44 protein-coding genes and 1 pseudogene (1 of these 45 running past the window's edge) are annotated in these 57,671 nt (G+C 45.4%); 28 read left to right on the forward strand and 17 right to left on the reverse strand.

Translation table 11 applies throughout. The features are described from left to right. A partial coding sequence (locus BGI33_RS08195) for a helix-turn-helix domain-containing protein (RefSeq protein WP_144235408.1) occupies positions 1 to 552 on the reverse strand: 552 nt, incomplete at its 3' end. 208 nt (positions 553 to 760) lie between these two features. Here BGI33_RS08195 and BGI33_RS08200 point away from each other — a divergent pair. Then, complete coding sequence (locus BGI33_RS08200) at positions 761 to 1,078, forward strand: ComEA family DNA-binding protein (protein WP_100090727.1); 318 nt, start codon at positions 761 to 763, stop codon at positions 1,076 to 1,078. 21 nt (positions 1,079 to 1,099) lie between these two features. On the opposite strand, the gene BGI33_RS08205 is transcribed toward BGI33_RS08200, so the two are convergent. Beyond that, positions 1,100 to 1,987, reverse strand: coding sequence for a LysR family transcriptional regulator (locus BGI33_RS08205; protein WP_100090728.1), 888 nt, complete (start codon positions 1,985 to 1,987; stop codon positions 1,100 to 1,102). A 233-nt stretch (positions 1,988 to 2,220) separates the two neighbouring features. Between BGI33_RS08205 and BGI33_RS08210 the strand changes: the two genes are divergently transcribed. From BGI33_RS08210 to BGI33_RS08240, 7 genes are all read left to right on the forward strand, one after another. After that, complete coding sequence (locus tag BGI33_RS08210) at positions 2,221 to 3,585, forward strand: CitMHS family transporter (RefSeq protein ID WP_100090729.1); 1,365 nt, start codon at positions 2,221 to 2,223, stop codon at positions 3,583 to 3,585. A 45-nt stretch (positions 3,586 to 3,630) separates the two neighbouring features. Then, positions 3,631 to 4,968, forward strand: a complete 1,338-nt coding sequence (locus BGI33_RS08215; protein ID WP_100090730.1) for an acyclic terpene utilization AtuA family protein — start codon at positions 3,631 to 3,633, stop codon at positions 4,966 to 4,968. A gap of 2 nt (positions 4,969 to 4,970) precedes the next feature. Beyond that, entirely contained in the window at positions 4,971 to 5,273 is a 303-nt protein-coding gene (locus BGI33_RS08220) for an AtuA-related protein (protein WP_100090731.1), read from the forward strand. 129 nt (positions 5,274 to 5,402) lie between these two features. Next, complete coding sequence (gene atoD, locus BGI33_RS08225) at positions 5,403 to 6,056, forward strand: acetate CoA-transferase subunit alpha (RefSeq protein ID WP_100090732.1); 654 nt, start codon at positions 5,403 to 5,405, stop codon at positions 6,054 to 6,056. A gap of 13 nt (positions 6,057 to 6,069) precedes the next feature. Beyond that, on the forward strand, positions 6,070 to 6,735 hold the full coding sequence (locus tag BGI33_RS08230) for a 3-oxoacid CoA-transferase subunit B (protein ID WP_100090733.1): 666 nt from the start codon (positions 6,070 to 6,072) through the stop codon (positions 6,733 to 6,735). Between the two features lie 30 nt (positions 6,736 to 6,765). Then, positions 6,766 to 7,947 carry an acetyl-CoA C-acetyltransferase gene (locus tag BGI33_RS08235; protein WP_100090734.1) on the forward strand — a complete coding sequence of 394 codons (1,182 nt, stop codon included), beginning with the start codon at positions 6,766 to 6,768 and terminating at the stop codon, positions 7,945 to 7,947. Between the two features lie 309 nt (positions 7,948 to 8,256). Beyond that, positions 8,257 to 8,544 carry a hypothetical protein gene (locus tag BGI33_RS08240; RefSeq protein WP_100090735.1) on the forward strand — a complete coding sequence of 96 codons (288 nt, stop codon included), beginning with the start codon at positions 8,257 to 8,259 and terminating at the stop codon, positions 8,542 to 8,544. Positions 8,545 to 8,989: 445 nt separating this feature from the next. On the opposite strand, the gene BGI33_RS08245 is transcribed toward BGI33_RS08240, so the two are convergent. Beyond that, a complete protein-coding gene (locus tag BGI33_RS08245) occupies positions 8,990 to 9,373 on the reverse strand; it encodes an MAPEG family protein (RefSeq protein ID WP_100090736.1) in 384 nt (127 codons plus the stop codon). Positions 9,374 to 9,615: 242 nt separating this feature from the next. Here BGI33_RS08245 and BGI33_RS08250 point away from each other — a divergent pair, with 242 nt between their 5' ends. Together BGI33_RS08250 and BGI33_RS08255 are read left to right on the forward strand one after the other, a co-directional pair. Continuing rightward, complete coding sequence (locus BGI33_RS08250; RefSeq protein ID WP_100090737.1) at positions 9,616 to 10,791, forward strand: phosphoglycerate kinase; 1,176 nt, start codon at positions 9,616 to 9,618, stop codon at positions 10,789 to 10,791. A gap of 611 nt (positions 10,792 to 11,402) precedes the next feature. Further along, positions 11,403 to 11,906: a Spy/CpxP family protein refolding chaperone gene (locus BGI33_RS08255; RefSeq protein ID WP_100090738.1), complete on the forward strand. Its 504-nt coding sequence runs from the start codon at positions 11,403 to 11,405 to the stop codon at positions 11,904 to 11,906. Positions 11,907 to 12,210: 304 nt separating this feature from the next. Here BGI33_RS08255 and BGI33_RS13185 read toward each other — a convergent pair whose 3' ends face one another. From BGI33_RS13185 to recC, 5 genes are all read right to left on the reverse strand, one after another. Continuing rightward, positions 12,211 to 12,372 carry a hypothetical protein gene (locus tag BGI33_RS13185; protein WP_180297069.1) on the reverse strand — a complete coding sequence of 54 codons (162 nt, stop codon included), beginning with the start codon at positions 12,370 to 12,372 and terminating at the stop codon, positions 12,211 to 12,213. A gap of 323 nt (positions 12,373 to 12,695) precedes the next feature. Beyond that, positions 12,696 to 14,012, reverse strand: coding sequence for a DUF445 domain-containing protein (locus BGI33_RS08260; protein ID WP_100090739.1), 1,317 nt, complete (start codon positions 14,010 to 14,012; stop codon positions 12,696 to 12,698). A 285-nt stretch (positions 14,013 to 14,297) separates the two neighbouring features. Next, on the reverse strand, positions 14,298 to 14,699 hold the full coding sequence (locus tag BGI33_RS08265) for a hypothetical protein (protein ID WP_100090740.1): 402 nt from the start codon (positions 14,697 to 14,699) through the stop codon (positions 14,298 to 14,300). Between the two features lie 53 nt (positions 14,700 to 14,752). Continuing rightward, positions 14,753 to 18,379 carry an exodeoxyribonuclease V subunit beta gene (gene recB, locus BGI33_RS08270; RefSeq protein WP_100090741.1) on the reverse strand — a complete coding sequence of 1,209 codons (3,627 nt, stop codon included), beginning with the start codon at positions 18,377 to 18,379 and terminating at the stop codon, positions 14,753 to 14,755. Beyond that, complete coding sequence (recC, locus tag BGI33_RS08275) at positions 18,376 to 21,603, reverse strand: exodeoxyribonuclease V subunit gamma (RefSeq protein ID WP_100090742.1); 3,228 nt, start codon at positions 21,601 to 21,603, stop codon at positions 18,376 to 18,378. The genes recB and recC overlap by 4 nt, the downstream gene beginning before the upstream one ends. Before the next feature lie 249 nt (positions 21,604 to 21,852). Here recC and BGI33_RS08280 point away from each other — a divergent pair, with 249 nt between their 5' ends. After that, positions 21,853 to 22,224, forward strand: coding sequence for a hypothetical protein (locus tag BGI33_RS08280; RefSeq protein ID WP_257379371.1), 372 nt, complete (start codon positions 21,853 to 21,855; stop codon positions 22,222 to 22,224). A gap of 76 nt (positions 22,225 to 22,300) precedes the next feature. On the opposite strand, the gene dsbD is transcribed toward BGI33_RS08280, so the two are convergent. Next, the gene (dsbD, locus tag BGI33_RS08285; RefSeq protein WP_100090872.1) at positions 22,301 to 24,160 is read right to left on the reverse strand and encodes a protein-disulfide reductase DsbD; all 1,860 of its coding nucleotides are present in this window, start codon (positions 24,158 to 24,160) and stop codon (positions 22,301 to 22,303) included. A gap of 154 nt (positions 24,161 to 24,314) precedes the next feature. After that, positions 24,315 to 25,088, reverse strand: a complete 774-nt coding sequence (gene folE2 / locus BGI33_RS08290; protein WP_100090743.1) for a GTP cyclohydrolase FolE2 — start codon at positions 25,086 to 25,088, stop codon at positions 24,315 to 24,317. Positions 25,089 to 25,345: 257 nt separating this feature from the next. On the opposite strand from folE2, the gene BGI33_RS08295 reads away from it, so the two are divergent. From BGI33_RS08295 to BGI33_RS08305, 3 genes are read left to right on the forward strand one after another with little or no spacing between them, the layout of a single operon-like run. Further along, positions 25,346 to 26,503, forward strand: coding sequence for a trans-sulfuration enzyme family protein (locus tag BGI33_RS08295; protein ID WP_100090744.1), 1,158 nt, complete (start codon positions 25,346 to 25,348; stop codon positions 26,501 to 26,503). Positions 26,504 to 26,523: 20 nt separating this feature from the next. After that, positions 26,524 to 27,312 (forward strand): J domain-containing protein, encoded by a 789-nt coding sequence (locus BGI33_RS08300; RefSeq protein ID WP_100090745.1) that lies wholly within the window; start codon positions 26,524 to 26,526, stop codon positions 27,310 to 27,312. Between the two features lie 47 nt (positions 27,313 to 27,359). Then, on the forward strand, positions 27,360 to 28,136 hold the full coding sequence (locus tag BGI33_RS08305; RefSeq protein ID WP_100090746.1) for a ferredoxin--NADP reductase: 777 nt from the start codon (positions 27,360 to 27,362) through the stop codon (positions 28,134 to 28,136). Between the two features lie 137 nt (positions 28,137 to 28,273). Here the strand turns inward: BGI33_RS08305 and BGI33_RS12925 are convergent. After that, a pseudogene (locus BGI33_RS12925) lies at positions 28,274 to 28,360 on the reverse strand (GTP cyclohydrolase, FolE2/MptA family); the annotation flags it as partial. Between the two features lie 80 nt (positions 28,361 to 28,440). Here BGI33_RS12925 and BGI33_RS08310 point away from each other — a divergent pair. The 6 genes from BGI33_RS08310 to BGI33_RS08335 all read left to right on the forward strand — a co-directional run bounded on the left by BGI33_RS08310 (position 28,441) and on the right by BGI33_RS08335 (position 35,860). Beyond that, positions 28,441 to 28,857, forward strand: coding sequence for a DciA family protein (locus tag BGI33_RS08310; protein ID WP_100090747.1), 417 nt, complete (start codon positions 28,441 to 28,443; stop codon positions 28,855 to 28,857). Positions 28,858 to 29,636: 779 nt separating this feature from the next. Continuing rightward, positions 29,637 to 29,906 carry a hypothetical protein gene (locus BGI33_RS08315; protein ID WP_100090748.1) on the forward strand — a complete coding sequence of 90 codons (270 nt, stop codon included), beginning with the start codon at positions 29,637 to 29,639 and terminating at the stop codon, positions 29,904 to 29,906. Positions 29,907 to 30,217: 311 nt separating this feature from the next. Further along, complete coding sequence (locus tag BGI33_RS08320; RefSeq protein ID WP_100090749.1) at positions 30,218 to 30,751, forward strand: hypothetical protein; 534 nt, start codon at positions 30,218 to 30,220, stop codon at positions 30,749 to 30,751. Positions 30,752 to 31,118: 367 nt separating this feature from the next. Then, on the forward strand, positions 31,119 to 33,785 hold the full coding sequence (gene secA / locus BGI33_RS08325) for a preprotein translocase subunit SecA (RefSeq protein ID WP_100090750.1): 2,667 nt from the start codon (positions 31,119 to 31,121) through the stop codon (positions 33,783 to 33,785). Between the two features lie 268 nt (positions 33,786 to 34,053). Beyond that, on the forward strand, positions 34,054 to 34,830 hold the full coding sequence (locus tag BGI33_RS08330) for a ferredoxin--NADP reductase (RefSeq protein ID WP_100090751.1): 777 nt from the start codon (positions 34,054 to 34,056) through the stop codon (positions 34,828 to 34,830). Between the two features lie 112 nt (positions 34,831 to 34,942). Continuing rightward, a complete protein-coding gene (locus tag BGI33_RS08335) occupies positions 34,943 to 35,860 on the forward strand; it encodes a lysine exporter LysO family protein (protein ID WP_100090752.1) in 918 nt (305 codons plus the stop codon). Between the two features lie 275 nt (positions 35,861 to 36,135). On the opposite strand, the gene BGI33_RS14230 is transcribed toward BGI33_RS08335, so the two are convergent. Next, complete coding sequence (locus BGI33_RS14230) at positions 36,136 to 36,255, reverse strand: transposase (RefSeq protein ID WP_373885322.1); 120 nt, start codon at positions 36,253 to 36,255, stop codon at positions 36,136 to 36,138. A 351-nt stretch (positions 36,256 to 36,606) separates the two neighbouring features. Between BGI33_RS14230 and BGI33_RS08340 the strand changes: the two genes are divergently transcribed. From BGI33_RS08340 to BGI33_RS08350, 3 genes are all read left to right on the forward strand, one after another. Continuing rightward, positions 36,607 to 37,200, forward strand: a complete 594-nt coding sequence (locus BGI33_RS08340) for a DUF6710 family protein (protein WP_100090753.1) — start codon at positions 36,607 to 36,609, stop codon at positions 37,198 to 37,200. A 1,040-nt stretch (positions 37,201 to 38,240) separates the two neighbouring features. Beyond that, on the forward strand, positions 38,241 to 39,509 hold the full coding sequence (locus tag BGI33_RS08345) for an MFS transporter (RefSeq protein ID WP_100090754.1): 1,269 nt from the start codon (positions 38,241 to 38,243) through the stop codon (positions 39,507 to 39,509). A gap of 20 nt (positions 39,510 to 39,529) precedes the next feature. After that, complete coding sequence (locus BGI33_RS08350; RefSeq protein WP_100090755.1) at positions 39,530 to 40,354, forward strand: amidohydrolase family protein; 825 nt, start codon at positions 39,530 to 39,532, stop codon at positions 40,352 to 40,354. Between the two features lie 908 nt (positions 40,355 to 41,262). Here BGI33_RS08350 and BGI33_RS08355 read toward each other — a convergent pair. Then, a complete protein-coding gene (locus BGI33_RS08355; RefSeq protein ID WP_100090756.1) occupies positions 41,263 to 42,660 on the reverse strand; it encodes a KAP family P-loop NTPase fold protein in 1,398 nt (465 codons plus the stop codon). 510 nt (positions 42,661 to 43,170) lie between these two features. Here BGI33_RS08355 and uvrB point away from each other — a divergent pair. The 3 genes from uvrB to mqo all read left to right on the forward strand — a co-directional run bounded on the left by uvrB (position 43,171) and on the right by mqo (position 47,719). Continuing rightward, positions 43,171 to 45,198 carry an excinuclease ABC subunit UvrB gene (gene uvrB / locus BGI33_RS08360; protein ID WP_100090757.1) on the forward strand — a complete coding sequence of 676 codons (2,028 nt, stop codon included), beginning with the start codon at positions 43,171 to 43,173 and terminating at the stop codon, positions 45,196 to 45,198. A 35-nt stretch (positions 45,199 to 45,233) separates the two neighbouring features. Beyond that, positions 45,234 to 45,845 (forward strand): hypothetical protein, encoded by a 612-nt coding sequence (locus BGI33_RS08365; protein WP_100090758.1) that lies wholly within the window; start codon positions 45,234 to 45,236, stop codon positions 45,843 to 45,845. A gap of 380 nt (positions 45,846 to 46,225) precedes the next feature. Then, complete coding sequence (mqo, locus tag BGI33_RS08370) at positions 46,226 to 47,719, forward strand: malate dehydrogenase (quinone) (protein WP_100090759.1); 1,494 nt, start codon at positions 46,226 to 46,228, stop codon at positions 47,717 to 47,719. Between the two features lie 1,553 nt (positions 47,720 to 49,272). Here the strand turns inward: mqo and BGI33_RS08375 are convergent. The 4 genes from BGI33_RS08375 to BGI33_RS08390 all read right to left on the reverse strand — a co-directional run bounded on the left by BGI33_RS08375 (position 49,273) and on the right by BGI33_RS08390 (position 52,331). Then, positions 49,273 to 49,503 (reverse strand): hypothetical protein, encoded by a 231-nt coding sequence (locus tag BGI33_RS08375; RefSeq protein WP_144235409.1) that lies wholly within the window; start codon positions 49,501 to 49,503, stop codon positions 49,273 to 49,275. A gap of 722 nt (positions 49,504 to 50,225) precedes the next feature. Further along, on the reverse strand, positions 50,226 to 51,170 hold the full coding sequence (locus tag BGI33_RS08380; RefSeq protein ID WP_100090761.1) for an SHOCT domain-containing protein: 945 nt from the start codon (positions 51,168 to 51,170) through the stop codon (positions 50,226 to 50,228). Positions 51,171 to 51,251: 81 nt separating this feature from the next. Continuing rightward, positions 51,252 to 51,482, reverse strand: coding sequence for a hypothetical protein (locus tag BGI33_RS08385; protein ID WP_100090762.1), 231 nt, complete (start codon positions 51,480 to 51,482; stop codon positions 51,252 to 51,254). A 474-nt stretch (positions 51,483 to 51,956) separates the two neighbouring features. Then, positions 51,957 to 52,331, reverse strand: coding sequence for a hypothetical protein (locus BGI33_RS08390; protein WP_100090763.1), 375 nt, complete (start codon positions 52,329 to 52,331; stop codon positions 51,957 to 51,959). Between the two features lie 1,540 nt (positions 52,332 to 53,871). Between BGI33_RS08390 and BGI33_RS08395 the strand changes: the two genes are divergently transcribed. Together BGI33_RS08395 and yccS are read left to right on the forward strand one after the other, a co-directional pair. Then, positions 53,872 to 55,563, forward strand: coding sequence for a glutamine--tRNA ligase/YqeY domain fusion protein (locus BGI33_RS08395; protein ID WP_100090764.1), 1,692 nt, complete (start codon positions 53,872 to 53,874; stop codon positions 55,561 to 55,563). A gap of 131 nt (positions 55,564 to 55,694) precedes the next feature. Further along, positions 55,695 to 57,671: the 5' portion of a YccS family putative transporter gene (gene yccS, locus BGI33_RS08400; protein ID WP_100090765.1), read on the forward strand. The gene runs 156 nt beyond the window's last position; 1,977 of the gene's 2,133 nt are visible here — the first part of the coding sequence; the start codon lies at positions 55,695 to 55,697; its stop codon lies beyond the right edge, outside the window.

Genomic DNA, 57,671 nt, shown 5'->3' on the forward strand with positions numbered 1-57,671 from the left:
TTGGTATATTTTCCCAATCCCTTTAATATGACCAACATAATATGTATCTTGTGCGCATAAGTATCCAGGATGCTGGGTCTCAATTTCACCCTGTGCCTCTCGCGCTGCTTTCGCTTTCTCTAAAGCCTGTAGCTGGCTTTCTGTTAACACAAGCCCTTCCTGAGCTACTTTTGTTTCCAGAGCGATCAGTCTTTTTTTGAAGCTTTCTAAATCGTGGCGTAACCAGATTGAACGTACACCACTGCCAGAGACCATTATTCCTTGCAGACGTAGCTGATTAGCAACCCGATGTTGGCCATAAGCAGGAAATTCATAAGCCATATTAACGACAGCCTGCTCAATATGAGGTTCTACGCGATTTTTCTCTATAGGTTTTTTGCGACTTATTTCCTGAAGAGCTAATTCTCCGCCCTGTTCATAGAGTTTTTTGAAGCGATAATAGCTGTCGCGACTATACCCCAAGACTTTACAGGCTTGCTGAACGTTACCTAACTGTTTAGCGAGTTCTAAAAGTCCTAATTTAGGTTTAATTATTTTTGCAGATTGATTCATTACTGACACTCCATTGTTGGTTTAAAATACACTAAATGTCAGATTAAATAAAGACTACTACAGCTTATACTGGTTGTGGATAGTTGGATATTTTCGATAATGAAAATAATAATTGCATAAGTATTGTTTATGTTTTATGCTTTTGGCAAATTTTAAGTGTAGCTATTTGTTGCTGAAACGCTTCAATCAGGTTTGACAGGAGATAGAGATGCAGAAAATTTTTATGATTATGGTATTGCTGTTTGGCATGGCCCCAGTTTGGGCCGCTGTGAATATTAATACTGCATCAACGCAACAGTTGCAATCATTACCGCATATCGGTGTAGTCAAGGCTCAGGCAATTGTTGATTATCGCAATACACATGGTTCTTTCCATTCTACAGAAGAGATTATGCGCGTAAAGGGCATTGGTAAAGCAACTTATGAAAAGTTGCAAAATGATATCAGTGTTAGCGGTGTAACAGTAAAGCCTACTGCATCAACTTCTAAACATCGTCGTGCATTACCAGCCACTGTTGCCAGATAATGGCCTGTGCTATGCTGGTTGTTAATTGCTAAAAATGTTGGCTTTGATGTGATGATAAAAGTTCTCTGCCTGTGCTGACAATTTGCGCTTTTTATGTTTAATTAGGTAGATAGAGCGCTCCAGATTCATGTCTGTAACATCTTTAATCACTAGATTCTTGTGCTCAAATTGAAATAGTGTCAGTCTGGGCACAAGACCGATGCCGTAGTTGGCTGCTACCAATCCCATCATGGTAGTGAGCTGACTAACTTCTACTACATAGTTAATTCCAAATAAATCAACAATTTTATCTACATAATGACGGATGCTGGTACCTTTGGTAAAGCCTATCATGTCATATTCAAGTAAATCTTTTAATTCAATGTTTTTTTTGCTGGCCAATGGGTGATTGATATGACATATGAGATGAAATTTATCTGAAAAAAGAAATTCAGAAGAAATTTCGGTCAAGGAAGGGGATTTTGCGGTTAAGGCGAGCTCTGCATGTCCTTGCAATAAGGCTTGCAGACACCGGTCCCATTGAGTGTCGAGTAATTCAACTTTGATATTGTTATGCTGGTGATGAAAAGTCGCTAAAAGTTGTGAAACCCATTGTACGACGATGGACGGCATAACAGCCACAACTAACTTTTCCTGGTGATTGTTTGCATGCGAACGTATTTCTTTGGTGGTACGTTCGTAGGCGAACATAAGTTCGCGTGCCAGTTTAATGAAGTGAATACCGTTTTCATTTAATTGAACTTTACGCGTATCCCGGTCAAACAGGCGATAGCCGATTTCCTGTTCTAGATTGGCAATGAGGCTGCTGAATGCAGGCTGAGACAGATGAATCTTTTGAGCTGCCCGGGTGAAATTGTCTTCCTCTACCAGGGCCAGAAAAGCTTTTATCTGTTTAATCGATATATTCATATAGCATTTATTGCCAATATTTTAATCCATACTATTATTCACAATAGCATATTTATTGTAAAGACAATTTGAGTTTTATCAAGTTTTTATGGATTGTTAGATTAATTGGTTTTGCTTATTAATCCATCTTTATTATCGATTAGACAGGCAGGGGCGTTATGGTGAGAATGCTGGGGCTTTCTTAGATATTTATTTTTTTCTTTATTTATAACGACCCAAAAAGGGGGGCATTTATGCTTGCATTAATAGGCATATTGACTATTGCTACTCTGCTTTTTTGTATTATGAGTAAGCGACTTTCTCCGATAGTCTCTTTGATTATTATTCCTATTCTGGGTGCTATAGTTGCACTTTATATCGTACCTGTTTTTCAAGGTAGTGTTGAGGCTTTACCGGCTTATTCAACTATTCCTAAGATGGCAGTTAAGGGGATCTCTAAGCTTGCGCCGATGGCTGCGATGTTTGTGTTTGCCATCATTTTCTTTGGTGTGGTCAGCGATGCGGGGATGTTTGATCCGATTATTGCCAAGATACTGAAAGTGGTAGGAACCAGTCCGAAGAAGATTATTATTGGTACTGGTGTTCTGGCGTTGATTGCACATCTGGATGGCAATGGTGCGGTCACTTTTCTGATTACTGTACCGGCAATGATTCCATTGTATGACAAACTGGGCATTGATAAGAGAATTCTGGCTGGTATTACTGCACTTAGTGCTGGGGTGAATTTTTTACCGTGGACAGGCCCGATGATTCGTGCCGCTTCAGCGTTGGACGTATCTACACATGATTTATTTACTCCACTGATTCCAGCGCAGATTACTGGTCTGGCGTTTATGGTTTTCATGGGATGGTATTGGGGACGTAAGGAAGAAAAACGTCTGGGGCTAGTTGGTGGTGCTGGTGGTGTCGTTGGTACTGATGAGAAGTCTGAAGTTGTGACTCATTTTAAACCGAAAGCGCTGACTGAAGAAGAGTTGAAATTACGTCGTCCGCATTTATTCTGGCCGAATCTTATTCTGGTGATTATAGTCATTTCTCTGATGGTATCAACCAAAATAGCACCAACTATTATTTTTATGGTTGCCTGCTGTATCGCTCTCACTTTGAATTATCGTAAACCGGCTGAACAATCTGCACGTATCAATGCCCATGCTAAAGGTGCGTTGATGATGGCTACAATTTTGTTTGCTGCTGGGGTATTTACCGGCATTATGAGTGAATCAGGCATGCTGAAAGCAATGGCCGTTTCGACTGGTGAATTTGTACCGGATGGTTTGGCCTCACATATCCCTTTTATTGTCAGTCTGATTGCAATGCCATTAAGTCTGATCTTTGATCCTGATTCTTATTATTTTGGCATTATGCCAGTGGTGGCAAATATTGGTGGATTCCCACCAATTCAGGTTGCACAGGCTTCTCTATTAGGTCAAATGACGACAGGTTTCCCGGTGAGCCCGCTTACACCTGCAACTTTTCTGTTGTGCAGTCTGAGTGGGGTGGATTTGGCCGATCATCAGAAATTTAGTATTCCAGTTTTGTGGGCAGCATCTATTGTTATGGCGATTGGAGCCATACTGACAGGGGTGTTCCCGTTGTAAGAATGCAGTCGGTTTTTCTTTAATTGCAATAATAAGGTGTATTTTATGAAAAAAATCAGGATTGGTTGTGGTGCCGGATATGGTGGTGACCGGATTGAACCGGCAGTTGAGCTGGCTCAAAAGGGAAATATTCAGTATCTGGTATTTGAATGTCTGGCAGAGCGGACGATTGCGATTGGCCAGCGGCAGAAAAAACACAATCCGGAAGCAGGCTTTAATGAATTGTTGGCAGCGCGTATGCAGGCGGTATTGCCGGCCTGTCTGGAAAAGGGTATCAAAATTGTTACCAATATGGGCTCGGCCAATCCGCGTGCGGCTGCTAAGGTAACTGCTGATATCGCTCGTTCACTGGGTGCTAAAAATCTGAAAATTGCCATTATCGAGGGTGATGATGTTTATGAACAGGTAATACAGCAGGATTTGCCGCTGGATGAGTTACAAAAACCGGTGTCGCAATGTGGTAAGAAAATTGTTTCTGCCAATGCTTATATTGGTGCAGAACCTATGGTTGAGGCATTGAATAATGGTGCTGACATTGTGATTGCCGGCCGTGTTTCTGACCCATCTTTGTTCCTGTCAATCATGATGCATGAGTTCAAATGGGGTGCAGAGGATTGGGTTCATCTGGGTAAGGGTACTATCCTCGGGCATTTGCTTGAATGTGCCGGCCAGATTACTGGTGGTTATTTTGCTGATCCGGGCTATCGTGATGTGCCTGATTTGGCACGTTTGGGCTTTCCGATTGCTGAAATCAGTGCCGATGGTGATGCAGTGATTACTAAGGTTGAAGGTTCTGGCGGTATGGTGACTCCTGATACCTGCAAGCAACAGATGCTGTATGAAATTCATCGCCCGGATGAATATAAAACACCAGATGTGATTGCTGATTTCTCTAATATTACTTTCACTCAGGAAGGTAAAGATCGTGTTGCGGTTACTGGCGGTACTGGTCGCGCTCGTCCTGAAACACTGAAAGTATCAGTAGGCTATGAAGATGGCTTTATTGGTGAAGGGGAAATGAGTTATGCCGGTCCGGGCGCAGTAGAACGTGGCAAACTGGCTCTGGATATTGTTAAAGAACGCTTTGCCATTTCAGGTGTTACACCACAGGAAGTGCGCTATGACCTGATTGGGGTTAATTCTTTGCATGGTGCCACTTTATCCTGCAACAGCCAGCCTTATGAAGTGCGTGTCCGTGTTGCTGGCCGTTTTGCTACTAAAGCCGAAGCTGCTGTTGTTGGTAATGAGGTGGAAACTTTGTATACCAATGGGCCGGCTGGTGGCGGCGGTGCCATGAAATCTGTTAAGGAAATTGTAGCGATGGACTCAACTTACATTTCCCGCGATCTGGTTAAAACTAATATTGACTATCTGGAGGTTTGATAATGAAGTTACGTGAAATTGCACATTCCCGTACAGGTGATAAGGGTAATACCTCAAATATTTCGGTAATTGCTTATCAACCTGAAGACTATGAGCGTCTCAGAACGGCAGTAACGGCAGAAAAAGTAAAAGCATTTTTTGCGGATATTGTGACCGGTGATGTGGTGCGTTACGAATTGCCGAATATCGGTGCGCTGAATTTTGTGATGTATGGTGCTTTGGGTGGCGGGGTAACCCGTACGCTGGCTCATGATATGCATGGCAAAGGATTAAGTGCAGCGATTCTGGATATGGACATTGAGTAATTGCTGAACTGCCGGCAGTGCTTTTCTGGTACTGCCGGCAGGCAATGCAATATGCCCTGATGTGCTCGTTGACTGGATAGGTGGTTACTTATTCTGTTCGGTTTTTTGTTTATCTCAGGTTAGAAGAGTATGAAAACGAAACAGCTCAGTTTGGCAGATGTGAAAAATCATCTGTGGGATGGCATGACTATTATGTTTGGCGGTTTTATGGGAGTTGGTACGCCCGCCAAACTAGTACAGGCAATTCTGGATGCAGGGGTTAAAGATTTAACGATTATTGGCAATGATACTGCGTTTGTAGAAACCGGTGTGGGCCCATTGATTACGCATAATCGAGTTAAAAAAGTTATTACTTCACATATTGGTACTAATCCGGAAACCGGTAAGAAAATGATTGCTGGTGAGATTGAGGTGGAACTGGTGCCACAGGGAACATTGGCGGAACGGATTCGTGCGGCTGGTGCTGGTTTGGGTGGAGTGCTAACGCCAACTGGATTGGGTACGGTTGTTGAGGAAGGTAAACAGAAAATTGCCGTGAACGGACGGGAATTTTTGCTTGAGTTGCCGTTGCACGCTGATCTGGCCATTGTGGAGGCAAAAACGGCAGATAAGCTGGGTAATCTGGTGTATGAACTGTCGGCGCAGAATTTTAATCCGCTGGTGGCATTGGCTGCGAAAACAGTGATTGTAGAAGCTAATAATGTGGTTGAAGTAGGCGAAATTACGCCAGATGCAGCCGTTACACCAGCAGCACTGGTTGATTATATTATTTATCCGGAATAGGGGAAGAATCACCATGAATGCAAAAGAATTAATCGCACGCAGAATTGCGATGGAATTTAATGATGGGGATGTGGTGAATCTGGGCATTGGTTTGCCTACTCAGGTGGCCAATTATGTGCCGGAAGATATTCATATTACCCTACAGTCTGAAAATGGTTTTCTAGGGTTGGCGGCGCTCAATCCGGATGCGGCCAATCCTAATCTGGTGAATGCCGGCGGGCAGCCGTGCGGGATTGCTGCTGGCGGCTGTACTTTTGATAGTGCGTTTTCATTTGCTCTGATCCGTGGTGGTCATATTGATGCGTGTGTGCTGGGCGGCCTGGAAGTTGATCAGGAAGCCAACCTGGCGAACTGGATGGTGCCGGGCAAAATGGTGCCGGGTATGGGCGGCGCAATGGATTTGGTTACTGGTTCACGCCGGGTAATTATCGGTATGGAGCACTGTACCAAACATGGTGAATCCAAAATACTGAAGCAGTGCACGCTGCCGCTGACGGCAAAAAACAAGGTTAATCTGATTGTCACTGAACTGGCGGTGTTTGCCTTTGCTGACGGACAACTGGTTTTGCAGGAACATGCACCGGGTGTTGACCTGGATACGATTAGAGCTAAAACGCAGGCTGAGTTTGTAGTGGCTGAAGATTTCCGTGAAATGGTAATCAGTCAGCGTGGTTTGTAAACCAGGAAACAATTAGGTTGAGGAGTGAGTATGGAAAGTGCAGTTATTGTCAGTGCGGCGCGTACGCCGGTAGGCAGTTTTAATGGTTCATTGGCCAGTGTGGGTACCGTAGACTTGGGCAAGCTGGTGATTGCAGAAGCAATCAGCCGCGCCGGTGTTGAGGGTATTCTAGTTGATGAAGTGATGATGGGCAATGTGTTGCAGGCAGGTCTGGGGCAGAATCCAGCACGGCAGGCGGCGCTGGCGGCTGGGCTGGCTGATACAGTGCCAGCTTATACAGTCAATAAGGTATGTGGTTCTGGATTGAAAACGGTGGCACTGGCAGCGCAGGCCATTGCTGCCAGAGATGCTGAAGTTGTGGTGGCTGGTGGTATGGAAAATATGAGCCGGGCACCGTATCTGCTTGATAGCCGTGCACGCTGGGGCTATCGCATGGGCAATCAACAGGTTATTGATACTATGGTACATGATGGGTTGACTTGTGCTACCAATCATTATCATATGGGGATTACGGCAGAAAATATTGCGCAGAAATACCAGATTAGCCGTCAGGAGCAGGATGAGCTGGCTTTGCGTTCGCAGCAACTGGCCGCACAGGCAGTGGCTGCCGGTGTGTTTGATGCCGAAATTGTGCCGGTGACGATTAAGTCGCGCAAAGGTGATGTTGTGTTTGCGCGTGATGAATATCCACGTGCTGAAGCAACAGCTGAGGCGCTGGCCAAATTAAAGCCGGCTTTTAGTACCGATGGTACGGTTACTGCGGGTAATTCTTCCGGTATTAATGATGGTGCTGCCGCTGTGGTGGTCATGTCTGAAAGCAAAGCCAAAGAACAGGGATTGCAACCTTTGGCGCGTATTCGCAGCTATGCCAGTGCTGGTGTAAGCCCGGCACTGATGGGGCTGGGGCCGGTACCGGCTACGCAAAAAGCATTACAGAAAGCTGGCCTGACTTTGGCGGATATTGATCTGATTGAAGCAAATGAAGCTTTTGCTGCCCAGTTCCTCGGAGTAGGCCGTGAGCTGCACTTTGATATGGATAAAACCAATGTTCATGGCGGGGCGATTGCCATCGGCCATCCGATTGGTGCCAGTGGCACGCGCATTCTGGTGAGTCTGCTGTATAGTATGCAGGCCAGAGATGCGCAGCTTGGTTTGGCTACGCTGTGTATCGGCGGTGGTCAGGGCATTGCTATGATTGTTGAACGGATGTAATGCTGTAGATTCAATGTGATGCTGGATTAATAGCAGACCATATAACACAAGTGTTATATGGTCTGTTTTTGTATCTGGATGAGCGTCAGCTAACTATTTACCAGTTGGAAAATTTAGTTGGTAAGGGCTATTTTTTGTTGGCTATCATTTGTGGGATATTAGCTTCACTCATGTTATGAGTTTAGTTGGTTAAGGAATATTTAGATTTATTATCCATATAGTTACAGGTTAAAATCCAGTGGAAGGGGCTGTTCAAAAATCTATGCTGCTATGAAATATTGATTGTTGTTTTTTGAGGAGATAACACAAATGAAATTTCTAGTACTTACTACAGCGTTAGTTATTTTATCTTTTACAAGTCAGTTTTCGGAAGCCAGGTCAAACATACAAACAGATGATGCTATTAAGCAAAAAATAATTGATGCATCAATACAGCAGTATCCTAGTGTTTGTGCTTGTCCCTACAACACTGCCAGAAATGGTAGTTCTTGTGGAAAAAGAAGCGCATGGAGTAGACCGGGTGGATATTCGCCTATTTGCTATAAAAATGAAGTAACTCCTGAAATGGTTGATGCATGGAAAAAATCAAATCAATAATTATGTGTGATAAGAGCCAATCTGTATCAGATTTTGTGTAAATAGTTTTTCTATAAATAAATCTGACGCGATTATCGAAATTAATCATAAACCCATTCATAGCCGATCTCTAGCTATGAATGGGCATTGTCTGTTATTACGAATAATTTATATGTATGGCATTCAGAATAAAATACTTTTTTGCCCACTTAGATAAATGGTAGTGTTTAATCAGCTATTTATACTCAAAGTAAATGTTGCCAGTATGCATGCTGGTCATTAACAGGCCGGCACTTCATTTGTCGCAGGTAAGGCTGTGACAGATTATTCAGTTCTAGCCAAGTTTAACCTTATCTCGAAGACAGCAACCGGTTTGTGTGGACCGAACATAAATTATCTTCCTAATAGCTGAAAAGCCTGTAGCGTACCTCTGCCGACCATTTTTTATATCAGCCGGTATTTATATTCAGATGGCGGCGATATATAGGGCGATGATACACAAAACGCCAAATCCCCAGATGCAGGAGCGGGCAAAGGATTTGTCGTTGATATAGCAGTAAAAATAACCCAGACGACTAAGGATAAATAGGACGCTCCAGAAATTGATGGTGAACTGGGCAGCATTTTCGGTTACATGGGCTATAATGACAGCGGCAGCGAATGGGGCAAAAATTTCATAACCATTTTGCTGAGCAGCATTAGCGCGTGCAGCTTTGCCGTCAGCTTTAGCCAGAAATTCACGTGGCTGATGATTGTCGTCGGAGCCAAAACCACCACTTTTTTTAGCATAGGAAGCGGCAATCCACGGCAGGAGCATAGCAATTAAAACACACCAGTAAGCAAGAGTCATATATTTTTCCTATTTGTGTTGTGGTTGTGTTGAGATAAGTTATAAATATAGATGGGTGGAAATCATAACGATCTTGTTTCTGACTTTACCCTATGAGTAAATTATAAGATAATTTAAAGTTTTTCAAGTTTTTTGTGGTTTATAACTATTTTATCTGTTTGATGCGCTGATAATGTGGTCATCTAGCAAGTATGGGGCAGTATGGCGATTTTGTTGGCGTTTTTCGTTTCAGGAACTCTACCATGTTGTTTAAAAAGTTGGCTGATCAGGATGTGTCTGGTAAGACTGTCGTGATTCGGGTGGACATGAATGTGCCTATTAAAGATGGTGTCATTATTGATGATACGCGCATTCGTGCTTCGTTGGCCTCAATTCGTTATTGTTTACAGCAGGGCGCAGCGGTGGTGGTGCTGACGCATTTGGGGCGGCCGAAAGCGGGTGCGCCCAAACCGGAAGACAGTGTAGCGCCGTTAGCTCAACGTCTAGGAGAATTGCTGGGGCAGCGTGTTAGGGTAATGGAAGACTGGCGTGAGCATAAACCGCAATTGCAAGCAGCTGAGGTGGTGATGCTGCCTAATGTGCGCTTGAATATCGGCGAAAAAGAAAATGACCATGCTCTGGCTGCTGCTTATGCGGCCTTGGGTGATGTGTATGTTAATGATGCTTTTGGTACGGCGCATCGTGCTGAAGCTTCCACCGCAGCCGTGGCTGCTGCGGCACCATTAGCCTGTGCTGGCATGCTGCTAACAGCAGAATTGGAAGCGTTGACTCATGCGGTGCAGAATCCGCAGGCGCCGGTAGTGGCTATTGTGGGGGGCAGTAAAGTTTCTACTAAGCTGACTATTCTGGAAAGTCTGGCAGATAAGGTTGACCATTTAATTGTTGGTGGCGGAATTGCTAATACATTTTTGCTAGCACAAGGTCTGCCTATTGGGCAGTCCCTGGCTGAAACTGATCTGGTGGAAAATGCACGGCAGATTATGGCCAAAATAGCGGCCAAGGGCGGCAATATTCCTTTACCAACTGATGTGGTGGTAGCCAAACGTTTTGCTGCGGATGCGCCTGCTGAAATCAAAAATGTAGCGGATGTGGCCGCGGATGATATGATTCTGGATATTGGCCCGCAATCGGCGCAAAGGCTGGCACATATGATGAAAACAGCCAAAACCATTGTATGGAATGGGCCGGTAGGGGTATTTGAGTTTGCTTCATTTGCGCAGGGTACTAAGGTGCTGGCCGAGGCAATTGCGCAGAGTGATGCTTATTCGATTGCCGGTGGTGGGGATACGCTGGCGGCTATTGCTCAGTTTGGTGTTACTGACGACATCAGTTATATCAGTACTGGAGGCGGGGCGTTTCTGGAATTTCTTGAAGGTAAGACTTTGCCGGCCGTAGCAGCGTTAACTGCTCGTGCCTAATCCTTAACAAAATTTGCTGGCATTATTGTGGTGTCATTGATTCTGGCGAAATCGCTATATATAGCGATTTCGCTTTTTTCTTACCTGTTAGTCTGGGTTTGAATGAACTAGCAGACGAGATGAGTGCGCTTTGTGGTTAAAATTTTATTTTGATATAAATGATGTAATCAGGGATTAATTTTTCTGCATAAGTTTAATCATTATCAGCTATATCTGTATTTATTCTGCTGCTAAGTGGTTTGGCACTTGGCTATGGCGGGATTAGGTTGTTGACGCTGTTAATCTGGGCATGGATGCTTAGGGGCTGACTTACTGGATACGAATAATGGCATCTGCGTAAGGAGGATATCAAAACCGTTAAGGATTATGTGGTGATTTCTGCCGCAAGTATCAATCACATGTGATTGCTTATGTGTTACCGGATAAAAAGTAAATCTGGCTGGCAGGATAAAGACAAATATCTTTTAGGGGACTATTTTGTTTTCTGAAGAAATGAAATAGGGTTGTTTACTAATTTATTGCATTTATATTCCTGTTTTTACATTGGTTTATGGAATACTGATAGACAACGATGTAATGTATCGTTTACTGAAATAACAAGGAGTTGTGTTATGAAAACTATTACCAGTGTAGTAACGCTTGCTGCTTTGTCTTCTATGAATATGGGTGCTTTTGCCGCTGTCACAACAACAGCACAACCGACTGCGGTAATGACTGAAACGGTAGTGGTACAGGAACAGACGCCGGTTCATGGTCTAGTAAATCCTCATTCAATTTTACCGCAGTTAAATTTGAGTACTCAGCAGAAGGCGCTGGTGCAGAAAATTGACCATCAATATGCTAGTCGGCGTCCGCTTATGAGTAATGAAAATCGCCAGACTTTGGCTAATCTGCGTCAGGAACGCAAAAATCTAGTACTGAGCAAGTTGTTTGATGATGCTAGAGCTAAAAATATGATTGCGCAAGAACAGCATATCTGGGCACAACAGCAACAGGCACGTGCAGACTATGATTTTTTACAACTTAAACGTGAACATGATATCTATCAGATTCTGACGCCAAAACAGCAACAGCAGTACTGGCGTTTGCGCCAGCAGCAGAAACTGATGTACTAAGATTACAGTAATTTTCTGTTTCTGTAGGTTGAATTTGTCATTTCTAACCCCGGCAGCCGGGGTTTTTGTTTGCACTGGCAGCGAATACGAGACCTTATCAGAAACGTATCTGTGCCCTTGCCCACACAGGGTATGGCCTCATTCATTAACTCGGTATTCTTGTATTGAGTATGTGTCGAAATCGTAGGCAGATGTGTTTACTTTTTCAGCATAGGTTTTGTTAAAGACATTGTCGATGTCAATTTACACTAGTGTATTTTTGTTGGCTTTCCAGGCTACATTTAAGGCCAGTGTGCCAAAGGCGCTATTTTGGCCTAAATCTATGCGCCGGCGATATTATCCTGATTTCTAGCATAGCGGTGCTGGCGAGTACAAACTGGTCGTTTGCGGTAATCAGCAGGCGCGAACCACCAAGGCCACGCAGCAGGGGATCGCCAGAAATATCACCCTTGCGGATAACGCTCATTCTCGCAATGGATTTAAGTAAATCAACGCCGTCAGAGACTAAAAAGCGGCTTTTGGGTCAATTACGTCGAAACTCGGTGTATTCTGCTTCGAGGCAACAATGACAACCGGCCTTAATTCAGCTGTGTGGTCTTCAGAAATGGCTGCCTGTGCTTGAGCGGTGTTAGAAAGGCACAACTAGGCAAGGAAGACGAGACAGCAGTCACGATAATGTATGGGAAGTGCCTGAACGAATGGGATAATGTGATTTATTATATATTAATTAATAAAAACAAATATTTAAATAGTTTGTATGGGTGGGTCAAATAATACTGACAGGCCTGTTCAGGTCGTTAGCCACTGAGAGAGAATATAAATAATCAGACCGATGCAGCCGCCTACCAGTGTGCCGTTGATGCGGATAAACTGTAAATCGCGGCCAACACTCAGTTCGAGTTTATCGACCATCTGTTTGCTGTCCCAGCTTTTCACTTTATCAGCGATAAACTGGCTGACGCGATTTTTGTATTGGCGGATGGTAAACCGTGCACACAGGGTAATGCGGGTATCCAGCCGGCGCATAAATTGCGGATATTGGCTGGCCTGTTGCTGCATATGGGCACACAGGCGTGTGAGTTGTTGTTGCCACCACGAGTTGCTCTGGCTGGTGTCATATTCACTCCAGCCAACAAAACTATCCCATAAATCCATGATGCTTTGCTGCAATGCGGCTGAATGCAGCATTTGCTCCCGTCCGGCCGCAAGACGCTGGTGCCAGTGCGGGTTGCGGCGTAACTGGCGTTCGGTGACCAAAAGTTGTTTGCGACAGGCACGCCAGAAAGCATGTTGCGGATTGGCCAGTACAGCATCTATATAGGAGTCTGCCCAGTTGAGTGCTTTGCTGGCTACCCAGTCGTCAATCTGGGCAGTAAGGGTAGTTTTCAGTGATGCTTTGAGCTTATCCCATGTATTGGGGTCGGTTTTTTCGATTTTACCCACCCATGACAGCAGGCTTTTTTCAAGCTGGTCACGTGTTTGCTCATTTTGCAGCCACTGGCGCACTTGCAGTAACAGGGTGCGTAACAGTAATGTGTCGATACCCTGTTTATGAATTAACACTAAGATATTGGCCAGCGTCCTGCCCAGACGGGCGCCGCTGTACTGATGGTTGAGAAGCTGGCTACAGAATCTGGCGACATCCCTGGCGGTGGCGGTACGCAATAGCAGTGGAATCTGGCGGATGAGAACAGGTAACCATTGTTGCTGGTTGTGCGGGTCAACCAGCCATTGCAGTGCTTTGCTGGCTGGATGCAGGCGATAGACACGGCTGGCAATGGCTTTATCCTGCAAGAAATTATTTTCGATAAAGCGCCCGAGTTCATCGGCAATTTTGTCCTGCTTTTGCGGCAGAATGGCCGTATGTGGAATAGGCAGGCCTAGCGGGTGGCGAAACAGTGCGCTTACTGCAAACCAATCAGCCAGCGCACCCACCATTGCTGCTTCGGCAAAGGCTTTCAGATAGGCCAGTGCCGGATATTGTTTTTGCCACAGGCAGCTTATGACAAATAGTACACAGGCTGTTAGCAGCAGACTGGTCGCCAGTAAGCGCATCCGGCGCAAACGCTGGCGTTGCTGAAAGCTGATAACGGTGGCGGTGGACATGGTAATCGGTTTGGTTCAGCCAGGAGTAAATGTATCAGTACCTGAGCTTAGCGGCTAATTGCGATTCATGCTGGCCTGATTTCCTGAATTTTACGACACGATGAGAATATAAATATTAATATCAATACCTGATTTTCAATTGTATTTGTGCCATAAGAAAGTAGCCAGACATATACATTTATGTGAGAGAAAATAGACGGGGGCAGAGTCTACAGCTATTCCTTTAGCCAGATACTTATGGCACCGGCTGCGGTGATGCGGTTATTTCAGACAGTACGAAATAATTCAGACAGGTGTCTGCGAGGTATGGCGTTTATATTGCCACCATTTGAACGCATAGCCGCCAATCACCGGAATCAGGGCATAAATAATCAGTGCTGGCCAGCTACCATACCAGTGTACCAGTTTGGTGATGCTGCTATCACTATTGAAAATAATTTCGGCTGAGCAGTGATAAATGGCACGCCACCAGCACATAACCAGTAAACCCAGAAACAGCGGCCAGATGTTGCGGGTACGACCACGCTGCCACAATAGGAAAAACACCAGTGCCCACACCAGCGTTAGGGTAGTTACCAGTAAACCTGTATCAGTAGGCAGTTGCAGATAGCGGCAGATGATAAAGGTGATAGCGACCCAGATGCCGGCGAGTACGGCCATGATAAATTCTTCGGGTTTGTTTAGCATGCTGTTGCTTCCTTAGCGAAAATGCGGCAATGACTGTCAATATACCGCAGCTATTATGCTTTGTCATGTTCTACCAGCCACGGCATCAGGCTGCTGGTGTCTATGTCCCATTTCCAGATACCATGCTGGTTGTGCGGATTGAGGCCGCGCAGAAAAAGATAACGTACGCTGATGCTGGCCGGCAGTTGCTGGTGGCTGTGCAGGAAACGTGCACAGGCAATGCTGTAAATCAGTGCCTGAAGGTAATAGTGATGTTTGGCAATGGCCGCATCCATGTTTTCCTGTGCATAGTCGGCCAGACGATTGCCCAGATGGTTGGATTTGTAATCAATCACATATACCTGTCCGTGAATGTCTTCGCCCAAAAGGTCGATGGCGCCGTTGATAAAGCCGTTAACGGTGGCAAAATCCAGCTCCTGTACTGCCTGAATGCAACACGCCGGCAGCCCGGAGGCACGGGCAAACCACTGTTGTAAATCTGCGATATTGAAATCGGCAACATGCAGCATGAAGTTCATTTCTGCCACCCGTTGCTGCACTGGCAGGGTGGCGATGGTGGTGTGTGCTGACAGCGGACACTGGCGCACAGCATCGGTGAGTGCCTGCATGGTGCTGCCATGCTCGCTGTCAAAACCGTAACGCACCAGACAGTCCAGTATATGCGCCTGTTCAGCCGCACTGGCTGGCTGGCTGAATTCAGTCTGCTCCAGTATGGCATGCAGACACAGACCGGCGTTAATACCGCGTTCGAATGCCAGTAGGGCAGTTTCGGCTTCAGTGCTGGTATTTAATGGCTGTATTTGCACTTCGGCCAGATCCAGTGCCGGTGCCAGTTTTTCTTCTTCGAGGCTCTGTTCCTGATGACGGTAATCATGCCGGCTCAGGCTGGTAAAGCTGGTATAGCGTACGGCGTGAAACGGGCGTGCAGTCAGAGTTAAGGCACGATAAGGCTGTTCGGGAGCATTCTGGGTATGGATGCTGGTGGGCGCTACGCTGCCCTCACACCAGTGAAACAGTGACGGGCTGCTATTGGCCAGACAGGTTTGCCATGCTGCGCGCAGGGTACTGGGCAGATGTTTTTTATGGGTTTGCTGCCAGAATAGCTGTGATTCTTCCAGCGTACCTTCTGGCTGGCCATCCAGCAGCCACGCCATGGGATTGGTAGCGGTGCTGTTGCAGGCGGCCGTGTACAGAACCAGTTGTTCGCGCGCACGGGTAAAGGCTACATAATACAGGCGCAGGCTCTCGGCCATGCTTTCGCGTGCCAGCTCTTCACGGTCGCTATCGCTGAGCAGGTCATTGGCAATCAGTTCGACATTATCCTGCTGGTGCAGGCGTTGCCAGCGCTCCTGATTTTTAACGGCCTGTTTGCCGTCCCATGCAAATGGACAGAATACCACCGGATATTCCAGCCCCTTGGACGCGTGCATGGTTACAATTTTCACCAGTGCTTCGTCACTTTCCAGCCGCAGCAGGTAGTTTTCATTGGCCGGACGCTCATTGCTGATGGCGCTGGCTAGCCAGCCCAGCAGGGCATTGGCGGTAGGCAGCGTTTGTTCAGCATCGGCCAGTAGCTCGGCCAGTTGCCACAGATTGGTCAGGCTGCGTTCATTGCGCTGGCTGAGCAGTCTGGTTTCCATGCCGGTCTGGCTGGTAAACCACTGTATGGCGGTATAAATGCCATACTGCTGCCATTGCTCACGTGTTTGCAGTGCTAGCTGAATCCATTCGCTCAGCGTATTTTCATTCTGGTTCAGTTCTGCCAGTTGCGCCGCTGTCCAGCCAAACAGCACACCGCCAAGGATAAAACGCAGGGTTTCGGTACGCTGTGGTTGCAGCCAGAAGCGTAACAGTGCCATCACAGCCTGTGCTTCAGTACTGGCAAAAACCGACTGGTTGCCAAGAGAGACACTCATAATGCCACAGCGTTTCAGCGCACTGGCAATCATGCTGCCTTCATTGTGTGAGTGCACCAGTACAGCAATATCACCGGCCTGTAATGGCCGATTACCCAGTTGCAGTTCGCCGCGCATACCCTGATTAATCATGTCCGCGATTTCATAAGCACAACATTCGGCAGCACGTACCCGCAGGCTGTCCTTGTTGGGGATAATTTCTTCGTCTTTGTCGTTAACCTCAATCTGCTCAGGCAGCCAGCGCACCACCACCGCCGGCACGACAGTGCTGTTTTGGCTGGTATGCAGACGGTTATCTGCTGCTTGTGCCTGTACCGGTGGATAATCAATGCCTTCGAGAATGAATGGCCGCTGCTTGCCACTGAATAAATGGCCAATTGCCTGTACCAGCGCCTGATGACTGCGGTAATTGGTGGTGAGAGTATAGCGCTGCTGTGGTGGGGTATCGGCGGCGGCACGCAGATAGGCGTGAATGTCGGCGCCGCGAAAGCGATAAATGGCCTGTTTCGGGTCGCCCACCATGATGAGCGGTCGGTTCTGTGCGGCAAACGCGGTTTTGAAAATCCGATATTGTAGCGGGTCGGTGTCCTGACATTCATCTACTAACGCAATCTGCCAGGTTTGTGCCAGCGCAGCGGCCAGAGTTTCTGCCATCGGATTATCCGCAGACAGCGCCATGCCTACATCAGCGAGTAAATCATCATAACTGCGCTGGTGACTATTACGCCGGTGTTCTTGTAAACACTGGCGCACATGGTTAAAGCAGTCTAGCTGTAATTGCAGCACTACGCTGTTTTCTGCTGCCTGCATGGCGCTGGCTGTGTCTGCCAGCTCGGCCAGCAAAGCAACTTTAGCTACCAGCTCATTATTGAGAATTTGATTTTTTTTGGTTTTTTCGTGTAATTGAGCTGCGGCCAGTTTGGCACATCTTTCCAGTGTAGTTGCTGAAAAGGTCTGATAGCTGGCAGTGTTGTCCACAGCCTGTTGCAGTTCGCAGAAAAGTTGCTGATAGCTTTTTTGGACGTAAGATTTACCATTGAGTTGCGGATATAACTGCCAGAATGCATCCTGAATACTGCTGAAATGGGTACAGACTGTTTGCCATGCTTGCTGCCAGTTGTCATTAATGGCCGCCATGTCTACAGCAGGTGGCTGGCGTAGCTGTAAATCAGCCACGCCGCAATGCCTCCCCATTTCCTGCATAAGTCGGGCAGGGGTGAGTTTATTTGCTACAGCCAGCGTAGCCATGCGGCTGTTATTGCTTACCTGCCGGCGCCAGAAATCTTCAGCAAAGCGGCACAACAGTTCCGGGTCGGTATCTATGGTTTCAGTATCAAATGGTGTCTGGCACAAAAAGGCATAATCAGTGAGTACACGCTGGCAGAATCCATGAATAGTATAGACGGCGGCTCGGTCAAACTGGGTAATCGCTGCCTGTAGGCGCAGCATCAAGCTACTGTCGTCATCCTGAGCGCGCGCACTGTCAATCAACTGTTGCAGTACCGGGTCGTTTTGTTCCGGTGGCAGATTATTTTGCAGCAAGGCCAGTGCCTGATTCAGGCGGGTACGCAGACGGGTTTTCAGCTCTGCCGTAGCCGCCTTGGTAAAGGTTACGACTAGAATGGCATCAACCGGCAGACGTTCCAGCAATACCAGCCGCGCAAACAGGGCGGCAATGTTGAAAGTTTTGCCAGTACCGGCAGATGCTTCAATCAGGCTCGTGCCGTGTAAAGGCATGGTAATCGGGTTTAAGGCTTGGCTCATTGTTCTTTATCAGCGGTTTCCAGCGTCACCATCAGCGGCAGCAGTAATTCTTCAATCAGTTGCCAGAACAGGGGGCTGTCAATTGGCAGCTCTGCATCGCGGCCAAATACCTGAGCTACTTCAGGATAATCGGCCTGCGGTTTACCGTTGTGGCTGTCCATATAGACTTTAAAGGCTGCGCTGCGTTCTTCGGCGCCATGCCCGGGTTCGCAGTTTTTCTTTTGTCGGCGTTTATACCAGGAGCGGGCTGCGCTGAGGCTGGTTTTTGGAAAAAACGGCAGTGGCCGGCTTTGCCCCAGCTGGTAATATTCCAGCCATAAAGCCAGTTGTGCCTGAGCATCCAGCCGGCTCAGTGCTGCCAGCTTACGCGGCTTGGCTGGATAAAGCTCGTATGTATCCTGTGCACACTCAGCTTCGGCTGCACAGAAGAGTAAATGGCGCAGGTATAATTCAATATTATCCGGTGCAGTGGGCGCTTGACAGCGTTCAAGCAGTTGGCCGCACTGGTGTAGATGGCAGATGTTACCACTTAGCTGTAGCTGCTGATGATTAAAGACAAAAGTAATATCGGCCACGGCCGGGCTAAACAATATTTCGCTATCCAGAGCCAGCGTCTGCGTGCGTAGCGTCTGGCTGACAATCACACCCAGCTCACCTTCCGGTATTAGCCCGCTGACAGCCAGCGCTGCATCTACATCGGTAAAATCCAGATGCTGCTGGCGTGCGCGGGTGTAGGCAGTATAGATTAGCGCACTGTTTTCAATAGCAAATGGTTCCGCTGCACTAACCGGTGTTTCCTGATACGGTGCCTGCCATTGTAACTGTTGCTGGAGCCAGTGGCGTACCGGATTGCGCCAGAAACGGATGAAAGATTCAATATCAATTTCCTGATTATTTTCTTCCGGTTCAATAGTCGCTGCATAGAAAGGTGTAGGTGGAACGATTTCCTGATTTAGCGCATCGGCATAATCATGGCGACAGCTAGCTAAATCACCATTGAAATAGCGATAGGAAAAAGGCTGTAACGGATGCTGGATGATATGCTGCTGATTAAACTCCAGTGGATTGCAGCCGGTCATGGCTGCCAGTACATCGGTAAGTTCATATAGCAAAGCAGAAGGTGCCAGTTCTTCATTTTTGCGGATATCTTTACCGACATAGGATAGATACAGTTTTTCGCGTGCGCTCAGAATGGATTCCAGAAACAGATAGTGGTCGTCATTGCGGCGGGCACGGTCGCCACGGCGCGGATGCTGGGCAATTAAATCGAAAGCAGCCGATTTGGTGGTGCGCGGAAACTCGCCATCATTCAGACCCAGCAGGCAGATACAGCGAAAGGGCAGACTGCGCATCGGCACCATACTGCAAAAAGTAATGCCGCCACGGAGAAATCCGGCCTGACGAGTGCTGGATAGATGATTCTGTAAATGCTCAATGGCAATAACCGGTTCAATAGGCAGCTCAAACTGTGCCAGTGCTGCCTGTGCCTGCCAGTCGGCCAAACTGGTCTCCAGTTGCTGCATGGCATTACCGGCCAGAGAGTCTTCATCGGCCAAATCTCGCAGTAACTGCCGAGTACGCGTAATCCATTCTGTAATGGTGGCTGCATTCTGCCAGCGCGTATGATGCTCAATCAGGCAATCAATTAACTGTTGTGCACGTGCCAGAATTTCTGTCTGGCCAATATCGCCGAACCACGGAAGCTGTTGCTGCCACAGTGCAGTGTGTTTATTGTCTGGCAGCAGCCAGCCCAGTACTGTACGCTCACGTGCCTGCTGCCAGGTAAAATGTTTACCCTGACCACCATATTCATGGCGCATATCTGCATTTACACCCCAGCGTACCCCCTGTTCACGCCAGACACGGTTTATCAGTGCCACATCGCTGTCGTTTAAATCGAAGCGTGCACGCAGGGCGGATTCGTCTAGCAGGGGTTGCACCGTTTCGATATCAAAGCGGCTCTGCATCAGTTGCAGCAGTTTTTCCAGCAATTGCAATAAAGGTTCTTGCAGACTGATTTTAACGTCGGCTATGTTGTAAGGCAGGGCAGGTGTATTGCCCTGATTCTGGCCGAATACGGCATGGATAAACGGCAGATATGGCTCAATATGTGGTGTGAGTACAGCAATGTCCTGTGGCTGCCAGCCCGGATGTGCCGCCAGATCCTGAAGTAGCTGTTCTTTCAGAATTTGCAGCTCACGCAAACGTGAATGTGCGGCAACAATCTGGATGGAGCTATCATAGGCCTGTCGCTGGTAGGGTGGTTCAGTCTGTTTCGGATGCTGCAGACACTGAATATCATTTTGCAGCCGATGCAGCAGACTATCAGCTACTTCACCGCATTCAGCGTACACGGACGGCATATGTATCACTTCACCCAAATCATTGAGTGCATCAAAAAAATCCCGTCCCTGTTTGCCCAAGCTGGCCAGTAAAGGATGGCCAACCACGCTCAGATCAGCTTCCTGATTATGTAGCAGTAAATCGGCAGAAAGCACATTGCCCCAGTATTCCGCACATGGATTAACTGCAAATACATGCACATCAGTATGTTGTGCCATTGCCTGAAATGCTTGCAGATAAACCGGTGCCAGTGTGGCAATTCCGAATACAAAAATTCGTTGCGGCAGGTGTTCTGCACTAAGCTGCGCCAGAAAGTTCTGCATCAGGCCAGCGCGATGGGGAGAATCTGTTTCATTACTCAGCCAGTGCCATAATTCTGCTTGCCAGCCTTCGTCTTCACCCAGGTGAGCAGACTCACCGGCTTGCCAAATATTTATCCAATCATTGCGATAGATTAAATATTGGTCAAACATATCAGCAAGTTTTCCGGCTAAATGGTAAGGTGCCTGTATACTGCTATCAAGGTATGATTGCAGTGCTCTGGCAGTCTGGCATAATTGCGGCTGCTGAAACGCTGCACTGCGAAATAAAGCCAGCAGGCGCCAGCGCAGCACTTCCGACTGAAATGGATTAAGTTTCGGCGTCTCTGGCAATACTTGATGGGTTAATTGCCAAATATAACCGGCAGGCAGACTAAAATGCAGATTGGCGGCAATGCCGTGCTCCTGTGCCAGATAATGGTTCAGATAGCGGCGCATACCCTGACTCTGTACCACGATTTCCGTGGCCGTCCATGCCGATTGCGGTGAAGTATGCTGATATACGCTGGCAAACAGAGCAGCTAAATCAGCTAATTGATTGGATTGATAAACATACAGCATAACAGCATCCGCCACCGGTTAAGGTTGTTATTATAGCCGTACCGAAGTAGTTTGCGTTTGACACTGAACAGGATTTTGCGCCTTTGGGCGGATTTCTTGTACAGACACAAAAGCGCATGCTTGGATGTTGAATGGAAAGATTTTTTTAATTAAAAAAAGTTAATGCTGGTCAAAAGCCGGAAAAAATTGGAAAATAGATAATCAAATACCCTGCCATAAGCAATATGGCAATAGAAGAAGGATATCACAGTGAGATTTGATGGCGTCATTGATGAGTTGGCGGCAACTAAAGGTGTCATGGCGTGTGCTGTCGTGGATTATGAAAGCGGAATGTTTATAGATGGTGTCAGCCCGTCAGGAATGGATCTGGACATTCTGTCTGCCGGCAATACCGAAATTGTGCGTTCGGAGGTTAAGGCAATTGCCCGCCTGTATGGTCAGGACAATAACGAAGATGCCATAGATGATATTCTCATCAGTTTGCATAAACAGTATTATTTATTGCGGCCGATGAAGAATGTGAAGGGCGTATTCATGTTTATGGTGCTCGACCGCACAATCGCCAATCTGGCGCTGGCACGACGTGCGCTGAAAGTGGCCGACCGCCATTATCGTGACTGAATACAATTAAACACAAGTTGCCAGTATAGTTGGCTCTCTGTGTAATAGCCTCCTTGTATACAAGGAGGCTATTAATTTATTGCACTTTCTGAATCTGTTTGTCATACCAGCTTAACAGTTCCGATGCCGGTACATAGCCAACCAGTGGCTGGCTGCGATAGCCGTTACTGTGAACCACAAATAAACCCGGCGGGCCGTATAAACCATATTGTTGCATCATCCGTCGCTGTGCTGGGGTGTTATTGGTGACATCAATCTGTAAAAATCGTTCCTCTTCAATCACCCTCCTGACGGAAGCTTTGCTTAAAGTAAATGCAGTCATTTCCTTACAGGAAATGCACCAGTCTGCATAGAAATCCACCAGTACCGGCTTATCCGGATTATCATCAAACAGTTGTTGCATGGCCTGACTCAATTGTTCCGGCTCTTTGAAATAGCGGCCAAAATACTGATTGTTTGGCGGCGTCAAAGTTAGAAAACGGTGCAGAGGTGTGGCATAGTTCACTACACTGGCCGCCACAAAAAAAATTCCGCCAGTCAGAAACAGTACACCGGCTACCGCATTAAACCAGCGCTGGCGTCCCTGTGAGTGATACCACTGCCAGCCCAGATAAAGTGCTGGTACCAGCATAAGCAGGGTATAAATAGTTACCACCAGATAGTAATGCAGAAACGGAGTGGCAATATAAGTAGCCGCCCCTAGCAGCATCAGCCCGAACAGGTATTTCACACCAGTCATCCAGCCACCGGCTCGTGGCATAATGTGAACACCGAATACCGAAATCAGAATCAGTGGAATGCCGGTACCCAGTGCCATCACATACAGTGCCATACCGCCCAGCGTAGCATCACCACTCTGACCAATATAGCCAAGGGCAAAAGCCAGAGGCGGCGCCACACATGGGCCGACAATCAGCGCTGACAGCGCGCCCATCACCATTACAGACAGCAAATGTCCACCGCGAAAACGGCCACTGACACGCTGAAAGTAAGACTGCCAGCGTGTGGGCAATTGAATACTGTACAAATCAAACATCGATAGAGCCAGAATCACCAGTATGGCCGCTGCGGTCAGTACTACCGTCGGCTGTTGCAGCCAGCCTGTCAGAAATGACCCCGTACGCGCCGTGACAATACCCACAATGGTGTAAGTAAAAGCCAGTCCCTGCACATATACAAACGACAGTACAAACGCCCGCCATTTAGTTGCTTTCTTGCGTGAACCCATCACAATAGCCGACACAATCGGTAGTAGCGGATACATGCATGCAGTCAGGCTCAGACCCATCCCGGCAATAAAAAAGGTCATTAAATTGGTAATCAGCGTTGCCCGAGAGAGTTGAAACAAACTATCGCTACCGGAGCTGCCAGACCACGCAGCTGGCGGTTTTTTTTCGCGTGGCTTGGTGAAAGTATCCACATCCGGCTGGCCATGCAATGGCTGGGAAGCAATAGAATATTTGCCGGTACGGCTGATGGTTAACGTATTTTCCACCGGCGGATAACAGATACCCGCTTCGGCACAGCCCTGATACGACAGGGTTAACTGATACGGGACAGTTTGTGCACCTGCACTGTAGCGCCAGAGTACATCAGCATGGTTATAATAAACCTGCTGCGTACCAAAAAACTCATCATGTTTCTGTGTGCCTGACTGGACAAACTGTGCAGCGTCAAACAGACCTTCTGGTTTGGTAGAAACCTGAATTTTATTCTGGTAGAGATAATAGCCTTTAGCAATAACAAAATGTACCCTAACATCCTGATCATGAACAACTAATTGCGGTACAAAAGCCTGCTCTGGTGACAATGGCTTGCCATTGTCATCAGCGGCGAATGCAGTTTGGTTCAGCCCAAATAGCAAAACCAGTAGCAGAAATAACAGTTTTAACAGGGAAACCGTGCAGGCACGCAAGCGAGAAGAAATGTGATACATAAATGTCACAGTAAACAGTGTAATTTCAACCTGAACAACGAACAAAGAGAATGACTACCAGCAAAATCGTACAGGGTAGCCATTCATCTCCCCTTAATCTTTCTTGACCTTATCCATATAAATACAGATAAAGCTTAAGTCTGAATATGTCAGTTTACGGGTATTGTATCAGCGCATAGGCAGAATGATTATGAATTGATTCAAAATTTTCACTTTCCACTGTAAAAGACTGAATGCGGGCATCGGCTTTCAGCGCCGTGGCTACATCTCGTACCATGTCTTCAACAAATTTCGGATTATCATAAGCATATTCAGTAACAAATTTTTCATCCGGCCGCTTCAGCAACCCGTATAGCTGGCACGAACCCTGCTGCTCCACCAGATCAATAATTTCTTCAACCGCCATCGCCTCGGTAGATGTCAGCGTAACCGTGACATGTGAACGCTGATTGTGCGCCCCATATGCCGAAATTTCCTTGCTGCACGGACACAGGCTGGTTACCGGAATGATTACCTGCAAGCTATGCTGATAAACACCATCATTAATTTCACCACTGAGCATCACCTCATAATCCAGCAGGCTGGAAATAGCAGTTACCGGTGCCTGTTTGCGCCGGAAAAAAGGAAAGCGCATACTGATTTTACCCGCTGTTGCCTGAAGTTTCTGCAACATATCAGTGGTTAGCTGTTGGAGTGCTACAAAATCAATGCTGCCATGCTGTGCTTGCATTAACTCGATAAAACGCGACATATGCGTGCCTTTCTGCTCGGCTGGCAGCGATACAGTCATGGTTAAATCAGCTACAGTATGCTGTTCACCGGCAGCGCAGATAATACTCAGCGGCAGCCGCAAGCCCTTCACACCAACCTGATTGATTGGCATATTGCGTTTATCAACACTGCTTTGCACATCAGCAATAATGTCCATTCTGATGGTTTTCCTCGCGAAACAAATCTGAATCCAGCCAGACCGGCATAATAAAACCACACAAACCGGCGGCATATAAGACATAAAATTATACTTTATGGCTTAATTCCGAGCAAATCAGTCGGAATTAGTAATGAAGAAACAGCATACTGCCTGATAAGCGGTGTGCGTGCTAAACTAGACATCCTCAATGCAAACGCCCTCGACGGTATAAACAGCTGCCTGAACAGCATAACCAGTAACATATCGGAGAAAATATGAAATTTGCCACACAGACCATTCATTCCAGTTACCAGCCGGAACAACATAACCGTGCTCTGATGCCACCGATTTATCAGAACAGCATGTTTGCCCTGCATGAAATTGGTGAAAATATTCCGTTTCGTTATGCGCGTATCTCCAATCCCACACGGCAGGTGCTGGAAGATACAGTAGCCGAATTGGAAAATGGCTGTGCTGGCTTTGCCTATGGTAGCGGGATGGCCGGAATTGATGCCGTATGGCGTACTTTTCTGCGCCCGGGCGATACCATTGTTGCGGTTGCCGATATTTATGGTGGTGCCTACGATCTGCTGACGGAAGTATATGCACAGTGGGGCGTTAACGTCATTTTTGCCGACCTCACCAATCCGGCCAACCTCGACCGCATACTGGCACAGACCAAAGTGAAAATGGTGTGGCTGGAAACCCCGAGCAACCCGCTGCTGCGTCTGATAGACATCGCAGAACTGGCAGCCAAAGCCAAAGCGGCCGGTGCCATCGTTGGCATCGACAATACTTTTGCCACCCCCTATGTACAACAACCGCTGAATCTGGGCGTGGATATCGTGTTCCATTCCGCTACCAAATACCTGTGCGGCCATTCTGATGTGCTAATGGGCATTGTCGTGGTTAAAGACCCGGCACAGGCCAGATTACTGCGTGCCATGAGCACCAACACCGGGGGCGTGGCCGGCCCGATGGATTGTGCACTGGTATTACGCGGCATCAAAACATTGGTTGTGCGCATGGATCGGCATCTGGCCAATGCAGCCGAGCTGGCCAAACGTTTGCAGCGGCATCCGGCAGTAGAAAAAGTGTTTTACCCCGGCCTGCCCGAGCACGAACACCACGATATAGCCTGCAAACAAATGCAGCATGGTTTTGGTGGCGTGGTATCAATTTATCTGCGCCACAACAGCCGCGAAGCAGCCAACAGCGTGATTAAAAACCTGCGCCTGATTCGTATGGCTGCCAGCCTCGGGGGCGTAGAAAGCCTGATTAACCACAGTGCCAGCCAGTCGCACAGCGGCATGAGTACAGAAGTCAAAGAATCTCTGGGCATTCGTGAAGGCCTGCTGCGTATTTCTGCCGGTATCGAAGACATCGAAGATATCTGGGATGATATCAACCATGCACTCAATACCTTGATTTAACCTGTGTAAGTGAAAAATCCGTGCACAACTATTACGACGTATTAAATGTTGCTCCGGGAGCGTCCGACGAAGTGATTCGTGCGGCCTATCGGGCTTTATCACAAAAATACCATCCTGACCGCAATCCACATAATCCACAGGCGCACCAGCGCATGGCCGAAATTAACCAAGCCTATGCCGTGCTCTCCGATCCAGAAAAGCGCCATCATCATGATGTGTGGATTGCACGACAAAGCCTACAGGCTCGCTTGTCACCGGCATTGCTCTCACGCAGGCAAACCCCGTTTGCGCCGCCGGCCTTATTGCCCAATCATGAAGACAAAATAGTTGTTCTGCATGAACATGGCCATGGCTGGTTGTGGATAGTGGGTATCGCCATCCTGATTGCCATGGGCGGCGTCTGGTGGCGACTGGCGCATCCGCCAGTAGATAATACCCCGGCACAAACACAAAGCGGCATACCGGTGCCAGTGGCACCCAATGGTCAGCTTTTCCCGCTTAAGGCTGCCTATGTTTCCGGCTATCCGATTCTGCGCCAGCGCGGTAATAACACCATTGTGGTACATGCCACATCCTTGCAATCGCCGGTATTTGCCCAATTATACGAACTGCACGCCGGTAAATTTACCGCTATACGTACCTTTTACATACCGGCGGGCGAAACCTTTACCCTGCATAAAATCGGTGATGGCAATTTCAGCCTGCAATACCAGCGTATCAACGATGGTAAATGGGCAGTGAGCGATGGTATTGAAATCAGCAATACCGAGGCCAGCCGAAAATATCAGGATATCGATATCAGACTGTAAACCAATACCGCCACCGGCCAGCCGGTGGCATACACAGGAATAACTGCATGCAGGCTGCCGCAGAAGCCAAATTCACCGAAGAAATCGTATTATGGGTTAAGCAGCATACCCCGAAACTGCTGACCTTTGCCATTACCCGGCCAGAAGCCTATCGTTTCAGTGCCGGCCAGTTTTCGCGTCTGGGCTTTCGTGACGGAGCAGGATTTATCTGGCGTGCCTATTCCATCGTCTCTGCCGAATATGCAGAAACGCTGGAATTTTTTGTAGTATTGATTGAAGAAGGGTCAATGAGTGCCCGACTGGCACAACTACAGCCCGGCGACCATATCCTGCTGGACAAAACCGCTTTTGGCTTTTTACTGCCCGGCAGATTTACCGATGGTGATCAGCTGGTGATGCTCAGTACCGGCAGCGGCATAGCGCCATTTTTGTCCATGCTGCAACAGCCGGCTGTCTGGGAGCGCTTCCAGCATATCGGGCTGGTACATTCCGTCTCTCATGCCAGCGAACTGATTTTCAGCCAGCATATAAACGACTTAATCCACCACCCCCTGATTGGCGAATATACCGGCAAACTGTCCTACCAGCCGGTAGTTACCCGCGAAAGCGTAGCAGGGGTGCTAAACCAGCGTCTGCCACAGTTATTGCAAAATGGCACACTGGCAACAGCATTAGGCCTGACTTTTACCCCTGCGCAGACCCGCTTTATGTTGTGCGGCAATCCGGCCATGGTGGCAGACACCTTTAAGGCTTTGCTTGATATGGGCTACAGCATGCACCGCAACAGAACACTCGGACAGATTATCATGGAAAACGGCTTTTAAATGGTTGTGTATCACCATCTTCATACAAAGTTTTCCACAAGCTGCCTTTTATTTACTGTCTATATGTCTTGATATTGCGCTAATGGCTGCTTGCACAAATTACCATTGATTTTTCAATTGAATTTATATTTACAAGTAGCTATCAGTGTAACCGTGACATGTGAGCGTTGATTATGCGCCCCATACGCAGAAATTTTCTTACTGCACGTACACAAACTGGTTATAAGGGTAAACCATAGCCATTGTTATCGGGTATAAAGGTAAATACCCTGATGTTATTAATAATCTACGTTAGTATACCGGTATGAATCTGAATCGTTTTGGCAAGAAAAATGCCCAGCTTAATCAGTTGCTGACACAATCAGCACACTGGCAACGTTTGAGCACCTGCCTTAAACAGGAGCTACCGGCCAGCATGCGTGCCCATTTCAATGTAGCCTGTGTGCGCGACGGCTGTGTAGTGGTGATTGCCCATAATAGTATGGCCGCCTCACGCTTACGCATGGTATTACCAGCCTTATTACCGCAACTACAGCAAATTGATGCCACAATCGAAAGCGTAAAAATTAAAGTACAGCCGCTAGAATCGAAGCCCGAGGCAGTTAAGCGTGCCAGTTTAAGCCCTGTAGCACGTGGAGCCTTGGCACGCTCGGCACAGGCTTTAACCCATCATCCCGAGCTGGCGGCAGCGTTACGCCGCCTAAGTGAAAAAAACAGTTAGACTGATATTTGTGTGTGCTGATGATAACACTTTACCAATTAAAAATCTGACCGCAGCAAACCATAAAGTTGTTGAATAATAACGAATTGGTATTCAGTGAAACATGCCAAAAATGAAAAATCCCAATCAGACCAAATATATTAATTTATTTAACCCAATTTCAATTACTTATTGCTTCTATACCTAAAACCTCTTTTTCCCCTAATGAGTTACCGATAGTAAAATTGAGACAGCTCTAAAATATATTCGCGAATACAAATACATAGTACTTTGGGTATGGTTATCAAAGTAATATTTTAGTATCCAGTTTTGCTAGTTTTATTATTAAGCAGAAAAAGTATAGCTTAATCAAATGGAAGCGTAATATGAAATTCTTTTATACAAAAGACTCGAATACAAGCAAGAAAGTTACTTACCAGATTGTTGATATGATTTGCAAAGAAGAGAAGAAATGTTTAAAGAAAAATTAGCGGTCGATGAGGACAGGACTCATAAAAAAAACAACAGTGTTTAGAAGAATTTCAACCAACACCTACAATTACTTTATTAGATACAGGCGCATCAATTGAAGAGTTTGCTAATACTATGAATCTTACAGTGACATAAGTTGAGGTGATTGTTAATAAAATATAATAATATTTATTATGATTAGTTTTTGGTATTCCACACTACAACGGTTTTGCTGAACTTTAATTTATTAATTTTTATTTGAAATGCTGCTGCTAATGTTGTATATTTACAAACGCTTATAAATGAATTGCGAAAATAGGAGGAATTAAATGGCAATGTATCTTATTTCATACGATTTAATCAAAAATAAGGATTATAAAAAATTATATGAAGCAATAATGTCATATCAACAGTATGCTCATATTACTGATTCTCTCTGGGCTATAGTTTCGAGCAAAAAAGCAGTAGAAATCATAAATTTTTTAACAAAGTATATAGATAATGATGATGTATTATTCGTTTGTGAAATAAACGGTGAAGCTGCTTGGCTTAATTTAAATAAAGATGTTAGTGACTGGTTAAAAAAAATGTATAGTTAAATTTTGACGTGAGCTGTAAAGCTCACTTAAATATGAAAATTCTGGATTCAATTTAAGGTCATTATTTAATGTAATAGCGACTTTCCCATATAACAGTCTTAAAATAGAAAGAATATCTGATACAACAAGTGAAGTTATGATTTAGCTTGAACCACTACATATGGTGCATCAAGCACTAGCAGCGATTTAAAAATATTAAATGATATTTGAATAAAATATATTTACTATTTAAGCAAGTCTAACTCAGTATAATAGACTGTCTTTCTGATTAATACCCACATAATTCAATTATTATCATTCAGAACAGAAATATGAGAATACCGCACAAACTCTTATGCAGCTTATTACTTATATTTAACTTATCTGCATGGGCGCAGACCACAAAAACAAATACCACAGCAGAAACACAATTTGAAGCAGCGCTATTATGCAAAAGCGCACCTATTGACGCACGTGATTCAGATATAACTACACAGCTTAATAAACAAAAAATTACAGTAAAAAATCTCGACAAAGACGGCCTCATTAATCTGGAATATCGCTTTACCAAACCGCTACAGATTGCAAATGCTTCAGTTTCTGTTGTTCGATATCTGGGCGATAGCGGTTCATACTTTTTTGCCGTAGCCAAAGGAGATATGGCCACATTTGCCAAATCTATTGATGCCAAACCCGTACCGGTTCAGTTAAAAGAGACTCTTTCCTGGGGCGATATAAACCAGTATTATCAACATACAACTGACGTAACTGCTGATAACCCCTATCCAGACACTATTCTTATCGGACGAGACAAAACTTCGAAACAGGGTGAATTTTATTTTGGCTGCTTACGATTTGATTATTAATCATTTAAAAAACCGTAACAATAACATAGCCTTGTAGCTAAACTTAACCATTCTCAATATCTTTTAACCACATCACTATCTGTATCTTGAATAATTATCCGCATTGCAGATGATATTTTTTATATTGACACTGCTGTATTAACCACAGCAGCAACAGCATCTTTTACCACAGACAGCGCTTGGAAAAAACAGTTTCACCTTTATATTAGCCACCATAAACAGCAACCTATAACTTCAAACCGGTTTCTGATTGCCCATAATTGACACACGCATGCAAACAGCCATACAGCAGAGTAGACGCTTGTGTTAAAATTCCCCATTTCATGCTTACTTTTTATTGCGCCTGCTGGTGCCGGACTATTGATTTATGTTGAAAAACTTAGCTAAAAAAATTCTCGGAAGCCGCAACGACCGGCTTCTGAAACAATATCGTAAAGAAGTATCCAAAATCAATGCGCTCGAACCAAAAATTCAGGCACTGAGCGATACCGAACTACAGGCTAAAACTGCTGAATTCAAACAACGTCTGGCTGATGGCGAAAAACTCGACAACCTGCTGGTAGAAGCCTTTGCTGTATGTCGTGAAGCCAGCCAGCGTATCCTTGGCATGCGCCACTTTGATGTTCAGCTCATCGGGGGCATGGTACTGCATCACGGCAAAATTGCGGAAATGCGTACCGGCGAAGGAAAAACACTGGTAGCCACCACCGCCGTCTATCTCAATGCACTGGCCGGCAGAGGCGTACATGTCGTTACCGTAAATGATTATCTGGCTGCACGCGACGCCAGCATCATGCGCCCCCTATACGAATTTCTGGGCATGACAGTTGGTATCATCGTCAGCAACATGGATCATGAGGATAAACAAGCCGCTTATCAGGCCGATATTACCTACGGCACCAACAACGAATACGGCTTTGATTACCTGCGCGACAACATGGTGCGCGACCTGAGTGAAAAAGTGCAGCGTGAACTGTCATTTGCCGTAGTCGATGAAGTCGACTCCATCCTCATTGACGAAGCGCGTACCCCACTGATTATTTCCGGTCAGGCCGACGATAACGTCACCCTGTATCAGGTAATGAACCAGATTCCGCCACAACTGATTGCACAAAAAAGCGAAGAAGGAGAGGGCGATTACTGGGTAGACGAAAAAGCACGTCAGGTTGTCCTCAGCGATCAGGGGCATGAACACGCCGAACAGATTCTCAGCAGCATGGGGCTGTTACAGGAAGGCGATTCCCTGTATTCCGCCACCAACATCATGCTGATGCACCACCTGATGGCCGCATTGCGTGCCCATACCCTGTACCAGCGCGACCAGCATTACGTCGTACAGAACGGCGAAGTAGTGATTGTTGACGAATTTACCGGCCGCCTGATGGCCGGCCGGCGCTGGTCTGATGGCCTGCATCAGGCAGTAGAGGCCAAAGAAGGCGTAGAAATCAACAAAGAAAACCAGACACTGGCTTCCATCACCTTCCAGAACTTCTTCCGTCTGTACGACAAACTGGCCGGCATGACCGGTACAGCCGACACCGAAGCATTTGAATTCCAGAATATTTATGGTTTGGAAACCGTTATCATCCCGACAAACCGGCCGATGGTACGCAAAGACCTGAACGACCAGATTTACCGTTCCAGCGAAGAAAAATACGAAGCTGTTGTAGCCGATATCAAAGAGCGCCATGCCAAAGGCCAGCCAATATTAGTTGGTACCACCAGCATCGAAAATTCCGAGCTGGTGTCCGCCTTACTGAATAAAGAACATCTGCAACACAATGTTCTCAATGCCAAAGAACACGCGCGTGAAGCCGACATCATTGCTCAGGCCGGCCGGCCGGGCATGATTACCGTCGCCACCAACATGGCCGGCCGTGGTACCGACATCGTACTTGGCGGCAACATCAAGCCACAGATAGATGCCATCAATGCCGATGACAGCCTCACCGAAGCAGCTAAAGCAAGCAAAATCGATACACTGCAACAGCAATGGCAACGCGACCATGATGCCGTGATTGCTGCCGGGGGTTTACACATTATCGGTACCGAACGCCATGAAAGCCGCCGTATCGACAATCAGTTGCGTGGCCGTGCCGGCCGGCAGGGTGATGCCGGTTCCAGCCGCTTTTACCTGTCATTTGAAGACCCATTACTGCGTCTGTTTGCCCTTGACCGTGCCACCGCCATTCTTAATCGTCTGGCTCCTGAACGCGGCGTAGCCATAGAAGCCGGCATGCTCAACCGTCAGATTGAAGGCGCGCAGCGCAAAGTGGAAAACCGCAACTTCGACATGCGCAAACAGGTACTTGAATACGACGACGTAGCCAACGACCAGCGTAAAGTGATTTATCACCAGCGTGCCGATATTCTGGCCAGCAACGACATTGATGGTCTGATGCAGGAAATTCGCCATGATGCCATCGTTGATACCGTAGACAGCTTTATCCCGCCAGACAGCATGGAAGAGCAGTGGGATATTTCCGGCCTCGAGCAAAAACTGGCCGCCGATTATCACATCGATGTTGCCATCAGCGACTGGCTCAAAGAAGACAACAGCCTCGACAACGAAAGCATTTGTAAACGTCTGCTCGACATCGTCGAAAAAGATTATGCCCACAAAGTCGAGCTGGTTGGCATTGATACCATGCGCCGATTTGAACGCGATATCATGCTGCAAATCATTGATAGCCGCTGGCGCGAACATCTGGCCGATATGGATTACCTGCGTCAGGGGATTCACCTGCGCGGCTATGCCCAGAAAAACCCGAAACAGGAATACAAACGCGAAGCATTTGAAATGTTTCAAACCATGTGGAGCAACATCCGCAATAGCGTTGCCTCACTGCTGATTTCTGTGCAGTTTGAACAGGCGCAGGCAGAAGAGCAGCCAGAAATATCTGCTGCTACCAGAATCGAAGATGAAGATTTTAGCCCCAAAGCCATGGAAGCTCGCGGCATCATCGTACGCCGCAACGACCCCTGTCCATGTGGCAGCGGCCTGAAATACAAATTGTGTCACGGCCGCCTGTAATTCCAGTTAAATCAAAATAATATCAACAGGTTGTCATCAGAATGGCAGCCTGTTGATTTATTTGTACCAGCCGCAGACAAAACACACAAATCAGCTTACATTTATTAAAGTGAATACTCTAAACCCCATTGAACAGCGCATCAAATTGTCTTAAAATTCACACCTTACGCCAGAGGCCAGAGTATAAACTGCCCCAAAACGGCAACAGACAACTGGCGTGTTTTCGGTTTACGCTAATAATACCGCTTTCCTTAACCATGGATAATTAATGGCAGCCTACAACACACAAAAAGTCCTGTCCGTACACCACTGGACAGATGCATACTTCACATTCACCTGCACCCGTGACGAATCATTACGCTTTCAGAATGGCCAGTTTGTCATGATTGGCCTGATGGTAGACGGTAAGCCACTGATGCGTGCCTACAGTATTGCCAGTGCCAACTGGGAAGAAGAGCTGGCTTTTTTCAGTATCAAAGTACAGAACGGCCCATTAACCAGTCGCTTGCAGCATCTGAAAGTAGGTGATGAAGTCCTCGTGAGCAAAAAGCCCACCGGCACCCTGATTGCCGGTGACCTCAATCCCGGCAAAAACCTGTACCTGCTGTCTACCGGTACCGGTTTAGCACCATTTCTCAGTGTTACCAAAGACCCGGATATCTACGAACAGTTTGAAAAAATCATCCTGATTCACGGCGTACGCTACAAAAAAGATTTGGCTTATTACGACCACTTCACCACCGAATTACCCAATCACGAATATCTGGGTGAAATGGTGCGCGAAAAACTGATTTACTATCCCGTGGTTTCCAGAGAAGACTACATTCATCACGGACGCCTGACTGATTTAATGAAATCCGGTAAACTCTTTACCGACATTGGCCTGCCACCGATTAATCCGGCAGACGACCGCGCCATGATTTGTGGCAGTCCGGAAATGCTCAAGGATACCTGTGAAACCCTTAACAGCTTTGGTTTAACCATCTCCCCGAAAATGGGGCAGCGTGGCGACTACGTTATCGAACGCGCTTTCGTTGACCAATAAAGCTTAAATGCATATTCACAGGCAGCCATTGTCACCCAATGTGCTGCCTGTTTTGTACCTGCCGGCAGCCGCAGCCGCCTATTACCCTTAACTTCACCATATAGAACCATCCATGCAAAATTTAATTCCCCTGCTAATCATCCTCATTCCCCTGCTGGCAGGATTTTGCATACCCGTACCAGCGCGTGCCATCAACTGGCTCAACCGCGGCTTAGCATGGCTGGTATATCTAATTTTATTCCTGATTGGCCTGTCACTGGCACAAATCCCCAACCTTAGCGCACAGTTGACTAACATCAGCCTTACCGTAGGCGCATTGTTTACCTGCCTGATAACCACCAATCTGCTGGTATTCATCTGGTTTGACCGCCGCTATCCGTGGCACCTGAACCGACAACAATCAGCCGGCCAGTGCGGTGATATCAGCATTATGGGCAGCTTCAAACAGGTTGGCAGTCTGCTTGTAGGGCTGATAGCCGGCAACTACTTATCTTTTAGTTGGTTAGGCGATCCACAGGCTGCCGTCAACAAAGCACTGCTAATACTACTATTACTGGTAGGCATGCAGTTGCGCAGCAGCGGCATCACTCTGAAACAGGTATTTCTCAACCGCCGTGGCGTTATCAGTGCCGGATTATTCACACTGGCCAGCCTGCTTGGCGGCCTAATATTTGCCCTGATTATGCCTGACATATCCATCAGCAAAGGGCTGGCGCTCAGCAACGGCTATGGCTGGTATTCACTCTCCAGCATCATTATGACTAAGGCCTATGGCGCAGTCTGGGGCAGTATCGCCTTATTCAACGACTTGGCACGCGAATTTTTTGCCCTCATCTTTATCCCCATACTAATGCGCCGCTATCCCACCACCGCCGTCAGCATTGGTGGCGCTACCAGCTTAGATTTCACCCTGCCGGCTATTCAGGCTTCCGGTGGCATTAGCGCTGTTCCTTTGGCCATCAGCTTCGGCTTTATCGTTAATATTACCGCGCCAATACTAATGGTGGTTTTCTCATCATTGCCGTTTTAGCAAAAGATGCTGATTTAAAACATTTATGAAAGCCCAAAATGCCTGTCAGCGATAGCGCTTATTACTGAGATAATCACAGAGTCATCCTGTAACTTGGGTTGATAATAATAAGCACAGAGTGCTTAAACTAATAATAGAACAACTCATTGCTATCATCATAGAATGACTTGCTGTAGTTCCTGTACCCAAGCTTTACAAGCTTTGACGGGCACTAGAGCTTTTTTTATGATTTCCTCCTGTAGCTGAGATTTCAAACTCAGCTCGACAACCATCTATTAAAGCTTACGATTTTCAGCATCCAGTTCCTTTAGACAGTTGATATCAGACATTTGCATACCGCCGTATTTTTCCCGCCATTTGTAAAAGTCTAATTGCCTACATCCTGTTTCCAGCAAAGCTCTTTGACCAGAATACCGGCTTTTACTCCTTTTAATATAGATATAATTTAATGCTCAATCATCTTTTTCAAATTTAAATCCTCTGTGAGGATACTAGAGCAAATTTTCTACTCTTTAATTTGCACTATTTTAGAAATATTTATCATTCACTTTAGTTTGAGTGCTAACTTTTTTACTTATAATTGAATAAAAGTTTTTAACTATATAGAAATATCTAACGGATTATTGCACAAAGTACAATTTGAGGTTCATATGTTTCATTGTTTTTTAAAAAAAAGAAAACCATTTCGGCTGATGAGCAGAGTTTTATTCACGTGATGGAGTGGGCAAATAAGATTGCAAATATAAATGCACATAATTTATCAAAAAAAAAATGATGCATTGCATGATCTAATTAAAATAATTATGAGACCTATCCAAGCTGAACATATCAGAAACGCTTATTTAAATTCTCCACACTGCGCTATAACAGAAATTAAATTTCCAATGGATTTCTTTGGTTTTTTTCCAACAGATCAAGAAATTAAAAGTAAAAATCTGTCACACGAAGATTCACTGGAAAAGTATTCCCTTAAATTATCTTCCGACATAGTATTACCTACCTGCTGGCATCCAAGTAGTTTAATTTGTAATCTTGGCTCTATTGGACACCAAGCACGCCCGGGTGGAGAGTTTACACAAAGTGGTAATCATAGCGTAGTTCTTATTTTACCAATGATGATTGGTATAGTAACAGGCGGGAATCATTCTATTACTCAAGGAATACTTACTGGTAATGGCGAAATATCACCTAGTGATTTAATAGACCTATCTGATGAACTTAATAAAATTTATTTTAATGGAAAGCATTGGATTAGCTCAACTACCAATCAGATCATTGGTTCGCCTAGATATCCTGAATTTGGTTGGATATGGGAAATAGCAAAATTACTAACTAAATAAAATAGGAATCATAAACAATCATCCGATTGATATCACAGTAGAAAGTGCTATTCCTCAAGCAAGAAAAGTAACCGAAGAATGGCCAACGATTTATAACACCATAACACTCATAAAAATTCTTTATATTAAAAATTAGACCTTTACTTTTGAATATAAAAAAATTTTTACACAGAGAAACCTTACTATTTCATGAGAAACTAAATAATGTGGTACTAAATCAGCACAAAACACTTAGAAATACAGCGTAACTTTTTACGTAATTTTTGTACTCATGCAGGCATATCTACACATAACCTTATTAGCACTAATAAAATTGTAAAAACAAATATAATACAAAAATCAAATTTAAAAGTCTAAGCAAATAGTTAACAGACAGAAACCATAACAGCCGGCCACAACGCACGTATGAATAATAGACCACGCACACCACACAAAATTGCAATAAATTATTCTATTTGCATATATACTGATGCCATTGTTGATGCCATATCAAAAAGTACCATAACAAAACAACAGCCCCGCATGAAACACAACTTCAGCAATGACCCATATATTAGCCATGATTATTTAATTTTAAATTAATAATTGTTGCTGATATTTTTTGTACAATAGTCATCTATTCGGGTTTATTAATAGCATAAAAAAATTTACAACAAAAAGATTGCACAAAATGCGCCACATTTATTAGAATTAAATTATTTTATTTATAATTATAATTAACGATAAAGGATGTCCTCCAATCAACCATTTGCTGTACCTAATTATTGTTGTTGACTACTAGCAGTACCCTATTTCGTTAAATCCGTATCAATTAGTGAGCACCTGTGTATAAATTGGTAATTAACAAGTTACTGATTTACAAAGAATCAAATAAACATTGCCAAATTAATTTGATTTAGTTCAAATAAACAAAGATTTTCTTATTGGCGGTAAATGTTGTTAAGAGTAAATTAAAGACATAAAGTTCTAAAAAACTTTATTCAGCTGCAAACAAATCAAAACTATATATTCTCGAAAATAGACAAAGAAAGAAAAACTTTATGTTTATGTGGTATCGGGCAGTATCAGGAAATGAGAGAAAAACCTTTTGGGCATGCTTTGGTGGCTGGGCACTAGACGCTCTGGAAAGTCAAATGTTCGGTTTAGTTGTCCCATCGCTGATTGCCTATTTTGCCATTAGCAGAGGAGAGGCCGGATTATTCAGCAGTGCCACACTGGTCACGTCGGCCTTGGGTGGCTGGTTTGCTGGAGCCCTTTCAGACCGGTATGGACGCGTCAAAACATTGCAAATCATGATTGTATGGTTTGCATTTTTTACATTTCTGGCCGCATTTGTAACCGATTACTACTGGCTGCTGGCTTTAAAAGCCTTGCAGGGATTTGGTATTGGCGGCGAATGGGCGGCCGGTGCTGTACTTATGGCCGAAACCATCACCAGCCAGTATCGCGGTAAAGTCATGGCGATAGTACAGAGTGCATGGGCAGTAGGGTGGGGATTGGCAGTCATACTATTTTCAGTAACCTTCAGTCTGGCACCAGAAAATATAGCTTGGCGCATCATGTTTGCCGTAGGCTTACTGCCGTCATTACTAATTTTTTATGTACGCCGGCACGTACAGGAACCGGTAAAACAAAATACAGTAATACAGAAAAACGAAGACAGGCAACCAATAGCTAGCGCATTGTTCGGCATTTTTTCACCTTCATTGATTCGCACTACCTTACTCGGTGGTTTATTGGGTCTTGGCGCACATGGCGGCTATCACGCCATCATGTCGTGGCTGCCTACCTACCTCAAAGTAGAACGCAACCTTTCCGTGCTTAATTCCAGTGGCTATCTGGCGGTAATTATTTTTGCCTTCTGGTGTGGCTGTATGGCCAGCTCAATCCTGCTCGACAAAATCGGCAGACGTTTTAATGTTGCCCTGTTTGCCATCTGCTGCGTCATCACCGTACGCATTTACCTGTTTATGCCCTTAACCAACACCCAGATGCTGTTCCTTGGCTTTCCACTGGGCTTTTTTGCCGCCGGCATTCCCTCCAGTCTGGGCGCATTGTTTAATGAGCTTTATCCACAGCAGTATCGTGGCGCCGGAGTAGGCTTCTGTTACAACTTCGGCCGTATTCTGTCCTCAATATTTCCGTTCCTCGTGGGGCACATGAGCGCATCAATGTCTCTGGGGTCAGCCATTGGTATTGATGCCAGTTGGGCTTACTCAATAGTAGTGATTAGCGTCTTGCTGCTACCCGAAACCAAAGGGCGCGATTTAAAACAGATTAATCCGGATGGGCAGATTTCTGAGAAATAAAAATAGAAAAGAGAAATAAAATGAATCAAGTAATAACTGGCAGAATAGACAGCCATGCACATGTATTTAATCTGGCTTTGCCAATGGTAGCCAGCCGGCGCTATACACCGGCACAAAGTGCGCCACTGGAAAACTATCTGGCTCATCTGCACGGCCTTGGCTGCACGCACGGCGTACTGATTCAGCCGAGCTTTCTTGGTTGTGATAACAGCTTTATGCTACAGGCCATCGCACAGGCCGCGCCCCGTCTCAGAGGCGTAGCCTGCGTCGATCCCACAATCACCTTGCCTGAGCTACAGGCAATGGATAGGGCAGGCATAGTGGGCATACGCCTGAATGTTATAGACGGCACCCAGCCCCAGCTGCAATCCGCTCCGTGGCAAAACCTGCTCGAAAAAATCAAAACCCTTAACTGGCATGTGGAACTGCATTGCCACAGTAACAAACTCGACACCATGATTACCACCCTGCTCAAACACCAAATCCGCGTAGTAGTCGACCATTTCGGCCGGCCAGCGGATGGTGTACCCGCTCGTGATAATGGTTTTCAGCGGCTACTGCAATGGGGGCATAGCGGAATGGTGTGGTGCAAACTTTCCGCGGTATACCGCATCAGTGCTGCCGCGGCCGACGGGCATAAATTTTTTGCCGCCGCCATCCCCTTATTACTTGAAAATTTCGGCAGCCACCGCCTGATGTGGGGCAGTGACTGGCCGCATACCCAGTATGAACAACAAATCAACCCCGAGTATCTGGCTACCCAACTGAATATGCTGTTACAGGATAAACAACTGGCACCAGCCTTATTGTGGGATACACCAGCAAAACTGTTCAGGTTTATCTAAAATATTGCTTAGTAGAAGTACTAACAACATTGCCTGACAGTGATTACACAACGTATCGCTATTGAGAATCTGCACCATAGAGTAAGCTGAATAGCTAAAGCCGGCAGCCAACTTGCCGGCACTGCAAACCATATCCTGAAAACTATCGCGCACAAGCAAATACCAGTACCGGGGTAGATAAGCAAACTGCTAATAGCTGGAGATTAATAGCCAAAAATTTAGCGTTCAGAATCCGCACGCCATGCCGCACAGAATATCGCGGCATCATAAAGCAAGTTAGCGGCAATATAGCCAAGCAAAGCAAAAAGAGTGATATCAACAAGCCAGCCTATAAATTTGCAGCTTCAAATACCGCAAACCTGCCTGTGCACAGCATCGCGTAAAAGCCTTGCCATCCACTGCCAATAATCAGCTCCGCTTTCTTAAACGCCACAGTTAAAGCACATCTGTATAATGCCCACCGGCAACAATACCAGCCGCTTAAAAGAAATGCACACACAGGAGATTGCCATTAATCCAAGAGCCAGCAGTCTAGATTCAGTAACGAAACAGTTATTAACAACAGCATTAAAAGCAGCAAAACCGGCTGCCCAGCAGTGCCGATGATGACAAACAGCCTGATTATTCCAAGCGTACACCAAAACAAACCCACAAACCGCCTTGCCGGCAGTTTATTGATTGAGATGAACAACGCAGCCAATTGCAAGTAGCAACCAAATTTCTGTTTTTGGGGATATAAGCGTTATAGCCACAAAAGCGTAAATAGTTTTGTGGTGCAGCATGAGTCAAAGCTATCAGCAAATTTTCTGCCGGATTTTTGTATCACCAGCCTTTTCCAGCCTGCATACACGCAATTAGCCTATAAGACTATCAAGTATTATTTAGGTAAACAATATCAGTCAGATAGTTCAGTTAAGCCTGAATGAAGACGAAATTTCAATAGCATTTTTTATTCTTAATAAGTCCCGTATAGTGATTTCAAATCCTTTAACCATATTAAAACTATGTATTAATTTTTGTTTTTTAACATCATTGAGTTTGTATTTCCTAACATAATCGTCAATGGTTTCTTCATAAGAGAATTGTGAAGCTGGCCTGATAACACTTAAAAGCATACATTCTAAAAATTCAAAATGATAAATATCGTTATCAGTATCACTAGAATATTGTGAATTGATATTTTCTAATACATCAGAAATAAAATTGCTTTTATTATCTCTATTCAGACTTTTATATAAATCTGGAAATTTTAATTTGAGTATAATCAGCAAGAATAGCAGAGTATATTCTTCTGTTATAACTTGATTTATAGTTCTCATTACTATACTAAGAATATTACAAAGAGCTTCTTGCTCTCTTAATGTTAATTTATATAGATGAGTAATATCTTTTAATATATTTAGAAGAGTGTAATTATGATAAGGTGGCTTTATATTTAAATCTTCACTAAGTCCTAATTGTTTAGATAAACTATCAATGTAATCAGATTTAACTGGGCTAGGTAATAAATAATCAAAATCAATAAACCGGCGCAGATACCCATTAACATCCAGCCCCTGCCCATACACAGCCCTGATAGAATGGCCTAGCTGGGTTTTATCCGTAGCCAGTACAAAGATAATATTATCCACATTAAACAGATGTTTGGCCTTTTCCAGTACCTCAATAGCAAAATTAGGACGGCAGCGATCCAGCTCATCAATAAAAATTACCAGCGGCTTGTGAGCGTCGCCATCCGCATAGCAGCGAGCCAGCTCACTTAAAGCCCCTTTGAAGTTGCCCAGTGTCTTGCGTGACTCTTCGTATTTGGTAATCTGTTCTTTTACCAGTGATTCACTTAGATTACCAGATGCTTTGGATACTTCATCGGCATCGGTTAAGCTACCACAAACCGCTTTAATAATCAGATTGACCATAGCAGGGGCAGCGGCTTTAGTAAAATTGACCGCAAGTTTATAGAGATGCCCCATTATTTTTTCTGCGGTTGTTTTATCTTCACCCACTAGTTCCTGTATGGATAAACCAATCTCCCCAATCAACGCAATCAGCGCATCATCCGTATAATCACTTTCCCATGCATTAAAATAAATAGTCGGAATATTCTGATTTTTCAGATATTGCTGCCACATCCTAATAAAAGTGGTTTTACCCTGTCCCCAGCCAGCATCAATACACAGCACAATCGATTGTTCATAGCTGGTAATAAATTGGGTCAGAATTTCAATATTGGCTTTTCTATCCAGCACATCATTTTTAAACGGATCAGCGGCATCAATTTCCACTTGCTGGCATTTCTTCAGGCTCATAATCTGCTTATTCCCTGTATACTAATGGCTGGCCGGTAATTGCCGGCCATTCTGTTTCATTTAATTATTGTGCCATTATAATGGTTTATGTCATTAAAAATGGCAGTGATATCTGGCGAATCACAGAAAATTGGCGCAAAACATACTAGTTAGCCGGTTTTGTAGCACAAATACACACACCCAAGTATTAACTGGCCATTAAATATTACCCATACTCTATCAAACCCCAACAGTCGGGCAGCAGTGCTGATTCAGAAAAAACGACCTGTCCAGCCCCTGCTGAATATTCCATTTTCTGGATAACAAGCTGATCTGTAAGTAAATGTACAGCAAAAGTAAAGTCTGGTTGCAGCCGCGCATTCAGCCCCTGATTGCGTTATAAAGCCAGCAGACAAACTTGCTTTTTGTCCACACTGGCCTTATGTGTAGCACAAACCGCCCAGCGCGGTTTTAACTGTTTTAACCACAGTTATTTTTCCTCGGTTGAATTTATTTTCAGGTTACAAACTTATGGATGTTATTCAGTATCCCGGTAGTGTGTTTAAACTGCACCAGCCATTTCCACCGGCTGGCGACCAGCCCACGGCAATTCAGGGATTGCTGGAAGGGCTGGAAGATGGCCTGGCCAGCCAAACCCTGCTCGGGGTTACCGGCTCAGGCAAAACCTTTACCATGGCCAACGTCATTGCCCAGAGCGGCCGCCCGGCCATCATCATGGCGCACAACAAAACTCTGGCCGCACAGCTATACGCAGAAATGCGCGAATTTTTTCCCGAAAACGCCGTTGAGTATTTTGTTTCCTACTATGATTACTATCAGCCGGAAGCCTACGTACCCAGTCGCGACCTGTTTATCGAAAAAGATTCAGCCATAAACGAACACATCGAGCAAATGCGCCTGAGCGCCACCAAAAGCCTGATGCAGCGGCAGGACGTAATCATAGTGGCCACCGTATCGGCAATTTACGGTATTGGCGACCCCAACGAATACCATCAAATGATTCTGCACCTGAAAGAAGGGCAGAAAATCGACCAACGCGACATCATCGCCAGGCTGGTAGCCATGCAGTATGAACGTGGCGATATCGACTTTGCCCGTGGCTCATTCCGCGTGCGCGGTGACGTGATTGACATCTTTCCCGCCGAAAGCTCCGAGCTTGCCTTGCGTGTCAGCCTGTTTGACGACGAAGTCGACCGTATGCAACTGTTTGACCCGATATCCGGCAGCCTGCAACAGCGCGTTGGCCGCTATACCGTATTCCCGTCCAGCCACTACGTTACCCCGCGCGACACCGTTTTACGTGCCTGTGAACACATCAAGCAGGAGCTGGGCGACCGCATCAAATGGTTTACCCATGAAGGGCGGCTGGTAGAAGCCCAGCGCATCGAACAGCGCACCCGCTTTGATTTAGAAATGCTTTACGAAATGGGTTTCTGCAAGGGCATTGAAAACTACTCACGCCACTTTTCCGGTAAACCAGAGGGCGAGCCGCCACCTACCTTAATGGACTACCTGCCCAAAAACGCCCTCATGTTTATCGACGAAAGCCACGTTACCGTCAGCCAGATTGGCGGCATGTACAAGGGCGATGCCTCACGCAAGCAGAATCTGGTGGATTACGGCTTTCGCCTGCCATCCGCCCGCGACAACCGCCCCTTAAAATTCCATGAATTTGAGCGCGTCATGCCGCAAACCATATTTGTATCAGCCACCCCGGCCAAATATGAAGAAGAGCATGCCGGCCAGGTAGTCGAGCAGGTAGTACGCCCCACCGGCCTGATTGATCCGGAAATCATCATCCGCCCCGTGGCCACACAGGTAGACGACTTACTGTCTGAAATCAATATCCGCCGCGAGCAGGGCGAGCGTGTACTCGTTACCACCCTCACCAAACGCATGGCCGAACAGCTCACCGACTACTATGCCGAGCTTGGCGTAAAAGTGCGCTACCTGCACAGCGACATCGACACCGTAGAGCGCGTAGAAATCATTCGCGACCTGCGTCTCGGCCTGTTTGATGTACTCGTAGGCATCAACCTGCTGCGAGAAGGGTTGGATATTCCCGAAGTTTCATTGGTGGCCATACTTGATGCCGACAAAGAAGGCTTTCTGCGCAGCCATCGCAGCCTGATACAAACCATCGGCCGCGCCGCACGCAACGTTAACGGCAAAGCCATACTATATGCCGACAAAATCACCGACTCCATGAAAGCCGCGATTGACGAAACCGAGCGCCGCCGTGCCCGCCAGATAGCCTTCAATACCGAACACGGCATCGTACCGCAGCAAATCAAAAAACAGGTACGTGACCTGATAGATGGCGTTTATCACGATGAAAACGGCAGCAAAGGCCGTGGCCGCAGCAAGCTCAAAGTAGGCGAAATCCACAACGAAGACGATGCCGTTAAAGAAATCGCCAAACTCGAAAAAGCCATGCAGGCCGCCGCGCGCGATTTACAGTTTGAAGAAGCCGCCCAGATTCGCGACAAAATCCGCGCCATCAAAGAAAACCTGCTGTTTGGTGCCAGCGACACCTGAGCAGCCAGCACCGGCTACCGGCAAAGCATTTCACAATGCATCTGGCCGGTAGCCAGAACATACCAACCACCACCACACCCAGCATACAGATTACACAGCGAAAAATACCCCCACACCGCCATTTCAGGTATACTCAACATAACATCCGCATGCCCGCATGCACCCACAACCGCGCAAGCCAGCCAACCGGGGACAGCATCATGCAGCACCAGCACACACACCAGCCATCGGCATCAGCCCGGCTACCCACACTTATCCTGCAAACCATAAGCAGCATAATCGCTACCGGTGTATTCTACATCGTACTATTCTACTGGTACGCTAACAGTGGCGTGCCGCTCAATCATATTAGCTTACTCGACACTGGCGACATCAAATTTATACTATTATTTGTACTGAGTTTCGTCGGCATTTACGCCTTCATACCTTCACTGCTGGCCGCCATAACCAGTTGCTACTTTATCAATCACCATCCCCCTTATCGCATCAGTATCGGCGCAGCCATGATCGCACTACTATGTGGATTCGTGCAAAACTTGCTGTTAACCTCGTCGCCAAACTGGATGCTTATATTGCTCAACGCCCTGGCCGCCGCCCTCAGCGCCCTCTATTTTGCCCGGCCAAAACCACAGACACAGAAACATTAATAGCCTGAGCATTCCATCACTCATCGCCCTTTATCTGTTCACCAAGATAAACTATTGTATTGATATCAATAATCAAAATATCAACAATCAATCCATAAACGCCCACAGTGGCCATAAAATAGCTACGTCATACAGAAACAAAAAAACAATCACATTAATAATCAATAGGCTATGATTTACAGCGCCATCCCAGCCTCGCATAAACCCTATTTTGCTATTGCTGCCGTCAAGCAAAAGTGCTTAAATTAAGCTCTCGTTATTGTCAATGATTTAAGTCAAAAATACATAAATCACATCAATACTGAATGCTCCTTGTGTGAACTACCAGATAAACATTTAATTCAGCATAGCCTGATAGAGAAGAGAGAAGAGTTTACGTTATGAAAAACACCAATAGCGATAGCTCAGCAGATGTGGTACTAATTGGCGCTGGCATAATGAGCGCAACACTGGGAACATTTCTGAAAGAGTTACAGCCAGACTGGCAAATCAACATCTACGAACGTCTGGCCAACGTGGCCACCGAAAGCTCCGATGCCTGGAATAACGCCGGCACCGGCCATTCAGCCCTGTGCGAGCTCAACTACACACCAGAGCTGAAAGACGGCACCATCGAAGTATCCAAAGCCATCAAAATTATCGAACAGTTTGAACTATCCAAACAGTTCTGGGCATCACTTGTCGATGCCGGCCTGATTACCGACCCCGGCGCATTTATCCGCAGCGTGCCCCACATGAGTCTGGTGCGCGGAGAAACAGACGTCGCCTTTTTGCGCAAACGCTTTGCCGCCTTGCAGCAATACCGCCTGTTTCAGGACATGCTCTATACCGAAGACAAAGACCAGATTAGCCAGTGGGTACCCCTCATGATGCAGGGACGTGACAACAGCGAACCTATTGCCGCTACCTGGTCAGACCTTGGTACCGACGTCAACTATGGCGCCTTAAGCCGAATCCTCATCAACAACCTTACTAACGAAGGCTGCAAGCTGCACCTGCAACACGAAGTTGTCGACCTCAAACAGCACAATGGCCGCTGGCATCTCGACATCAAAAACCTCATTAACGGCACACATCAGCAGGTATCAGCCCGTTTTGTCTTTATCGGCGCCGGCGGTGGCTCCCTGCACCTATTACAAAAAAGCCGTATCGAAGTCAGCAAAGGCTATGGCGGCTTTCCCGTATCCGGCCAGTGGCTCGTGTGTAAAAATCCCGACGTCGTCAGGCAGCATAATGCCAAAGTCTATGGCAAAGCCTCCGTGGGTGCACCGCCCATGAGCGTGCCCCATCTCGACAAACGCGTCATCAACGGCGAAGACGCCTTACTCTTCGGCCCCTTTGCCGGCTTTACCACCAAATTCCTCAAACGCGGTTCCTTTCAAGACTTATTCAAAACCCTCAATTTCGCCAACATCCGCCCCATGCTCACCGTAGGCATACACAACTTCGCCCTCGAACACTACCTTATTCAGCAGGTTCGATTAAGCTTTGCCGACCGCATGCAGGAATTGCGCACCTTCTACCCCGAGGCACGCGATGAAGACTGGCATCTGGCTATTGCAGGTAATCGCGTACAGGTAATCAAAAAAGATCCGCAAAAAGGCGGCGTCCTACAATTTGGTACCGAACTGGTAAAATCCACAGACGGCACACTGGCCGCCTTATTAGGCGCCTCCCCGGGTGCTTCCACCTCAGTATCCATCATGCTCGAACTGCTCGAACACTGCTTCCCCAGCAAAGTCAGCAACGAATGGGCACCCATATTGCACAAGTGGATACCCAGCTATGGCCAGAAGCTCGAACACAACCCCGCACTCGTACAGCAAGTGCGCGACTGGACAAGCAAATCCCTCGGTTTGCACAGTCCAAAATAGCAAACACACAACTAGTAAACACACACATAGCATCAACTAACCGTGCCACAAATTGCCTCACCAAATTCCTGCCGAATTTGGTTTTTTATTTGTGCCAGAAGTGGCCACTTACCCCTGCAAAAAGCATTGGTTTCCACTGTTTGATACTACTTCTCCCAATACACAATCATTAGGTGTAGTAGCTATCCAACACAACTATTTGTAAATTCACCACCAAAATCGAAAATAGAAAAAATATTTTTGCCATAAATATTAATTATGTTTAATATAAATTTGTAAATAAATAACATAGACACACAAAATTATATTTATAATTAATGTAATCAACGCCACTGTATACTGAAAATTCAGTGGCGTTTTCTTTCAGATTAACCTGTCAAGATCAGGCATAAGCCTTTTATATCCATTGTTGCAATGTTTATATTCATACATCAGAACAGGAAATAAAGCCATCTCATTGCAATGACAAACTATATTTGTACCAATATAAACAGTTTTGCAACAAAATCCTGAATTAATAAAAAAAGTCTTGTCAAGTCCACAGAGTTAGCAGTAATCTGCCATTAGCGTTTCATTAACGCTGACTTCGACTTCGAATCAACGCCATTGCATCCATACCGATGCAGTGGCGTTTTATTATTTGGTTATTAATATTTTAATATAGCAAATACAACAAGCGTATTTCTCTTTCTTAGCTACTTGTCAGCTATAACATTATGTTGTATTAATAATTAATTGGATTATATAGAAAATAAATAATAAGCAACACACAGCAGCCAGAATTATTCAAATAATATTTTGTTGGCTATACTTTTACTAAGTGATACATCACACATTCTCTAATTTTCAATCAGCTATTCATCACTTATAGTATTGTAGAAAAAAGATGATTTATATCCGCGCATTACAAGCTATTTCGCAAAACTTGGAAATCCTTCATTTTCCAGTTTTTAATTAAACCTATAGCCGACTATCGTCATATTAAAGCCTAGTTGGTTACGATAAAAAGAACGTAACAATATCCCGCAGGTAATTCTGCCAGAATATATTCAGCAATTGCGGTAACAGGGCAAATCACCTGTATCTGCTAAATAAGCTTTTAGTAGTATTGCAGCTTGTCTGCCTCCAGCAAAGGATTGTATCAGTGAACTTTTAATATAGTGAGATGTATTTTTGTGCAGCTTATGTTATTAGGTTTTTGATATTATTATATTTTTTATTTAAAAATTTGTTTTATACGCTACCTTATATAGGTGAAATAATGTTTTACGTTAAAAATAGCGAACCGGGAGACATTATCCTATTAGACTAATGATACAGATGTTGCTGTTATATCTGGGATTTACTTTTTGCTCGACAGGTGTTAAGTGGTGTATACGTTGAATGTATAACAATAGTTTATAGCAAGAGTGATTTGATAGGTAAATAATTAAAAGGGAGTTATGATGAGGAGGGTTGAGGATAGTGGATGTATCTATAATGCTAATTTAAAAAGATTTATATGCTTGTTGATGGTTTTGCTGACCCTGATGTCTGTCGAAGTGCTGACGTAGCTAATTGTTAACCTGAACCAGAATACCGGAGGACGGCGTGGCCAGATGGTGGTCGGATGTACAGGTATTTTTAGCTGATGATGTTGCTAACCATGGCAAGGATGGTTCCGACGATACGGGTAATAATGCATATTTGGCTGCTATTGCAGTGTGGTTATGCCGTTTTTTCTTGTTGTGATTTTCGATGGCGGGATTCTTTGGGTTGGCCGCTTTTTTGTATGGCCATTTCATCAGCGCGGGAAACCTGCTGCTGTTATGTGCTGGCCGGTTTCTGCTGGTTTTCTCTGTTTGTGCTAACTCTGTTTGCTCCTTTGGTTTAGTGTGTCGGCTGACAGAACATTCCATGCCATTCAGGCCTGAATGATGTAATGATTAATAATCTGTACCGAGACTGATGTGTAGTGCTGGTGTTTATGCAGTTGATATCAGCCGGATAGGGATTGCTGTTGGCTAAAGTATCATCTGTTCCCGTGGATCTCTGAACGATAGCCTTATACGGGTTAACAACCTTGTAACAGGTAAATAAGCGTTTTCCGACGAGTGCTTGCGCAATCTTTGCCATATTACTGTATGGTATAGATAGTATGTTATCGGCCAGTAGAATCAGGATACTGTACTTATTGAGCACGCACAGAATGACCAAACTTAGTATTAATCAATGATGCGCTTCCTATGCTTATCCGTGTATTAGTAGCAGCGATTGAGGCCTTTGAAGTTTGGTATATTCGGAATATTTTTAATAGGCAGTATAATTTACTTCAATAAAAAAGCCAGCATAGCAGGCTTGGTGTAATCTAAAAATTAATTAATAAATCTAGTAGGGTGTAATTCTTCTATAGGCACATCCAATCTTGAATTGCTGCACTCTACGTGCGTAATAAAATCTTCAACTTTAAGGGCGCTGCAAATAAAAACCACTCTTAAGAGTGGTTGATTGTGTTACATAATCAAGATTAAATTTTGTATCCTTGTAGCTCTTTAATCTTGGCTTTTGCCAGTTTTGTTATGCAGGTATATCGGTTGATATCTGTCTGCACCTGGGTATCAGCCGGCTTTGCTGCATCGCATTCATTGTTGGCACTCTCAGTCCAGTTTTTAAAGTTTGAATTCAAGTGGTCTTTAATTGGTTCTGGTATGGTATCCCATGTTGTATGTAGTGTTTCTAATGAATCTTTTGCTTCCTGTTTGACTTTTTGTAGCTGTGCTTCTTTTATTTCTGTGTAAATCTGATTTTTCTGAGCTTGAAGTTCGAGAATGCGTGTGCGCGTTATATTTGTTTCACAGTTTAAATAAGCTATCTGGTTTTGCTCAGGTGTTGAGTATTCGTTGGTTTGGCACTGTTTTTTCTTTTCGTGGTTCCATGTGAGCTGCTGAGGCTTTAAATAATTGCGCACATCGGCATCCATGTCTGTCCATACGGTATTGATTTCGTTATTTGCTGCTGCGTTATCTTGTAGTGCGCTTTGTAATAAAGCCTGTATGTTTTCCTGTGCAGTTTTCTGATTATCTGTATTGGCGATATTCTGAGGTGCTGGCTCTGGTGCTGGGATGTCTGGTGTTGTCTTTTCGTTGTCAGAGCATGTTTGCAGAAGTATGGCAATAACAGCTAAAAAACCAATTGCCGCTAAGGTGGTTTTTAAACAACCTCCATTTTTAGCTATGGCTGCTGCGCTAGATGATGCTGCCGCTGAGGTACTTTGGTTGATGATAATCTGCGGCTTTTCCTCTGCTGATTTGGTTTGAGCGGGATTACTGTATTCGTCGTCAGGAAAGGGAGTGCCACGGGCTTTGCTTAATAGTAAAGCTTTGTGCTCTTCGTACTCTTCTTTTGTTATTGCTCCTTTTTCCAATAATTCATACAGGCGAGTAAGTTCATTTGTTAAAGATGGCTTAGACATATAAACTCCTTATGTAATATCTAAGTTGCTACGAAGATTGGCATTAGTGATTTTTGCTATAACGACGATAAAAATCATAGTCTATACAAGCGGTACTCTCGGTGATTTCACTGTACTTTTTACCTCGGCATATATTTGTTTCAGATTTCTATTAAAGTATTTTAAATAGTAATCTGGGTTATTATTTGTTTTGCGATTCTTGAGTTTTACGCTTTCTTGATACATTGATTTTATGTATTGCAATTGTGGATTTTCTGCGCAAACATAGGAGCTGGTGCATAAGCTGAAAAGAGCCAGTAGTAGTTTTTTCATTTGCTTTCCTGATTTAAATCTATTTCCCAAACCGCGCGCTACTAATGGAGTACAGTAATTTTGTTAACTTTTGTTGTATGGTTGGCTATAAAAAGTTAAATAAATCAAAACACTGAGTGATAACTGTTTGGCCATTTGCAAGCATTAACTGATTATATAGCTTATTTTATTTTCTAGTTGTAAGTTGATTAAAGCTAACATTTTTTTTCTGTTTTGGTTGTTTTGTTTTCAGGGCTGCTTTTACATTGATAGGGGGTATTAAGGCGCATTGCTGGCTGCTTTTCGCCTTTAAATATTGGATTGGAAGAGGTATTTTTGCGATGATAATTTTGCCTTTAAGTGTTGCTGGTTTGTGATAAGTTAGTGGATTGGCTGCAACAGTAAATCTGGCGATTTGCGCGATTAAAGTGAGGGTAATTGATGTGATTGAAGCCCTAAGTAGATAAAGTAAAATTTGGAGTGCTAGTTGATTAGTTATTTAATTGTGTATTTTTCAATCTGGTCTGGTTGATCCCCCCAGCCTGCCCAAATATTTTTAACAGTGGTTTTATTTTTCTTTATCGATTTAAATTGCATGACGATAACTTGAGGAGCATTTTCTGCGGTTTTGTTCCTCTCTACCAGCATGACGGTATTGTTATTTAGCCATTTAACGCGTAAAGACAAATTAGGTAAGCACTTGGCGCCTTGTTCTGCATATATAAACGCATATAATCCATTGCTTGAAAAAGCCACTCCCGCGCAATTTTCGCCCTTATAGGTTAACTTTTTACCAGATATGATTGTTTTGTAATCTTTAGCCATTGCTAAAGAGGGTAGAAGTAAAAGAATTATTAATAGTTTTTTCATGTTGTTGATGTCTCAGGCTGGTTAAACATGTAGTTTTGTGTTTCTTTTATTGCAGCTACGGTATGGCTATTTACTGTGCCTGACGATGTTTTAACGTCAAGAGTTTGTCTATTAATATTAACATGTTTGCTGTTGTTAGTATGGGGTACAGACTGATTAAATCTTTATTGATTGTTTGCTATATGTGTTAAGCTTTTGCTGCTCCATTGGCTACGCCAATTGCGCGTGTATGATTTTTTATTTTATTTGCGCTATTCATTATATGAGCAGCATCCGTTTTATCTGTTGCATAACTCGCTTTATAATCATTTTTTGCAGAAATCACTGTTAGTATATCTTCTTGTTGATGAAGTTTAATATGTTCTCAAGCTAAATCATCTTCGGAATAGGCTCTGTAATAAGCCTAATTTCCAGTTCTTTTGTCTAAAATTTTGTTTTTGCTCCTTGCCAGTATGTATCGGTCTTATGGTGTTTGAGCTGTATTCAGTGGCGGAGGTTATATGCTGCCTCTATCTGGTTTCTTGCGCTCATTGAGTTAAAATGCTTTATGGATAAATCGCCTATTTAACTCTCTTAAACTTCGGCAGCTACGCCATAATGTTTTTGCTAAATTTTCTTTAGCCGACGGCCATTTCCCGGTTATATGCACGTTGCCGGTAGTGCCATTACACACAGCTTTGCCTGTTCTGACGGAGACGTTGGATTTAAGCGGCCTCGTTATACTATTCTTCCCGTCATAATCTTTACCACTATGTGTTGCTCTGCTTTGTGGCTGGTAACTTTTATTTATAAAGGTAATGTTTTTTATAAGGCTGTATTGGTGTGGGTTAAAGTTGGCTTTCAGGCTGAATCCGTACAATTGTATATAAAAATTTTATTTACTGGGTTGGTTAGGCTATGAAGTAAGTTTGGATATTGGGCTGTTATGTTGTGGTTGGCTACCGGCACAGAAAGAGCAGGCTTTGGTGTTTGATGCTGAGATAGCCGGCGATTTGCTGTGAATGCCGGTAACGGGCTAGACAGTATTCTGGTGGTAATGTTTGTTTACAGGATGGCTGAATGTTGCAAAACAACGGTAATCCGAATAGTGGTATCTGGGGGCAGGGTAATGTGTTGTATAAATTTTGTACTACAGCTTCTGTGACCAAAAGATTTTATCGCCGAACAAGGTGAGCTTTTGAATGGTTGGCCATTGTTTCTGGGAAATATTTGCTGCTAAGAGCAAGGGATGAAGCAATATAATTGTTAATTATGATTGTTTTGTAGTGATTCGTTTCCTGTTTTAGCAGTTCCCTGAGTAGCGGATTGGGTTGAGTATGATGATGGGTCTTTACTAAACTTTAGTAGTTAGTAAATTTTTTTTATGTTTTACTTGATTTGATTTGGTATTTACTTGACTATTACTAAAGTATTTAATATTTTTTTGTTTAGTATAATTGTATATTTCTTATATAAGTTGGGTATATAATTATAACCTTTTAGTTGGTGTTTTCTGGAGTTTTAATTCTGAAAAACGCCTTTGCACATATTCAGAATAACTATGCTTAATAAAGATCAGTTTGCCGATAATCATTTTATACGTTCTATTATTGAGGATGACCTGCAAAGCGGGAAATGCCAGCGAGTGATGACACGTTTTCCTCCTGAACCAAATGGATATCTGCATATTGGCCATGCTAAATCTATCTGTCTGAACTTTGGTCTGGCCTATATTTATGATGGTTTGTGTAATCTGCGCTTTGACGATACGAATCCTGAGAAGGAATCGGATGAGTATGTGCGCTCGATTAAGGAAGATGTGCAGTGGCTGGGTTTCCAGTGGAATGAGGAGCGTTTTGCTTCGGATTATTTCGAGCGCCTGTATGAATATGCGCTGGAGCTGATTAAGGCCGGTAAGGCATATGTGGACGATCTGGATGCGGAGGAAATGCGCCAGTATCGTGGTACGCTTACGGAGCCGGGTAAAAACAGCCCGTATCGTGAGCGTACGGTTGAGGAAAATCTGGATTTGTTTGCGCGTATGCGTGATGGTGAGTTTCCGGATGGCAGTAAAACGCTGCGGCTGAAAATTGATATGGCTGCGGGCAATATTAATCTGCGCGACCCGGTGATTTACCGTATTCGCCGTGTACATCATCATCGTACCGGCGATAAATGGGTAATTTATCCGATGTACGATTATACGCATGCGATTTCGGATGCGATTGAAAATATTACGCATTCGCTGTGTACGCTGGAGTTTGAATCACACCGGCCGTTATACGACTGGGTGGTGGAAAATATTGAAATTGCGCATCAGCCACATCAATATGAGTTTTCCCGGCTGGAACTGTTGTATTCGATTACTTCAAAGCGTAAGCTCAATCAGCTGGTGGTGCAGGATCATGTGTCTGGCTGGGACGACCCGCGTATGCCTACGATTTCGGGTATGCGTCGTCGTGGCTATACGCCAGAAGGGCTGCGCCTGTTTGCTAAGCGGGTGGGTATTTCCAAGAGTGAAAATGTGGTGGACATGAGTGTGCTGGAAGGCGCGATTCGTGAAGACCTGGAAAGTGTGGCACCACGGATGATTGCGGTGCTCAATCCGATTAAGGTGGAGCTGATTAATTTTGATGAGGCGTTAACGCAAAGCCGTGAGGCGCCGTTTCATCCGCATCACCCGGAAATGGGTGAGCGCCTGATACCGCTGACGGAAACGATTTATATTGAAGCAGATGATTTTGCGCTTGACCCTCCTAAAGGCTGGCAGCGCCTGACTCTGGGTGGTGAGGTGCGCCTGCGCTACAGTTATGTGATTAAGTGTGAGGAAGTGGTGCAGGATGCGTCTGGCCGGGTGGTATCGCTGAAATGTTCGATAGACCACGATACGCTTGCTTCCAAGCCGCAGGGGCGCAAAGTGAAGGGGGTTATTCACTGGCTGTCTACTGAGCATGCTGTATCGGCTAAAGTGCGTTTGTACGACCGCCTGTTTACAGTTGAACGCCCTGATGCAGTGCGTGGTGATGATGGGCAGTATCGTGACTTTGTTGAGTTTCTGAATCCGGCATCGGTAACAGAAATTGATGCGCTGGTGGAACCGGTAGCAAATACGCTGGTACCGGAAACGCGCTATCAGTTTGAGCGTCTGGGCTATTTTGTAACTGACCGCTATGATCACAGTGCGGAAAATCCGGTATTTAACCGCACGGTAACTTTGCGTGATACGTGGCAGGCACAGGCAGAGAAGAAGTAATGATGCTTGTGTTTGTGCAGAAAGCCGGCCTTTTATGGCCGGCTTTTTTGTACGCTAAATATCTGGCTGGGTAATTCGCTGGCTTGTTAAAATGAATTGAATGGTATTTTCTGGTGATTAGAGGCGGTGTAATGCGAGTAATTCCGGTGCGTGCTGGTTATCTGGCTAATTTACCGATGCTGCTGAGTATGGTGCTGGCAGCGTGGTGGGTATGGTATACGGGTCATACGGCAGAAAGTACGGCGCTGTTTCTGGGGATTATTGCTGGCGGGCTGGTGGATCTGGATGATGGATTCACCGGCCGTTTGCGCAATCTGTTTTTTACACTGGTGCATTTTTCGCTGGCTGCTACGGCAGTGCAGTGGACATTCGGGCATCCGCTGGCGTTTTCATTGCTGATGGTGTGGGCGGCATTCAGTACGACGATGATAGGCGCAATTGATGTGCGTTACCGGACGATTGCCTTTGGTACGCTGCTGGTGATGCTGTATACGGTGCTGACTTATTCGCCGCATTTGCCGTGGTATACCAATCCGCTGATGCTAGTTTGTGGTACGTGTTTGTTTAGTATATGTACGCTGGTGCTGCATCTGTTGTTTCCAAACCGGCCGGTACAGGACAATCTGGCCGGTGCTTTTGCCAGACTGGCAGACTATATGCTGGTGAAAGCACAGTTTTTTGACCCCGATGAGGCAGATTTGCTCTCGGAAAGGGAGCTGGCGCTGGCAATGAAGAATACGGCAGTGATTGACGGGTTTAACCGCTGCCGTGCGGCACTGTTTTACCGTTTGCGCCGGCAGCACCGCCAGCGTGGTATCAGTATGCTGCTGCAATACTATCTGACAGCACAGAATATTCATGAGCGGATCAGTTCGCGCCATGTGGATTATGCAGCGCTGGCGCACAGGTTGGCGCACTCGGATTTGATTTACCGGATTCAGCGCCTGATTGTGTTGCAGGCACAGGCTTGCCAGCAGATGAGTGAGTGTCTGCATGAGGATAAGCCTTATGTGTTTAATATGGGGCTCCAGCGTGCTGGTGAAGGGGTGCAACAGGCAGTAGCACGTTATTGTGCTGAATGTGATACGGATGAGGATACGCCGGGTTTGCAGCAGTTAATTGCGAATATTCTAACGATTAATGAGCAACTGCTCTGGCTGGAACAGGTAAAGGCTGCTGGTGCCAAACAGGAGGCAGGGGATATGCAGATTGCCGGGCAGGATGTTGACCGGATACGCGATATTCTGCCGGCGTTAAAGACGCATTTTACTTTGCAGTCGAATGTGATGCGCCATGCTATCCGGCTGGCGATTCTAACGGCTGTGATTTGTGTGGTGGTTGAAAGCGGCCAGTTGAAGATGGGCTACTGGATTTTGCTCACTGGGGTGATTGTGTGCCAGCCGAACTATTCGGCAACCACGACTCGTTTGAAGCAGCGCATAATGGGTACGCTGCTTGGTGTGCTGGTGGGCTCGGTATTGCCATATTTTGTGCCTACGCTGGCAGGCCGGCTGGTGATTGTGGTGGTGAGTACGGTGCTGTTTTTCGCATTCAGGCTACGCCGTTATAGTTTTTCTACGTTTTTTATTACGGTACAGGTACTGGTGGGTTTTGCGATTATTGGTATGGATACGCAGTCGGCAATGCTGTCGCGTTTTGTGGATACGATTCTGGGCTCGGTGCTGGCGTGGTGTGCGGTATCGTGCCTGTGGCCGGACTGGCGCTATCTGACGCTGGGGCGGATTGCTAGACGTGCTTTGTGCGCTGATGCTGCTTATCTGCGGCAGGTGGCACAACAGTTTCAGAACGGGCACTGTGATGATTTGGTTTATCGTGCTGCGCGGCGCAATGCGCATGAGCTGGCCGCTATGTTGAGTAATACTGTGGCGGATATGTCGCTGGAACCAAGGCGTTACGGGCAGCATCTGGTTGAAGGTAAAGCTTTGTTGCAACTGAATTATGTGCTGCTTAGCTGTATTTCTGCACTGGGTGCGATTCGGGTACAGGTAGACCGTGTGCAGCCGCTGTTGACACCTGAGCGGGTACAGCACTGGTGTACGATTGCCAGCAGGCTGGCAGAACTGATGACACAAAATGCTGATTATTCT

The organism is Snodgrassella alvi, from assembly GCF_002777425.1.
GTDB classification, from domain to species: domain Bacteria; phylum Pseudomonadota; class Gammaproteobacteria; order Burkholderiales; family Neisseriaceae; genus Snodgrassella; species Snodgrassella alvi_B.

What these genes read in the sequence shown, in the direction of transcription:
- BGI33_RS08260 (WP_100090739.1), bottom strand. Translation starts at nt 14,012, where the DNA reads ATGTCCACCGCCACCGTTATCAGCTTTCAGCAACGCCAGCGTTTGCGC.
- BGI33_RS08200 (WP_100090727.1), top strand. Translation starts at nt 761, where the DNA reads ATGCAGAAAATTTTTATGATTATGGTATTGCTGTTTGGCATGGCCCCA.
- BGI33_RS08215 (WP_100090730.1), top strand. Translation starts at nt 3,631, where the DNA reads ATGAAAAAAATCAGGATTGGTTGTGGTGCCGGATATGGTGGTGACCGG.
- folE2 (WP_100090743.1), bottom strand. Translation starts at nt 25,088, where the DNA reads ATGGACATTATTGCTGATGTGCAAAGCAGTGTTGATAAACGCAATATG.
- BGI33_RS08320 (WP_100090749.1), top strand. Translation starts at nt 30,218, where the DNA reads ATGAGAATACCGCACAAACTCTTATGCAGCTTATTACTTATATTTAAC.
- BGI33_RS08350 (WP_100090755.1), top strand. Translation starts at nt 39,530, where the DNA reads ATGAATCAAGTAATAACTGGCAGAATAGACAGCCATGCACATGTATTT.
- BGI33_RS08250 (WP_100090737.1), top strand. Translation starts at nt 9,616, where the DNA reads ATGTTGTTTAAAAAGTTGGCTGATCAGGATGTGTCTGGTAAGACTGTC.
- BGI33_RS08340 (WP_100090753.1), top strand. Translation starts at nt 36,607, where the DNA reads ATGCACATAATTTATCAAAAAAAAAATGATGCATTGCATGATCTAATT.
- BGI33_RS08220 (WP_100090731.1), top strand. Translation starts at nt 4,971, where the DNA reads ATGAAGTTACGTGAAATTGCACATTCCCGTACAGGTGATAAGGGTAAT.
- uvrB (WP_100090757.1), top strand. Translation starts at nt 43,171, where the DNA reads ATGGATGTTATTCAGTATCCCGGTAGTGTGTTTAAACTGCACCAGCCA.
- BGI33_RS08335 (WP_100090752.1), top strand. Translation starts at nt 34,943, where the DNA reads ATGCAAAATTTAATTCCCCTGCTAATCATCCTCATTCCCCTGCTGGCA.
- mqo (WP_100090759.1), top strand. Translation starts at nt 46,226, where the DNA reads ATGAAAAACACCAATAGCGATAGCTCAGCAGATGTGGTACTAATTGGC.
- BGI33_RS08295 (WP_100090744.1), top strand. Translation starts at nt 25,346, where the DNA reads ATGAAATTTGCCACACAGACCATTCATTCCAGTTACCAGCCGGAACAA.
- BGI33_RS08210 (WP_100090729.1), top strand. Translation starts at nt 2,221, where the DNA reads ATGCTTGCATTAATAGGCATATTGACTATTGCTACTCTGCTTTTTTGT.
- BGI33_RS13185 (WP_180297069.1), bottom strand. Translation starts at nt 12,372, where the DNA reads ATGAGCGTTATCCGCAAGGGTGATATTTCTGGCGATCCCCTGCTGCGT.
- recB (WP_100090741.1), bottom strand. Translation starts at nt 18,379, where the DNA reads ATGAGCCAAGCCTTAAACCCGATTACCATGCCTTTACACGGCACGAGC.
- BGI33_RS08305 (WP_100090746.1), top strand. Translation starts at nt 27,360, where the DNA reads ATGCAGGCTGCCGCAGAAGCCAAATTCACCGAAGAAATCGTATTATGG.
- BGI33_RS08230 (WP_100090733.1), top strand. Translation starts at nt 6,070, where the DNA reads ATGAATGCAAAAGAATTAATCGCACGCAGAATTGCGATGGAATTTAAT.
- dsbD (WP_100090872.1), bottom strand. Translation starts at nt 24,160, where the DNA reads ATGTATCACATTTCTTCTCGCTTGCGTGCCTGCACGGTTTCCCTGTTA.
- recC (WP_100090742.1), bottom strand. Translation starts at nt 21,603, where the DNA reads ATGCTGTATGTTTATCAATCCAATCAATTAGCTGATTTAGCTGCTCTG.
- BGI33_RS08345 (WP_100090754.1), top strand. Translation starts at nt 38,241, where the DNA reads ATGTTTATGTGGTATCGGGCAGTATCAGGAAATGAGAGAAAAACCTTT.
- BGI33_RS08390 (WP_100090763.1), bottom strand. Translation starts at nt 52,331, where the DNA reads ATGAAAAAACTATTAATAATTCTTTTACTTCTACCCTCTTTAGCAATG.
- secA (WP_100090750.1), top strand. Translation starts at nt 31,119, where the DNA reads ATGTTGAAAAACTTAGCTAAAAAAATTCTCGGAAGCCGCAACGACCGG.
- BGI33_RS08395 (WP_100090764.1), top strand. Translation starts at nt 53,872, where the DNA reads ATGCTTAATAAAGATCAGTTTGCCGATAATCATTTTATACGTTCTATT.
- BGI33_RS08375 (WP_144235409.1), bottom strand. Translation starts at nt 49,503, where the DNA reads ATGAAATGGCCATACAAAAAAGCGGCCAACCCAAAGAATCCCGCCATC.
- BGI33_RS08245 (WP_100090736.1), bottom strand. Translation starts at nt 9,373, where the DNA reads ATGACTCTTGCTTACTGGTGTGTTTTAATTGCTATGCTCCTGCCGTGG.
- BGI33_RS08240 (WP_100090735.1), top strand. Translation starts at nt 8,257, where the DNA reads ATGAAATTTCTAGTACTTACTACAGCGTTAGTTATTTTATCTTTTACA.
- BGI33_RS08255 (WP_100090738.1), top strand. Translation starts at nt 11,403, where the DNA reads ATGAAAACTATTACCAGTGTAGTAACGCTTGCTGCTTTGTCTTCTATG.
- atoD (WP_100090732.1), top strand. Translation starts at nt 5,403, where the DNA reads ATGAAAACGAAACAGCTCAGTTTGGCAGATGTGAAAAATCATCTGTGG.
- BGI33_RS08365 (WP_100090758.1), top strand. Translation starts at nt 45,234, where the DNA reads ATGCATCTGGCCGGTAGCCAGAACATACCAACCACCACCACACCCAGC.
- BGI33_RS08310 (WP_100090747.1), top strand. Translation starts at nt 28,441, where the DNA reads ATGAATCTGAATCGTTTTGGCAAGAAAAATGCCCAGCTTAATCAGTTG.
- BGI33_RS08205 (WP_100090728.1), bottom strand. Translation starts at nt 1,987, where the DNA reads ATGAATATATCGATTAAACAGATAAAAGCTTTTCTGGCCCTGGTAGAG.
- BGI33_RS08380 (WP_100090761.1), bottom strand. Translation starts at nt 51,170, where the DNA reads ATGTCTAAGCCATCTTTAACAAATGAACTTACTCGCCTGTATGAATTA.
- BGI33_RS08385 (WP_100090762.1), bottom strand. Translation starts at nt 51,482, where the DNA reads ATGAAAAAACTACTACTGGCTCTTTTCAGCTTATGCACCAGCTCCTAT.
- BGI33_RS08330 (WP_100090751.1), top strand. Translation starts at nt 34,054, where the DNA reads ATGGCAGCCTACAACACACAAAAAGTCCTGTCCGTACACCACTGGACA.
- BGI33_RS08265 (WP_100090740.1), bottom strand. Translation starts at nt 14,699, where the DNA reads ATGCTAAACAAACCCGAAGAATTTATCATGGCCGTACTCGCCGGCATC.
- BGI33_RS08315 (WP_100090748.1), top strand. Translation starts at nt 29,637, where the DNA reads ATGGCAATGTATCTTATTTCATACGATTTAATCAAAAATAAGGATTAT.
- BGI33_RS08235 (WP_100090734.1), top strand. Translation starts at nt 6,766, where the DNA reads ATGGAAAGTGCAGTTATTGTCAGTGCGGCGCGTACGCCGGTAGGCAGT.
- BGI33_RS08355 (WP_100090756.1), bottom strand. Translation starts at nt 42,660, where the DNA reads ATGAGCCTGAAGAAATGCCAGCAAGTGGAAATTGATGCCGCTGATCCG.